The sequence below is a fragment of the Burkholderia sp. 28_3 genome, from assembly GCF_003253915.1.
GTDB lineage: Bacteria > Pseudomonadota > Gammaproteobacteria > Burkholderiales > Burkholderiaceae > Burkholderia > Burkholderia cenocepacia.
On the sequence record NZ_QKZF01000018.1, the window covers coordinates 57,672 to 115,342 of the forward strand.

Consider the following 57,671-nt stretch of genomic DNA (forward strand, 5'->3'; position numbering starts at 1 on the left):
GCCTGACGCTGTCGGGCACGGGCACCGAAACGCTGAACGGGACGAACACGTACACGGGCGGCACGACCCTGAGCGGCGGCGGCACGCTGCTCGCGGGCAACGGTTCGGCGCTCGGCACGGGCGCGCTGACTACGACCGGCGCAGGCGGTTCGCTCGGCACGAGCGTGGCCGGCACGACGCTGACCAACGCGATCGGTCTCGGCGCGGGGTCGACGCTGACGGTGGGCGGTGCGAACAATCTGGGCCTGGGCGGCGCGATCGTCGGCAGCGGCAATCTCGCGGTGAACGGTCCGTCGACGACGACGCTGACCGGCGCCAGCTCGTACACCGGCAACACGACGATCGGCAACGGCAGCACGCTGGCGGTCGGCGCGGGCGGCAGCCTGTCGGCGGGCAGCGCGGTCGATCTGTCGGGTACGGGCGCCACGCTGGACTTGAGCGCCGCGACGACGCCGCAGACCACGGGCGTAGTGTCGGGCGTGTCGGGTTCGACCGTGAACCTGGGCAGCAACACGCTGACGCTGGGCGGCGCCGGTAACGGCACGTACGGCGGCACCGTCGCCGGCACGGGCGGGTTGACGCTGTCGGGCAGCGGCACGCAGACGCTGACTGGCACCAACACGTACACCGGCGCGACGACGATCAACAGCGGCACGCTGGCGATCGGCGCGGGCGGCAGCCTGTCCGGCAGCAGCCCGCTGAACCTGGCCGGTGCGGGCGCAACCTTCGACGTCAGCGGCGCGACCACGCCGCAGACGACGACCGCGTTGTCGGGTGTCGCCGGTTCGACGGTGAACCTCGGCGGCAACACCCTGACGCTCGGCGGGTCGGGCAGCGGCACGTACGGCGGCACGATCGCCGGCACGGGCGGCAGTCTGACGCTGGGCGGCACGGGCACCGAGACGCTGACCGGTTCGAACACGTATTCGGGCGGCACGAACCTGACCGGTGGCGGCACGCTGGTCGCGGGGAATAACACGGCGCTCGGTACCGGCGTGCTGAATGCGAGCGGTGCGGGCGGCACGCTGGCTGCCGGCACGCCGGGCACGACGTTGAACAACACGGTGAACCTCGGTACGGGATCGACGCTGACGGTCGGCGGCGCGAACAACCTCGGCCTGGGCGGCGCGATCTCGGGTGGCGGCACGCTCGCGGTCAACGGTCCGGCGACGACGACGCTGTCGGGTGCCAACACCTACACCGGTGGCACGAGCGTCACCGGCGGCGGCACGCTGGTGGCCGGCACGCCGACCGCACTCGGCAGCGGCACGCTGAGCGTCGGCGGCAACGGTGGCACGCTCGGCACCAGCGTCGCGGGCACGACGCTCGGCAACGCGGTGAATCTTGGCGCGGGTTCGACGCTGACGGTGGGCGGCGCCAACAACCTCGGCCTGAGCGGCCCGATCTCCGGTGGCGGCAACCTGGCGGTGAGCGGCCCGTCGACGACGACCCTCAGCGGCGCGAACGCGTACACGGGCGGCACGACGATCGGCAACGGCAGCACGCTGGCGGTCGGCGGCAGCGGCGGCCTGTCGGCGGGCAGCGCACTGACGCTGGCCGGCAACGGCGCGACGCTCGATGTCAGCGCGGCCACGACACCGCAGACGGCGAGCGCGCTGTCGGGCGCCGCCGGTTCGACCGTGAATCTCGGCGGCAATACGCTGACCGTGGCCGGTCCGACGGGCGGTTCGTTCGGCGGCACGATCGCCGGCACCGGCGGCTTCGCGGTGCAGGGCGGCGGCACGCAGACGCTGACGGGCGCCAACACGTACACCGGCGGCACGACGATCGGCAGCGGCAGCATGCTCGCGCTTGCCGGCGCAGGCAGCCTTGCGCCGACGAGCCCGGTGATTCTCGCGGGCAGCGGCGCGACGCTGGACCTCACGGGGTCGGCCGCACCGCAGTCGATCGGCACGCTGTCGGGCACGACGGGTTCGAACGTGAACCTCGGCGCGACGCCGCTGACCGTCAATTCCGCCGGCACCAGCTCGTTCGCGGGCACGCTGTCGGGTACCGGTCCGCTGACGCTGGCCGGCACGGGTGCACAGGTGCTGAGCGGGACCAACACGCTGTCCGGGCCGACCACCGTGACGGGCGGCACGCTCGCGGTCACCGGTTCGCTGGCCAACTCGCCGGTGACCGTCGGCAACGGCGCGACCGTCACCGGGACGGGCACGATCGGCGGCCTGGTCGTGTCGGGCGGCGGCACCGCATCGGTCCTCCAGCTCGGGCAGCCGCTGAAGGTCGCGGGCAACGCGACCTTCCAGCCGGGCTCGACGCTGCAGGTCGGCGCCACGCCGCAACAGAGCGGCGGTCTCGACGTGACCGGCTCCGCCACGCTCAACGGTGGATCGGTACAGGTCGTCGCGGCCACCGGGCAATACCAGCCGGGCAAGCTCTACACCATCGTGAATGCCGGTGCGGGCGTGCAAGGGCAGTTCAGCGCGGTGAACTCGACGTATGCGTTCCTCGCGCCGACGCTCACGTATAACCCGGCGCAAGTGCTGATGTCGCTGACGCCGAACGGCACGCCGTTCTCGTCGGTCGCGACGACACCCGACGGGCAAGCGGTGGCGGGTGCGGTCGGCACGCTCGGCGCCGGCAACCCGCTGTTCGATACGGTGCTGACGTCGGATGCGCCGACCGCGAACCGCGCGTTCACGCAACTGGCTGGCGATCTGTATCCGAGTACGCGCAGCGTGCTGTTGTCGGATAGCCGCTACGTGCGCGATGCGGTGCTCGATCGTGCGCGGCTCGGTTCGCAGCCGGGCGGGGCGCTGTGCGGATGCGAGGCACCGGTGTCGGCGGACGATCATTCGGCGGCGCTCGACCGGCGCATGGCCGCGGAGAATGGCTGCACGCCGGCCAAGTCGTACAAGCCCGCGGTGTGGGGCCGGCTGTACGGTTCGCATAGCCGGTTCGACGGCGACGGCGTCGCGTCGATCGATCGCAACCTGTATGGCTTCGTCGTCGGCACGGATGCGGAAGTCAGCAGCCACTGGCGCGTCGGTATCGCGGGCGGTGCGTCGCGCAGCCAGCTCAATACCGACCAGAACGAGTCGGCGAAGGTCAACGGCGAGACGATCGCGCTGTACGCGAGCGGCCGGTACAACGCGTGGAACGTGCGCGGTGGCGTGTCGCAGTCGTGGTACCGCGTGCATAGCGAGCGCAATCCGTCGTTCGGCAGCTTCTCCGATCACGATACCGCCAGCTACGACGCGAACGCGACGCAGGTGTTCACCGAGATCGGCTACTCGACGGCGTTCCGTAACGTCGCGCTCGAACCGTTCGTCGGCCTCGCGTACGCCAGCCTGCACACCGACGGCTTCAAGGAGAACGGCGGCGCGGCGGCGTTGCAGGGCGATTCCGATACGACGGGCCTCGGCTTCTCGACACTCGGCGTGCGGGCCTCGACCGACGTCGCGGTCACGACGAAGGGCAAGGTCACGGCGTTCGGTACCGTCGGCTGGCGGCACGCGTTCGGCAATACGCAGCCGGCGTCGAGGCTGTCGTTCGCGAGCGGCGGCTCGCCGTTCAGCGTCACCGGCGTGCCGGTCGCGCGTGATGCGGCAGTGCTCGAGGTCGGTGTCGATGCGGCCATCACGAAGAACCTGTCGCTCGGGCTGTCCTACAGCGGCCAGATCGGCGGCAGCATCAGCGACCACGCGCTGTACGGCAATCTGTTGTGGAAGTTCTGAGGAGAGGGGCGGCGGCCGCTTGCGATGGAATCGTCGTGAGCGGCCGATCGTTTGACGATCGTTCGATGATCGTCAGATTGTTGATTCGTTTTGCAGAAGTTTCGTGATGCAGATCGATTTTCATGAAGTGCGTCACGCGGTGTCCGGTGTCCGGTGTCCCGTTGTATCGGCGTGTTTAGACCTGTTTCAACGCTTTGCCATATCGGGCAATCCGCGAACGATTCGCGCCCCCTTCGCGGCGGCAGGGTCCACGCGTCATCGCTCGAGCTGTTCCGCGGTTGTCCAACCGAAATGAGGTTACTCATGAAAACGAAAGCGAAAGCGAACGTGAAATTGACAGGCATCGCCTTGTCGGTCGCGGCCTTGTTCAGCCTGGCCGCCTCGGCGTCCCAGGCGGGGGTGCTGGCTTCCCCGCTGGGAAGTGTCAGCAAATCCGACGGCGTGATCGTCGCAGGCGGATCTCCCGCGCCCGGGGAACTCGTCGGCACCGTGGCGGGATGGGGGAACGGGGGGGTGACGGTCGGCAGCCCGAATGCAGGCGGTATCTCGATCGGGCTGGCAGGGACGGGGACAGGAAGCGCGACCATCGATATCGGTAGCGGATTGCTCGAGCCGGTCGCAGGCGTGGCCGGTACGGTGACGGGTGCGTTGGGTGGTATCGGCGGTAGTGGTGGCGGGACCGGTGGTCTTGGTGGCGTGGTTGGCACGGTGACGGGTGCGCTGGGCGGCCTTGGCGGAAGTGGTGGCGGGACGGGTGGCCTTGGTGGCGTCGTCGGAACGGTGGGCAACGCGGCAAGCGGAGCAGTCGGAACGGTGACGGGCGCCTTGGGCGGTGTCGGCGGTGGCGGCGGGACCGGTGGTCTCGGTGGTGTGGTCGGTACGGTAACCGGTGCACTGGGTGGCATCGGTGGCGGTAACCCGACGGGTGGCCTTGGTGGCGTGGTCGGCACGGTAGCGAACACGGCCACCGGTGCAGTCGGAACGCTGACTGGCGCACTGGGTGGTGTTGGCGGCGGGACCGGCGGTCTCGGCGGTGTTGTCGGGACGGTGGGCAACGCGGCAAGCGGTGCAGTGGGTACGGTGACGGGTGCCTTGGGTGGCGTCGGTGATCCGACCGGTGGGCTTGGTGGTGTGGTCGGTACGGTAACCGGTGCACTGGGTGGGATCGGTGGCGGTAATCCGACGGGCGGCCTTGGTGGCGTCGTTGGCACGGTAGCGAACACGGCCACAGGTGCGGTCGCGACGTTGACTGGCGCACTGGGTGGTGTCGGCGGCGGGACCGGCGGTCTCGGCGGTGTTGTCGGGACGGTGGGCAACGCCGCAAGCGGCGCAGTCGGTACGGTGACGGGCGCTCTGGGTGGCGTCGGCGATCCGACCGGCGGTCTCGGTGGCGTGGTTGGCACGGTAACCGGTGCACTGGGTGGCATCGGTGGTGGTAACCCGACGGGTGGACTTGGTGGCGTTGTCGGCACGGTAGCGAATACGGCGACGGGTGCAGTCGGAGCACTGACTGGCGCACTGGGCGGTGTCGGCGGCGGGGCCGGTGGTCTCGGCGGCGTTGTCGGGACAGTGGGTAACGCGGCAAGCGGTGCAGTGGGTACGGTGACGGGTGCCTTGGGTGGCGTCGGCGATCCGACCGGCGGTCTCGGTGGTGTGGTCGGTACGGTAACCGGTGCACTGGGTGGCATCGGTGGCGGCAACCCGACGGGTGGCCTTGGTGGCGTTGTCGGCACGGTCGCGAATACGGCGACGGGCGCAGTCGGAACACTGACCGGGGCACTGGGCGGTGTCGGCGGCGGGACCGGCGGTCTCGGTGGCGTCGTCGGGACGGTGGGCAACGTGGCAAGCGGTGCAGTGGGTACGGTGACGGGTGCCTTGGGTGGCGTCGGCGATCCGACCGGCGGACTTGGTGGCGTGGTTGGCACGGTAACCGGTGCACTGGGTGGCATCGGTGGTGGTAACCCGACGGGTGGACTTGGTGGCGTTGTCGGCACGGTAGCGAATACGGCGACGGCTGCAGTCGGAGCACTGACTGGCGCACTGGGCGGTGTCGGCGGCGGGGCCGGTGGTCTCGGCGGCGTTGTCGGGACAGTGGGTAACGCGGCAAGCGGTGCAGTGGGTACGGTGACGGGTGCCTTGGGTGGCGTCGGCGATCCGACCGGTGGACTTGGTGGTGTAGTCGGTACGGTAACCGGTGCACTGGGTGGCATCGGCGGCGGCAACCCGACGGGTGGCCTTGGTGGCGTTGTCGGCACGGTCGCGAATACGGCGACGGGTGCAGTCGGAGCACTGACTGGCGCACTGGGCGGTGTCGGCGGCGGGACCGGCGGTCTCGGTGGCGTCGTCGGGACGGTGGGCAACGTGGCAAGCGGTGCAGTGGGTACGGTGACGGGTGCCTTGGGTGGCGTCGGCGATCCGACCGGCGGACTTGGTGGCGTGGTTGGCACGGTAACCGGTGCACTGGGTGGCATCGGTGGTGGTAACCCGACGGGTGGCCTTGGTGGCGTTGTCGGCACGGTCGCGAATACGGCGACGGGCGCAGTCGGAACACTGACCGGGGCACTGGGCGGTGTCGGCGGCGGGACCGGCGGTCTCGGTGGCGTCGTCGGGACAGTGGGCAACGCGGCAAGCGGTGCAGTGGGTACGGTAACGGGTGCCTTGGGTGGCGTCGGCGATCCGACCGGCGGACTTGGTGGTGTAGTCGGTACGGTAACCGGTGCACTGGGTGGCATCGGTGGCGGGACTGGTGGCCTCGGCGGGGTTGTCGGGACAGTGGGCAACGCGGCAAGCGGTGCAGTCGGTACGGTGACCGGTGCACTGGGTGGCATCGGCGGCGGGACCGGCGGTCTCGGCGGTGTTATCGGGACAGTGGGCAACGCGGCAAGCGGCGCAGTCGGCACGGTGATGGGTGCCTTGGGTGGTGTCGGTGATCCGACCGGTGGTCTTGGTGGTGTGGTCGGTACGGTAACCGGCGCACTGGGCGGTGTTGGCGGCGGGACTGGTGGCCTCGGCGGTGTTATCGGGACAGTGGGCAACGCGGCAAGCGGTGCAGTCGGTACGGTGACCGGTGCACTGGGTGGCATCGGCGGCGGGACCGGCGGCCTCGGCGGCGTTGTCGGCACGGTGGCGAACACGGCAACCGGTGCAGTCGGAACGCTGACGGGCGCACTGGGTGGTGCTGGCGGCGCGACCGGCGGTCTCGGTGACATCGTTGGCACGGTGGGTAACACGGCAACGGGTGCAATTGGAACGGTGACGGGTGCCTTGGGCGGTGCCGGTGGTGCGACCGGGGGGCTCGGCGGCATCGTTGGCACGGTCGCCAACTCGGCAACTGGTGCAGCCGCGACGTTGGCCGGTGCAGCGGGTGGTCTCGGTGGTGTCGTGGGCGCGGTCGGCAACTCGGCAACCGGCGCAGTCGGGACGTTGGCCGGCGCAGTCGGCGGTGTCGGCGGGGGCGCGACTGGTGGCCTCGGCAGTCTCGGTGGCGTCGTGGGCACAGTCGCTAATTCGGCAACCGGCGCAGTCGGGACGTTGGCCGGTGCAGTGGGTGGTGCCGGCGGCGCGACTGGCGGCCTCGGTGGCATCGTTGGCACAGTGGGTAACACGGCAACCGGCGCAGTCGGGACGCTGGCCAGTGCAGTGGGTGGTGCCGGCGGCGCGACTGGCGGCCTCGGTGGCATCGTCGGCACGGTAGCCAACTCGGCAACTGACGCAGCCGGAACGTTGGCCGGTGCGGCGGGTGGTCTCGGTGGTGTCGTGGGCGCGGTCGGCAATACGGCAACCGGCGCAGTCGGAACGTTGGCAGGCGCAGCGGGCGGTGCTGGTGGCGTGGCCGGCGGTCTCGGTGGCATCGTGGGCACGGTAGCCAACTCGGCAACCGGCGCAGTCGGAACACTGGCAGGCGCAGCGGGTGGTGTCGGCGGCGCGACCGGCGGTCTTGGTGGCATCGTGGGCACGGTAGCCAACTCGGCAACCGGCGCAGTCGGAACGTTGGCCGGCGCAGTGGGCGGTGCAGGCGGCGCGACCGGCGGTCTCGGTGGCATCGTTGGCACGGTGGGCAACACGGCAACCGGCGCAGTCGGAACCCTGGCCGGTGCAGCAGGTGGTGTCGCCGGAGGCGCGACCGGCGGCCTCGGCAGTCTCGGTGGCGTCGTTGGTACGGTCGCTAACTCGGCAACGGGTGCAGTGGGGACGTTGGCCGGCGCAGCGGGTGGTATCGGCGGCGTGACCGGCGGCCTCGGTGGCATCGTGGGCACGGTAGCCAACACGGCAACCGGTGCAGTTGGAACGCTGGCCGGCGCAGCGGGTGGTGTCGGCGGCGTGACCGGTGGTCTCGGCGGCATCGTCGGCACGGTAGCCAACTCGGCAACGGGTGCGGTGGGAGCGCTGACCGGTGCAGCGGGTGGTGTCGGCGGCGCGACCGGCAGTCTCGGCGGCATCGTCGGCACGGTCGCCAACGCCGGTCCGGGCGTCATCAACGCCGTCACCGGTGTCGCGGGCAACGGCGGCGCGCTGATCACGCCGATCACGAGCATCGTCGGCAATCTCGGCGGCGCGTTGCCGGTCGGTGCAGCCACCGGTGCGATCGGCGCAGCGTCCGGCGCGGTAACCGGCCTCGCCGGCAGCGGCACCGCGGCGATCACGCCGATCGCATCGACCGTCACGTCGCTGATCGGATCCGCCGCGAGCGGCGCCGGCAACGTCGTCGGCTCGGGATCCGGTGCGCTCTCCGGAGCAACCGGTGCGGCGGGCTCGCTCGCGACGGTCGCCACTGGCCTGACGGGCTCGCTCGCGCACACCGTGACCGGCACCGCCGGCGCGGTCGCCGGGACCCTTCCGGCACTGAGCGTCGCGCTCAACGGCGGCACGGCAGCCGGTGCGGTCGGCGGGGTGACGAACGCCGCGGGGGCGCTCATCTCCGGCGGCGCGACGATCGCCAACGCGGCGGTGCAATCGGTCGGTTCGGCCGTCGGGTCGGTGGCCGGCGTCGTTCCCGCGCTGGCGGTCTCGCTGAACGGCAATTCCGCGCAAGGGGGCGGTAGCGCGTCGGGCGGTCTGTTGGCACCCGTGACGTCGCTCGTCACTTCGCTCACCGTTCCGGTGATCAAGAAGTAGGCGACGTCGACACCGCGACCGCCACATGCTCCGGGCGGCCGCGAATCTTCACGCGTCAGGCGCGGCACCCGTGACGCCCGCGGAACGACGAACCATGTCGAATCGCGCGGCGTTGCCTCGGTGACGCGCCATTTTGCATTTGGGGAGTCGCGGCATCGGATGCCGCCGTTCCGGACTTCCCGATCGCTTCCCGCCTGCATCGATTCGCCGTGCCTCGAAGGTGGCGATGTGTCGCTTTGCGTCGTGGTCGAACGAGAAAACCGAAACCGCGCGACCGACGCCATGCGAGCCATTCCGACGCATACGCCGCACCCGCAAACGTGAGCACACCGAAGCGTCAGTCCGGCGCCGTCCCGGTCGATTCGCGCACGACGAGTTCGGGTGTGCCGATCGTATGCACGGCCGTGCTCGGCTCGATCCCGTCGATCATGTCGAGCGTCAGCGCGATCGCCCGCGCGGCGATCTGCGACGTCGGGAACCTCACCGTCGTCAGCGCGGGGCGGAACTGGTGCGCGAGCTGGATATCGGTCATGCCGACCACCGACAGATCGGCCGGCACGCGCAGCCCGAGATCGGCGGCGGCCTGCATCGCGCCGATCGCCATCAGGTCGTTGGTCGCGAACAGCGCGGTGAGGCCGGGCTTCTCGCGCAACAGCGCGGCGGCGGCTTCGTAGCCGCCTTCGATCGAGTCGTGCGTCGACGCGGTCGTCAGCGCACCGGCCGGATGGCCGCGGGCCGCGAGTTCGTCGGCGAACCCGCGCAGCCGCACCGACTGCGGGCCGCCCGAGCCCTTGCCGACGAGCGCGCCGAACGCGCGATGGCGCAGCCCGGACAGATGCGCGGCCGCCAGCGCCCCTGCCGCCGCGAAATCGACAGTCACGCACGGCAGCGTGCGCGACGCATGCACGTGTTCCCACATGCACAGCACGATCGATGCGCCGTGACGCGCGATGTCGGCGAGTTCGGCCTCGGCGAGATCGGTGTTCATCACGATCGCACCGGCCGCGAGCGTGCCGGCGATCCGCTCGAGGTAGTTGCGCGTGATCGCCGGATCGTCGTCGGTATTGGATACGAGCAGGTAATGGCCGCGCTTGCGCGCCTCGCGTTCGGCGGCCAGCACGAACTCCGGATAGAACGGGTTCGTGATGTTCGACAGCATCAGCGCGAGCGTCGACGTGCGGCCCTCGGCGAGCGCCCGCGCGGTCAGGTTCGGCCGATAGCCGAGTTCGCGGATCGCGGCCATCACGCGTTCGACGGTGGCCGGCTTCACCTTCTGCGGATTGCGCAGCACGTTCGAGACGGTCGCCGCCGTGACGTTCGCGCGCTGCGCGACTTGCGCGAGCGTCACCATGCGCGGCCTCCGATCGGCCGGTTGGCGGGGTGCACCTGACGTGAAGCGGGGGAGTGTCTGCTCATATTCTGGGAGTGCGTCCCACAAGTTGCACAGGGACGGCCGATACGCTAATTTCTCGACACATCAGAGGAAGGAGACGACATGGTACGGCGAACCGGGCGAATCGCGCCACCAAAATTTAAGCGTTTAAATTTTCCGGTCCGATGCGTGTGACCGGCGAGAGGAGAGCGCGATGACCGCCATTTCAATGAAGGACGTCTCGAAGCGCTACGGCGACCATGCGCCGGTGCTGCGCGACGTGAACCTCGAGATCGCGTCGCACGAATTCTGCGTGTTTCTCGGTCCGTCGGGCTGCGGAAAATCCACGCTGTTGCGGATGATCGCCGGGCTCGAGGACGTGACCGAAGGCGAGCTGCGGATCGGCGGCGCACGGATGAACGACACGCCGCCCGCGGAGCGTGGCGTCGCGATGGTGTTCCAGAGCTATGCGCTGTTTCCGCACATGACCGTGTTCGACAACATCGGTTTCGGGCTGCGAATCGCCGGCACGCCGAAGGACGAAATCCGCCGCCGCGTGACCGAGGCCGCGCGCGTGCTGCAGCTCGAAGCGCTGCTCGATCGCAAGCCGAAGGCGTTGTCCGGCGGGCAGCGCCAGCGCGTCGCGATCGGCCGCGCGATCGTGCGCGAGCCGCGCGTGTTCCTGTTCGACGAGCCGCTGTCGAACCTCGACGCGACGCTGCGCGGCCAGACGCGCGTCGAAATCGCGCGGCTGCACGCGCGCTTCACGCAATCGAGTTCGGTCTACGTCACGCACGACCAGATCGAGGCGATGACGCTCGCCGACCGGATCGTGCTGCTGCATGCGGGCGACGACGTCGCGCGCTTCGGCAGCATCGCGCAGGCCGGTGCGCCGCTCGAGCTGTATCACCGGCCGGCCAACCGCTTCGTCGCGGGCTTCATCGGCTCGCCGCGGATGAATTTTCTGCCGGCCGTCGTCGACGCGGGCGATGCGCACGGCTGCCGGCTGACGCTGGAAGGCACCGGCGAGACGCTGACGCTGTGCGATCGCGCGTTGCCGCGCCACGTCGGCCGCGGCGCGCGCGTGACGCTCGGCGTTCGCCCCGAGCACCTGACGATCGGGGCGGCAAGCGACACCGACCTGCCGGCGCTCGTGCGCGACGTCGCGCTCGTCGAGCAGCTCGGCGAAGCCGCATACGTCCACCTCGACCAGCCCGGCGGCGTGCCGCTGCTCGCGAAACTGCCGGGGCAGGCGACGTTGCGGCGCGGCGAGCGGCATGCGTTCCACGTGCCGCCTTCGCGCTGCCACCTGTTCGACGAAGCCGGCATCGCGGTGCCGGCGCTTCACGCCGAAGCGGCGTTCGCCTAGCGGGCGCGGCGCAGACCGGCCGCGCGCGACGCGGCACCCATCACACCAATACCAGGAGACAACGATGAGACTTCGTGCGAGCCGACTGCTGCTTGCGCTGACGACCGCCGCGGCGTGCGCCGCAGGTATGGCCGACGCGGGCACGCTGAAAGTGAACGTCGCGGCGCGCGGCAACCAGCGCGCGACGTGGCAGGCCGTGTTCGACCAGTTCCACAAGGCGAATCCCGACGTGGACCTGAAGATCAGCTACGTCGGCGAGGAGGCGTACAAGGTGCAGATGTCCGGCTGGCTCGCGACCGATCCGCCCGACGTGCTGAGCTGGAACAACGGCGAGCGGCTCGCGTATTTCGCGAAGCGCGGGCTGATCGAGGACCTGGGCGCGGACTGGCAGAAGAACGGCTGGAACGACACGTATGCGTCCGTGAAGCAGTCGTCGACGTATGGCGGCAAGGTTTACAGCCTGCCGCTCGGCTACGACGCGTACGGCCTGTTCTACCGCAAGGACCTGTTCGAGAAGGCCGGCATCCGCGGCGAGCCGGCCGACTGGCCGCAGTTTCTCGATGCGTGCCGCAAGCTGAAGGCGGCCGGCATCGCGCCGATCGCGGTGGCCGCGCGCGATGCGTGGACGCTCGCCGCGTGGTTCGACTATCTCGACCTGCGGATCAACGGCTATGCGTTCCACCAGAAGCTGATGGCCGGCGACGTCGCGTACACCGATCCGCGCGTGCGTGCGGTGTATGCGGCCTGGAAGAAGCTGATCGACGACAAGTATTTCATCGACAACGCGCTGTCCTATGACGTCGATTCGCTGAGCCCGCTGATCGTGAACGGCCAGGCAGCGATGACGCTGATGGGCACCTGGTATTCGGCAGGACTGCTGAGCGCGGCGCGCAACCCGATCGGCTTCTTCCGCTTCCCGGTGATCGATGCATCGGTGCCGCTCGCCGAGGACGGCCCGGTCAACGTGCTGATCGTTCCCGCGAAAGCGCACAACAAGGCCGATGCGCGGCGCTTCCTCGCGTTCATGGGGCAGCCGGCGGTCAACGGCGAGTTCGCGAAGGGGATGGGGCAACTGCCGTCGAACAACAAGGCGTCCGAGCCGCAGGACCCGATCTCGAAGATCGGCTTCCGCACGCTCGCGACGACGCCCGGCGGCATCGCGCAGTTCTACGACCGCGACATGACGAAGGAAATGGCCGACGAGGGGATGAAGGCGATGCAGCAGTTCCTGTCCGACCCGACGCAGCTCGACGCGATCCTGCAGCGCCTCGAACAGACCCGCAAGCGCATCTACCGCAAGTAGCGCGCGGCCGGGCCGGCGTGGGTGCCGGCCCGGTGCGTCGTTGTCACTGTCACGTTCGTTTCATCGAAGGCCATCTCATGTCGACCAGCCTGTCCGAAAGCGCCGCGCGCCGCGATGCCGGCCCGCGGCGGCCTGCGCGCGCGTCGCTCGCGCGGCGGCGCAACCGCGCGGCCCTGTGGTTCGTGCTGCCGGGTTTCGCGCTCTTCACCGTGTTCGTGCTGTATCCGATCGTCAGCAGCATCTGGCTGAGCTTCCATCACTGGGACGGGATGACGCCGATGACGTTCGCCGGGCTCGACAACTATCGCGAGCTGCTGCAGTCGGACACGTTCACCGTCGCGCTGAAGAACAACGTGCTGTGGCTCGTGCTGTTTCTCGCCGCGCCGCCGCTCGGCCTCGCGCTCGCGCTGTACCTGAACCAGAACGTGTTCGGCATCCGGCTCGTGAAGTCGCTGTTCTTCGCGCCGTTCGTGCTGCCGGGTGTGGTGGTCGGCCTCGTGTTCTCGTGGTTCTACGACCCGACGTTCGGACTGCTGAAGCTGATCGTCGGGCACGGAATCCCGGTGCTCGGCGATCCGCGCTATGCGACCTACGGCGTGATCGCCGCCGCGCTGTGGCCGCAGATTCCGTTCTGCATGATCCTGTACCTGACCGGGCTGACCGGCATCAACGGCGAGATCGTCGAGGCGGCGCGAATGGAAGGCGCGCGCGGCTTCACGCTGCTGTGGCACGTGATCCTGCCGCAACTGCGGCCCGCGACGTTCATGGCCGTCGTGCTGACCGTGATCGGCGCGCTGCGCAGCTTCGACCTGATCTCGGTGATGACGGGCGGCGGCCCGTTCGACAGCTCGACCGTGCTCGCGTACTTCATGGTCGACCAGGCGATCAAGTACTACCGCGAAGGCTATTCGGCCGCGATCGCCGTCGTGCTGTTCGCGATCATGCTCGTCTATATCGTGTGGCAGCTGCGCAAGCTGGTGCGCGTCGAGTCGTAAGGACCACAGCAAGGACCACCAACATGTACCCGATGCCCGTGTCCCGCTGGGGACGTCCCGCCCGCCTGCTGTACCGGTTGTCGTTGCCGTGCGCGCTCGCGCTGTGGCTCGTGCCGCTGCTCGCGGTGCTCGTCACGTCGATCCGCTCGACCGACGAGATCGTGGCCGGCGATTACTGGCGCTGGCCGAAGCAGTTCGCGCTCGTCGACAACTACGGCGCCGCGCTCACGCAAACGCCGATGCTCCATTATTTCGCGAACAGCCTCCTGATCACGGTGCCGTCGGTCGCCGCGTCGATCCTGCTCGCGTCGCTCGCCGGGCATGCGCTCGCGAACTACCGGTTCCGCGGCAATCTCGTGCTGCTCGGCCTGTTCGTCGCCGGCAATTTCGTGCCGATCCAGATCCTGATGATTCCGGTGCGGCAGATCATGCTCGGCGTCGGCCTGTACAACACCGTGTGGGCGCTCGTGCTGTTCCACACCGCGTTCCAGACCGGCTTCTGCACGCTGTTCCTGCGCAACTTCATCCGCGAGCTGCCGTTCGAGCTGATCGAGGCCGCGCGCGTCGAAGGCGCGTCCGAGTGGGCGATCTACTGGCGCGTCGTGCTGCCGCTCGTGCGGCCCGCGCTCGCGGCGCTCGCGATCCTCGTGTTCACGTTCGTGTGGAACGACTACTTCTGGGCACTGTGCCTCACGCAAGGCGACGACGCGGCACCGATCACTGTCGGCGTCGCCGCGCTCAAAGGGCAGTGGACGACCGCCTGGAACATCGTGTCGGCCGGCTCCGTGCTCGCGGCGCTGCCGTCGGTCGCGATGTTCTTCGCGATGCAGAGGCACTTCGTCGCGGGGCTCACGTTCGGCGCGACGAAGGGCTGATCCGTCCCATCCTCTTTCTTCAGCAAGGAATCCACGATGCATCTCGGCGTTTGCTATTACCCCGAACACTGGCCGCGCGAGCAATGGGCGCGCGATGCGCGGCGGATGGCCGAACTCGGCCTGACGCGCGTGCGGATCGCCGAATTCGCGTGGAGCCGGATGGAGCCGGAGCCCGGCCGCTACGACTGGGCGTGGCTCGACGAAGCGATCGACACGCTCGCCGGCCAGCACCTGAAGATCGTGCTCGGCACGCCGACCGCCGCACCGCCGAAATGGCTCGTCGATCGCCATCCGGAGATCCTGCCGGTGGGCGCGGACGGCGCGGTGCGGCAGTTCGGTTCGCGTCGCCATTACGACATCGCGAGCCCGGCGTATCGCGAGCACTGCGTGCGCATCGTCGACGCGATGGCGCGGCGCTACGGCGCGCATCCGGCCGTGATCGCGTGGCAGACGGACAACGAAATCGGCTGTCACAACACGCTGCCGAGCTATACGCGTGCGGCGCTCCACGGCTTTCGTGCGTGGCTCGCCGCGCGTTACGGCGATATCGGCGCGCTGAACCGCGCGTGGGGCAACGTGTTCTGGAGCATGGAGTATCGCGGCTTCGACGAGATCGAGCTGCCGCGCCATACGCCGACCGACGCGAATCCCGCGCATCTGCTCGATTTCCGGCGCTACCAGTCGGACGAGGTCGCGCGGTTCCATGCGGTGCAGGTCGATGCGATCCGCCCGCACGCGCCCGGCCGCGACGTGCTGCACAACTTCATGGGGTTTTTCACCGAATTCGATCATTACGCATTCGCGCGAAGCGGGCTCGACGTCGCCGCGTGGGACAGTTATCCGGTGCCGCGTACCGAAGTGCTGCCGCTCGACGAAGCGGACAAGCAACGCTGGGCCCGCACCGGGCATCCGGACGTCTCCGCGTTCTCGCACGACCTGTATCGCGGCGTCGGCAACGGCCGGATGTGGGTGATGGAGCAGCAGGCGGGGCCGGTCAACTGGGGGCCGTACAACCCGGTGCCGCACGCCGGCGCGGTGCGGCTTTGGACGTGGGAAGCGTTCGCGCATGGCGCGGAGCTCGTGTCGTATTTTCGCTGGCGGCAGTATCCGCATGCGCAGGAGCAACTGCACTCGGGGCTCAACGCGCCGGACGACCGGCTGGCGCCGGGCGGCCACGAAGTGGCGCGCGTCGCACGCGAAATCGCCGCGCTGGATCCCGCGCTCGTCGCCGGCGAGTGTGATGCGGCCCGTGTCGCGCTGCTGTTCGACTACGAGGCCGACTGGATGATCCGGATCCAGCCGCACGGCGCCGATTTCGACTATCAGCAGCATGCGTTCGACTGGTATCGCGCGCTGCGCGAACTGGGCCTCGACGTCGACATCGTCGCGGCCGGCGCCGACGTGTCGCGTTACGCGCTCGTCGTCGCGCCGACGCTGCCGGTCGTCACGGATCGCATCGTCGAGCAGGCCGCGAGCGGACACGCACACTGGCTGTTCGGGCCGCGCACGGGTTCACGCACCGCTGAATTCGCGATCGCGCCGGGTCTCGCACCGGGCAAGCTGCGCGATGTGCTACCGGTGCGGATCGGCCAGGTCGAGTCGCTACGGCCGTCGCTCGCGCCGCGTGTGTCGTTCGACGGCATCGACGGCCATGCGCTGAAATGGCGCGATCACGTCGATATGGAGGCGGCGCACGGCGCAGACGTGCTGGCCGCCTGCGACGACGGCGTGCCCGCACTCGTGCGGCGCGGTCGCGTGACGATGGCGACGGCCTGTTTCGACCGCACGCTGTTGCGCGCGATCGTCGCCCGCTGTGCGAGCGATGCCGGCCTGTTGGTGCGCGCGATGCCGGACGGTGTGCGGTTGCGCCGACGCGGGCGCGTGACGTTCGCGTTCAACTACGGCGACACGCCGTGCATGCTGCCCGCGCCGGGCGGTGCCACGTTCGTCCTCGGCAATCGCGACCTCGGCGCGGTCGACGTCGCCGCCTGGGTCGAGCCGGACTGACGCGATGCAGTCGTTGCGGCCGCTGCTGTTGCATTTCGCGCGCCTGGCGGGAATCGCGCACTTCGTGCCGCTGTCCGCGGCGGCGCTGATGCTCGGCGTCGCGATGTCGTTTACGGCGCCGTACCTGTCGCTGTTCGGCGTCGAGGCGGCGGGCATGTCGCCGTTTCTGGCCGGCATCTTCATGACGTCGATCGCGGCGAGCGGCGTCGTCGCGAGCACGTGGGCCGGGCGCTGGTCGGATCGACGCGAGCGGCACCGGCCGCTGCTCGTGGTGTCGCTCGGGGCGGCCGCGCTCGGCTTCGCGCTGCTGTGCGTGCTGCGCGCGCATGGGCCGGTGATCGCCGCCGGCACGATCCTGCTCGGCGCGGGCGCCGTGTCGCTGTCGCAGATCTTCTCGTTCGCGCGTGCGGTGCTGCCCGTCGCCGACGATGCGCAGCGCGAACTCGCGTCGGCCGCGCTGCGCACGATGCTGTCGATCGCGTGGGTGTTCGGCCCCGCGCTCGGTGCGCTGATTCTCGCGCAGACGGGTTTTACCGGACTCTTTCTGGCGGCTGCCGCGGGCTTCGTCGCGTGCGCGGCGATCGTCGCGCGGATTCCGGAGCCGGCGCGGCGGCCCGCGGCGGCTCACGTGCAAGCCCCGGACCGGGTTGCACCGCCGCCTGACGCTGCGCGTGCAGCGGTCGTCGTCGCAACGCGTGCAAGCGTGCTGCGCACACTCGTCGCGCTGACGCTGATCGGGCTCGCGGCGAACGCGACGATGATCGTGCTGCCGCTCTACATCGTGCACGCGCTCGGCGGCACGCCGGCGAACGTGTCGGCCGCGCTCGGGCTCGCCGCGCTGCTCGAGATTCCGATGATGCTGTGGCTCGGCATCCGTTCGACGCGCCTCGACAAGGCGCGCTGGCTGACCGCGTGCGCGCTCGTGCATGCGGCGTATTTCGTCGGCCTCGCGACGGTGACGCGCGTGAACCTGATCCTGCCGCTGCAACTGCTGAGCGCATGCGTGGTCGCGATCACGTCGTGTCTCGGGATGACGCGCGTGTGCGACCTGATGCCCACGCGCCCTGGCACCGCGACCGCGATGTTCTTCAGCACCGCGCGGGTCGGCTCGATCGCATCCGGTGTGCTGTCGGGCGCGTGCGTCGATCTGTTCGGCTATCGCGCGACGTTCGCCGGATGCGGCGGGCTCGCGCTCGTGGCGTGCGTGCTGCTCGCCGTGGATGCGTACGGCGAGCGGGGCGGCGCACGCCGCACGAGCGGGGCGCGCCGCGGCTTCGATTCACCGCACTGACGCGGCATGCGCCGGTGCGGTGAAGCCGCGGCGCGGTGACGCGTCAGCGCTGCCGGAACGCGCCGAGCGACGGCAGCGCGCGACCGTGGAAATCGAACAGCGTGTTGTTGTCCCACTGGTCGCCCGCGCCGAGCTTCCAGCCGACTCCGGGCGTCGGGATCCATTCCGGTTCCCACCAGAACACGCCCTTGCCGCGATTGCCGGGCACGCCTTTCACGATATCGACGACCGCCGCGAGAAATTGCGCCTGGCCGGCCGGCGACGGCGGGAAGGTCGTCGAGCCGGTGTTCGTCATCGCGTTCGGCTCCGAATCGCCGTCGCTCGTGGTCCACGGATAGGCGGTCTCCACGACGATCAGCTCCTTGTCGTAGCGCACCGCGAGATCGTTCGCGTTGTTGCGCAGATCGTCGAGCGCGCCTTGCCATTGCGGGTAGTACGACAGCCCGATCACGTCGAACGCGACGCCGCGCTGCTTCGCGCTGTCGAACCACCAGCGGCTCTTGCCGTTGTCGCCGCCGCTGTCGATATGCAGCATCACCTTGATGCGCGGATCGACCGCCTTCACCGCGTCGTGACCGGTTTTCAGCAACTGCGCGAGGTTGTCCCACTGATCGTAGCGGCCGAGCGGCCACAGCATGCCGCCCGTGATCTCGTTGCCGATCTGCACCCACTCGGGCCGCACGCCGGCGCGCTGCAACTGGCGCAGCACGTCGGTCGTATAGGCCGACAGCAGCGCGCACGTCTCGGCGAGATTCTTGCCGGCCCACGCATGCGGCGGGTATTGCTTGCCGGGGTCGGCCCACCAGTCGCTGTAGTGGCAATCGATCAGGATGCGCATCCCGAGCGCGGCCGCGCGCTGCGCGAGTGCCACGACGTGCGCGGCATTGTTGTAGCCCGCCGCAGCGCTCTGGTTCGCGGGGAAGAAATCCGGATTGCCGGGATCGTTCCACACCTTGATCCGGATCGAATCGACGCCGTGCGCGCGGAGAATCTTCAGGCAGTCGCGCGGCGCGCCGCCGCCGTCGAAGAAGGCCGCGCCATGCGCTTCGAGTTCGGGCAGCGTCGAGATGTCGGCCCCCATCGCGAAGCCGCCGGCCGTCGCACTGCGCGGCGCGGGTCGTGCGAAGGCAGGGAGCGGGCCAGCCAGGTCGAGGCACGCAAGCGCCGCGCTCGAGATGCTCCAGCGCAGCATCGATCGTCTGTTCATCGTCATCCTCCATGTCATGGACCCCGTCGTGCGTGGGGTCGGCTTCGGTGTTTTTAAGCGCTTAAATTTCGGCCTGCGAGACGAGGCCGAATGGAGCGTAGCGCATCTGTCGCCGCCGATGCAAAGAACCCGCGCGTTGCCTACTATCTGGCGAGCGCCGTCACGCGTTGCTCGTCGTCGCAGTGCGGCTCGACGGACGGCACGATTGGCGCGGACGGCGCTCGCGTGGCCGTCGGCGGACTCCGGCGCTGTGTCGCGGTCGGCCGCTCGCGGCGTACGCGCTCGCAGCATGCGCGCCGCGCTAGGACCGGTCGCGATTGCGAGCGCGCGTCGCTCCGGTGATGACCGCGATGCCGAACAGGATGACGGCCACGATCTCGATGATGTGCTGAGAGACGTGCAGCGTCATCAAACCCCAGGCGACGCCGCCGATGAAGATGATCCATCCGACCAGGTAGATGAGCAGGGTCATCGTTCTTCTCCTTGCAGTGTTGGCCCGTGACGCCGATTGCCGGTCGTGCAAAATTTACCGCTCGCGCGGCGAGGCGCGATGAAAGGCGCGATCCGCGCATGCGGGAGCATGTTGCGAGCCTGGCTTGGCCGCGCCGGCGGCATTTCCCGGCTACGCAGCTCGCCGAGTGTTTCACTCCACCGCATCCTGCGCATGCAGCCCCAGCCGCGCCATCAGCCGCCCGGCATCGAACGGCGCTTGCGTTTTCGTATCGTTGTCGAAGTAGCAGTACACGTCGCGCGTCTGCGCACGCGGCGGTTGCAGCGCCGGTGCGGCGAGACGCGCATCGGCCGGTTGCGCGCCCCGGCTCCACGCGTCGATTCTTTGCGCCCATCGTTCGAGCGCCGCATCGGCGTATTCGCCCGAATACTTCGTTTCGGTGCCGTGCAGCCGCAGGTAGACGAACCGCGCGCTCAGATCCTCGAGCTGCGGCCACGCCTCGGTCGAATCCGACACGACGAGCGCGACCTTGTGGCGGCGCAGCAGCTTCACGAATGCCGGGTCCACGAAGCTGTCGTGCCGCACTTCCACCGCATGACGCAACGGCCGCTTGCGGTCGATCTGCAGATACGGCTCGCGAACCCGCGCATCGTGCCGGCGGGCGAGCGCGAGCGCCGCCTTCGTATCGTGCGGCAGCAGGCTCAGGAAGCGCTCCATGTGCGCCGGGTCGAATCGCAACGACGGCGGAAATTGCCACAGCAGCGGCCCGAGCTTGTCCTTCAGCGCGAACAGCCCCTGAGCGAAAAAATTCGCGCACGCGACCGTGGCCGTTTCGTCACGAAAACGCAGCATGTGCGTCAGGTAACGTGAACCTTTCACGCTGAACACGAACCCCGGCGGCGTGTCGGCGTACCAGCGCCGCCAGCTGTCGGGCGCTTGCAGGCTGTAGTGCGTGCCGTTGATTTCGATCGTCTGCATCCGGCCCGATGCGTATCGCAGCTCGCTGGCCTGCTTCAGGTCGGCGGGGTAGAAGGTTCCCCGCCAGCCCGGGTAGCGCCAGCCTGAAATGCCGATGTGAATCCTGCCCGAAGTGCGTGTCACGTCGATGCCCGGCCGCGCCGGGTTCCTGATGCGGTTCCGGCGACGAGCAATCTGCGTGCCGCGATCGTCGCCGATTTGTTTTCTTAAAGACCGTGCCACGTTCGGCCGGTATGATCGCTGCGCTCGCGAGCGACGCAATCGGCCGGTGCGTACCGATTCATGCGTCACCGGCTGCGCCAGCACGGCAATCAAGACCATGACGACACTACCGGACGGACGCGGCGATGCGCGGTCCGCCGATCCGGCCGAACGGGCCAACCCAGCACGAGACGGAGTATCGACACGATGTGGACGGAGACAGGGACGGGGCGGTGCGCGCGGGCGATCGCGGCCGGCGGGGCAATGTGCGTGGCCGCCGCGGGCGGGGCGTACGCGCAGGCAACGGCGCCGGGCGCCGCGGCAGTCGCGCTGCCGCCGATCGACGTGCGAGGGCCGGCCGACGCTTCGTCCGTCGGGCTCGTCGCGCGGCGCACCGTCACCGGCACCAAGACCGACACGCCGATCGACGAAATTCCGCAAACGATCAACATCGTGACCGCGCAACAGATCGAGATGACCGGCGCGGCCGACCTGAACCAGGCGTTGCGCTACGTGCCGGGTTTCGCGACGTTCGGCGCCGACAGCCGCACCGACTGGTATGCGGCGCTGCGCGGCTTCACGCCGACGCTGTATGTCGACGGCCTGCCGGCGCCGAATACCGCCGTGATCGCGAACTGGCGCGTCGACCCGTACACGATCGACTCGATCGCGGTGCTGCGCGGGCCGACGTCGGTGCTGTATGGCGCGGGCGAGCCCGGCGCGATCGTCGACGCGCACACGAAGCTCGCCGACGGCGAGCGTGTGCGTGAAGCCGGCGTGCAGATCGGCAACGATGCGCGCAAGCAAGCGATGCTCGACGTCGGCGACCGGCTCGATCCGGATGGCAGGTACGCCTACCGCTTCGTCGGCGTCGCGCGCGACGGCAACGCGGTGACCGGCCCGAACGGCGACCGGCGCGTCGCGCTCGCGCCGTCGTTCCGGTGGCGGCCGAACGCGGATACGTCGTTGACATTTTCCGCGACGTTCCTGCAGGACAGCGGCGACATCTCGTCGAACTTCCTGCCCGCGTCGGGTACGGTGCTGCCGAACCCGAACGGCCGTCTGTCGCAGGACCTCTACATGGGCGACCCGTCGTTCAACGACTACCGCAAGAAGCAATGGTCGCTCGGCTACGCGCTGGAACACCGCGTGAATGCGATCTGGACGCTGCGTCAGGACGTGCGCTGGTCGCACCTGTCGCTCGACGACGCGACGGTGTTCGGCAACGGCCTCGCGCCCCGCAGTACGACGAACATGATGCGTTTCGCGGGGCTGTTCCAGCTCAACTACAGCCGGCTCGACATCGACAACCACGCGCAGGCGCGCTTCGGCACCGGGCCGCTCGAACATACGCTGCTGTTCGGCGCGCAATTCGACCGGCAGACGACGACCAACAGCGTATGGCTTGCGCTCGCGCCGTCGCTCGACCTGTACCACCCCGTCTATCGGCCCGTGACGGCCGCGATCTTCTCCGGCCCGACGTCGCTCGGCCACGTCGACCAGTACACGGCGATGAACGCGTTCGGCGTGTATGCGCAGGATCAGATCCGCTGGCGGCGCTGGACGCTGACGCTCGGCGGCCGCGAGGATGTCGTGAATGCGCGGTTCGACGACCGGTCGGCGGGCACGCACGTGCAGCAGGACGTCAGTGCGTTTTCGGGGCGCGTCGGGCTCACCTATCGCGGCGACGCCGGGTGGTCGCCTTACGTCAGCTATTCGACGTCGTTCGATCCGGTCATCGGCGTGCGGATGTTCGGCGGCGGCTTGCCGAAACCGACGCGCGGCGCGCAGACGGAGGCCGGGCTGCGCTGGCAGCCGCCCGGCCGGAACCTGATGCTGAACGCGGCCGTGTATCAGATCGACCAGACCAACGTCGTGACGCCGACGCCGGTGAATCTCGATCCGACCGCCACGACGTCGGTGCAGACCGGCAAGGTGCGCTCGCGCGGCATCGAGCTGAGTGCGGTCGGCAAGGTGACGCGCGAGCTGTCGATCGTCGCGTCGTATCTCTATCAGGACGTCAAGAACGTGCAGGCGAACGACGCGTCGCTGAACCACTGGCCGGTGTCCGTGCCGCTGCCGCGGCAGATGGCGTCGATGTGGGCCGACTGGACCTGGCACACGGGCGCGCTGGCGGGCGTCGGCATCGGCGGCGGCGTGCGCTACCAGAGCGCGTCGGCCGGCGCGCCGGACAATTCGCTGACGGTGCCGAGCGCGACGCTTTACGATCTCGCGATCCATTACGACCTGCCGCGCTGGCGTTTCGCGGTGAACGTCGCGAACCTGTTCGACCGGCGTTATGTCAGCGGCTGCCAGTCGTACGCGGTGTGCGTGTTCGGCAACGAGCGGACCGTGCTGGCCAGCGCGAAATACACCTGGTGAGCATGCGACTTACGCGCGACGTTGCGGCTCGCCGGTCGCGGTGCGCGCACCCGCATGGCCCTGGCGTCGCCATTCGGTCGGCGTGATGCCGAAACGTTCGCGAAAGGCGGTCGCGAAATTGGCCGGCGTCGAAAAGCCGATTTCCTTCGCGATGCTGGCGATGCTGAGCGAGGTCGAATCCAGCAGATCCTGCGCGATCCGCAGCCGCTCGAAGCGCAGATACTCGAACACCGTCTGGCCGAGATTGTCGCGAAACGCGCGCGACAAGCGCTTTTCGTGCGTGCCGACCGCGCGCGCCAGTTCTTCCACCGTCGGCGGATCGTTCAGCGTGCGCGACAGGTGGCGGATCGCCGCGCGCACGATGATGTCGTCGTCGTTGCCGGCCGCGAACGGGTTTTCCGCCGCGTCCGCCTCGGCCGGCCGTTCGCGTTTCGTCCGTGAGAGCTGCACGCGAATCCGTGCGATCACCTCCGCCGGCTCGAACGGTTTCACCACGTAGTCGACGCCGCCGATCTCGAGCCCCTCGAGCCGTTCGTGCAACGCGCCGGCCACGGTCAGGAAGATGACCGGGATCGCGCACGTCAGCGGATCGGCGGCGAGCAGCCGGCACGCGGTGAAGCCATCCATGCGCGGCATGCGCACGTCCATCAGGATCAGGTCGGGTAGCAGCGCCTGCGCGCGCTGGCACGCTTGCGCGCCGTCGGATGCGATGCTGATCCGGCATCCCGTGCCGCGCAGGATGTCGATCAGCAACCGGAGCTGGTCGGGTTGATCGTCGACGATCAGGATATGAGCGTCGCTCAATGCGGAGATCGGTGAAGGCATCATGCACCTGTTGTGAAAAGGCGGTTGGCTGCGTTTCCGCGGGGTGGCCTGCCCGGTGCGGTGGAAACGTCGGAAGCCGCTCTGTGGCGATGCATCCATCGCATCGCACGCCCGCATCGATTCCGGACAGCGCGAAACGGCGCGGCGGGCAACCGCCCGGCGCATCGGACGGCGTGGGTTGTTTTGATCACTGAGCCGGTAAAGATGCGCGGGATTGCCGTGTTTGCGCGAGGAATGACCGCGACTGCCGGAATCGATGCGAGCGGAATTGTAGGAGCATATTTCGAATCCGGCCAGACATGACGACTCCATTCGTGCCATTCCGCGTGCGTGATTATCGAAAATGGCGGTTTGCGACAGGAACGTGAAGCGTCGATATGCGTCGATGCTCGTGGTTTACGCGTATATCCGGTGGAAAAACGCACGGCCGGCCGCGTTTCCCGATTGGCTTTTTCAGACGAAATATTATTTGAATCCGCTTTGGCAAAGTATTTATCCGCTCGATAAAAGATTTTGAATGACGGCGCCGGTGCGAAATCGTTTGCGGAATGCGTGTATTTTGCGTAAGCCTTTGAATAATATAAATTTTACAATCTATAAAGAATGCCGGCTTTAATAATTCAAGTCCGTGTCTCATAATTCGTCCGAACTTTGAACGACGGGTGGCGCAGGGCAGCGGAAGCACCGCAAGCGGTGACGGACGTTGCTTGGTCCGGGCCTCGCGCATCGATTGATGACGGTCCAGGCCGGGGTTCGCTGCACCGAAGTGAAACTCCGGTTGCCGGAGATGAAATAAAAGAAGCGTGGTGGGTCGCGGTCAGCGCGGCGAAAAATCGGGGAAGTACATGACGACGGGTTGAATCTCCGGATTCAGTCGGGGAAAAGCTCGTCCATGACAATCAATACGTATTCCTAAGTCAGTTGTTGAATTAACGAAACGGGACATCGAGCCGACGGCATGCCCCGGGCTTTCGAACGCCCGGTCGAAACGGCTGCTCGATGTGTGCCGTCTCGGCATGGCTTGCCGTGAAGCGCAATCCGCTTCCGAACCGAAGTCGCAATCGAAGTCGAAGCTGTCAATAAAAGTAAGTAGTCCGTATTCAAACCAGACGCTACACAACGGAGCAGAAGACCATGAAGAGGAAGCAGATTTCGGCGCTCGCCGCCGCGATGTTCACGGGTGCGGGTGTGCTGATCGCCGGCGCCGCCCACGCGGACAATTTCGTCGACCGCGGTAACCCCGACAACGCGCTGAACGGCCAGTGTATCGACGGCACCAACCCGCTATGCGTGGCAACGAAGAACGGCAGCTACGTCGCTGTCAGTACCGCGAACGTGACGCAGGGCACCAATGCGAAGGCCGGCACCAGCGGTATTGCGATCGGCGACCAGTCGAATGCGAGCAGCAAGGGCGGCAGCGGCAGCGGCGGCGCGATTGCGATCGGGGTCGGCTCGCAGGCGCTGGCGAACTCGGCCACCGCGATCGGCACGGTGGCGGTCGCCCAGGGCAATACCTCGCTGGCGATCGGCCGCCAGTCGGCGGCGGTCGGTGATTTCTCGATGGCGCTCGGCAACGTCGCCGATGCGCACGGCACGAGCTCGATCGCGCTCGGCCACTCGGCGCTCGCCAGCGGCGACCGCTCGGTCGCGATCGGCGGCGCGAACCCGACGTCGAGCGATGGCGTATCGGCCGGCGCGTCGTACGACGCGGCCACGCAAACGCGTGCCGGCGGCACGCAGTCGGTGGCGATCGGCGCCGGCGCGCAGACGAGCGACAACAACCAGGTGGCGATCGGCTCGGGCAGCGTCGGCGCGAACAACGGCGGCACGCCGGTATTCGGCGGCACGGCCGCGCCGGTGGGCGGCGCGGTATCGTTCGGCGCGATCGGCAGCGAACGTCAGCTCAAGAACGTCGCGGCGGGCGCGGCCGATACGGACGCCGTCAACGTCCAGCAGCTGAAGAACGTGAACAGCACGCTGAGCACGAGCATCGGCAACGTCGATGCACGCGTGACGTCGGTCGGCAACGCGCTGTCGACCTCGATCTCGAACGTCGATCAGCGTGTGACCAGCGTCGGCAACAGCCTCAGCACGAGCATCGTCACGGCCACGCAGAACGTCGTCAAATACACCGACGACTCGCACGCGGCGATCGCGCTCGACGGCGCTACCGGCACGACGATCGGCGGCGTGGCCGCCGGCGTCGCCGATACCGACGCGGTCAACGTCGGCCAGTTGAAGGGCAGCCTCACGCCGCTGCAGACGTCCATTTCGACGGCGGCTTCGAACATCACGAACCTGCAGAACAGCGTGACGGGCATCAACGGCTCGCTGAGCACGGCGGCATCGAACATCGCCGGCCTGCAGGCGGCCGATACGCGCAACGTCAAGTACGACGGCGCGAGCGGCTTCGACTCGGTGACGTTCGCCGGCCCCAACGGCACGACGCTGCACAACGTCGCGGACGGCAAGGACCCGCACGACGCCGTCAACGTCGGCCAGTTGAACGGCGGCCTCGCGTCGCTCAGCACGAGCGTGACGAACAACCTCAGCACGACGCTCGGCAACCTGAGCACGTCGATCACCAGCCAGATCGGCAACGCGACGAAGAACGCGGTGCAGTACGACGACGATGCGCACGGCGGCGTCACGCTCGGCGGCAAGGGCGCAACGGCGCCGGTCGGCCTGCACAACGTGGCGGACGGCGTGGCGGCGGGCGATGCCGTGAACGTCGGCCAGCTCGGCAAGGCGACCGACACGCTCAACCAGTCGATCACGACCGTCGGCAACCAGGTGACGACGAATACCGGCAACATCGCGGCGCTCCAGCAGGATGCGCTGCAGTGGAACCCGGGCCTCGGCGCCTACGATGCGAGCCACGGCGGCCACGGCCCGCAGCTGATCAGCAACGTCGCGGCCGGCAAGAGCGGCACGGATGCGGTCAACGTCGACCAGCTGAACGCGGCGATTCACGACGGCACGAGCCAGCTCGATGCGCTCGCCGTGAAATACGACGATGCGAGCAAGCAGCAGATATCGCTCGGTGCAGGCAACGGCGGCAATCCGGTGCGTGTGACCAACGTCGCGGCAGGCAACGTCGCGGCCGGCAGTACCGACGCGGTGAACGGCGCGCAACTGCGGCGCGTGACCGACGGCGCCGCGGCCGCGCTCGGCGGCGGCGCGACGGCGAACCCGGACGGCTCGATCGGCGCACCGAACTACAAGATCGGCGGCAGTGCGTTCAACAACGTCGGCGACGCGCTGACGAACCTCGACGGCCGGGTCGGCAGCAACACGACGACGCTCGCGAATCACGAAACGCGCATCGACAATGCCGAAACGAATATCGCGGGCAACACGGCGGCGATCGCCGGGCTGCAACAGGATGCGCTGCAATTCGACCCGACGCTCGGCGCGTTCAACGCCGCGCGCGGCGGTGCGCCGACGAAGCTGACCAACGTGGCCGACGGCAACGTCGCCGCGGGCAGCACGGATGCGGTGAATGGCGGCCAGTTGTCGGGCGTGAAGACCGCGCTCGAGCAGCAGATCACGAACGTGTCGAACCAGGCCGGCGAAGCCGTGAAGAACGTCGTCAAGTACGACGTCGACGCGAGCGGCAACCGGCTGAATTCGGTGTCGCTGGTCGGCGGCGACGCCACGTCGGCGGTCGTGCTGAAGAACGTCGCGGCGGGCACCAGCGATACCGACGCGGTGAACGTGAAGCAGTTGAAGGACGTGCAGTCGAACCTGAACCAGCTCGGCGCGCTCGCGGTGCAGTACGACGACAGTTCGAAGAGCACGATCACGCTCGGCGGCGCGGGCGGCACGCGCATCACCAACGTGCAGGCCGGCACGCTCGGCGCCACCAGCACCGACGCGGTGAACGGCTCGCAGCTCTACGCGACCAACCAGCAGGTGTCGAAGAACACCACCGACATCTCGAACCTGCAAGGGAGCGTGACGAACATCGCGAACGGCAAGGCCGGTCTCGTGCAGCAGCAGGACCCGAACGGCGCGATCACGGTCGGCAAGGATTCGGGCGGCGCGAGCGTGAACTTCTCGGGCACGGCGGGCGACCGTGTGCTGACCGGCGTCGCGGCGGGCGTGAGCGACAACGACGCGGTCAACATGGGCCAGTTCAACAACGCGCTGAAGAACGTGGCGGCCAACGACAAGATCCGCGCGGCCGCGACCGATGCGAACACCACGTGGATCGCGCGTGCCGATGCGGGTTCGATCGGCTCGACGGCGACGGCGACCGGCAAGAACGCGGTGGCGGTCGGCCAGGGCTCCGTCGCCGATCGCGACAACTCGTTCTCGGTCGGCGCGAAGGGCAGCGAGCGCCAGGTCACGAACGTCGCGGCCGGCACGGCGCCGACCGACGCGGTGAACGTGCAGCAGTTGAACGACAACCTCGCGACGGCGTCGACGCAGGCGAAGGGCTACACCGACCAGCGCATCGGGCAGGTGTACAACTCGTTCAACGACCTGAAGAAGGACATGTACGGCGGCGTCGCGTCGGCGATGGCGGTGGCCGGCTTGCCGCAGCCGACCGGCGCGGGGCGCTCGATGGTGTCGGCGGCGACGTCGAACTATCACGGCCAGCAGGGCTTCGCGGCCGGCTACTCGTACGTGACGGAGAGCAACCGCTGGGTCGTCAAGGCATCGGTGACGGGCAACACGCGGTCGGACTTCGGCGCGGTGGTCGGTGCGGGTTACCAGTTCTGATGGGGCTCGCGCAGCGTTGAGCGATGCGCGGGTGCCGGGCAACGCATGTCATGCCCGGCGCCCGCGGTCGAGCGGTGGCCCGGGGTTCGTTTGCGAATCCCGGGCCGTCTTCGTTTGGCGTATTCGTTCGACTGGTCATCCCGCATCGACGGCGCCTGTCGCGAATGCGAGTGGCGCTGTCCGCCGCGATCGCCTTCATCGCTCGACGGCCGGCCCCGCAAGGGTTTCGCCCGCGTCCGGCGCAACGTTCAATGCGAGTTGTTGAACGCGAGCCCGCGCTCGTATTCTGAAGTCCTCGGGCGGCACGGCATGGGGCCTCCGCCCACCACCGCATCGGAGAGCGCGACCATGACCGAAACGACAGCCACGATGAAGCTGAACCACCTGAGCTTTCCCTCCGCCGACACGCTGGCCACCGCCCGATTCTTCGAGCGATACCTCGGCTTCACGATAGCGGGAAGCTGGGAAAAATCCTGGATCCTCAAACGCCCGGGCTTCGACGTCGTGATCGATCACGTCGGCGACGGCGTGCCCGCATGGCCCGCCAATTTCCACGTCGGCTTCGAACTGCCGAGTCTCGATGCCGTGCACGCGTTGTTCGCGCGCTTCAAGGAGGAAGGCGTCGCGATGGAGACGGACGTCTTCAACAACGGGCGCGGCTCGCGCTTCTTTTGCCGCGCGCCGGGCGGCGTGATGTTCGAACTGAATACGCGTGCGGATGCCGCGCCGGAATATCAGGGCACCTTCGACGATTGATGCGACGCAGTGCGTGCCACGCTCAATCGCAACGGCTGGCGCGGGCGAGCGTCTCGATGACCGCGCGGGTACGCGACGGCTTGGTGATCTCCGTCCATTGCAGATGCGCGTATTTCGGGTCGTCGCGCAAGCCGGCGAACTTCACGCGGTTTCTCGCGAACGTCGTGTACGACCACAGGAGCACCGAGTCCCGCGAGCAGAACGCCATCCGCAGCGATTCCCGGTTGCCGTGAGAGAGCCGGGTGCGCATGAGCCCGCGGCCGATCGTGCGCCGCAGCACACGGGAAAACACCGTCCATCGCCCGAAGTTGAGCCATACGACGTGCGTGGCCCTCGACCACAGCACGTCACGCACCGCGCTGTAGTTTCCGTCGGCGACCCAGCGGTCGCCGGCCGTCGCCGCCCGCACCGCATGGTCGAACTGCGCGGGCGGCACGGCGGTCCAGCCCGGGCCCCAGTAGAGCCGGTCGAGTTCGATGTACGGGCAGGCCGCGGCGGCGGCCAGTGCGCTGGCAAAGGTGGATTTCCCGGCTCCGCTTGTTCCGACGACGATGACGCGCATGGGTGTGACCACCGGCAAAAAGGTGAGGGCGCGTATTGTGCCCGAAGCGCGCGGGTGGGCCGGTATCCGTAGCGGGAAAAAGCGGACCGCTGGCGAACCCGCGCATCGATCAATCGAGCGGCGGCACCGCACCATCCCGCAACATCTTGACGAGCCTTGCGCGCCGCTTCTCGAGATCGGCGATCTGGCGGTCGATCGCTTCGAGGCGTTCGCGCTGGACGTCGGTGATCTGGTCGCACGAGCGGGCGCCGTCGATCAGCAACATGCAGTCCGGAAAGCCGCGAATGTCGTCGAGGGTGAAACCGGTCGCGATCATGCGCTGAATCTGCTTGACCTGCGTCACAGCCTTGTCGGGAAACAGGCGATAGCCGTTGTCCGCGCGCACCGATGCGAGCAGGCCGTGCTCGTCGTAGTGCCGGATCGAGCGCACGCTCGCGCCGGTGAGCTGCGCGAGTTTGCCGATGGTCAGCAGTGGCTGGGTAGGCGGATTTTTCATGAAGGGCAGGTTAGCACGATCCGCTTGACTCTTACATCAGTGTGAGGGTTGAGACTGGGCGTCCGTTCATGCCTGGAGGAAAACACCATGGATACCCGAGTGCTGATGCGCTGGCTGATTGCCGTGATCTGGTGGGCGATGCCGTTCGCGTGGGCGTACGACGCGGCCGCCGCGCCGCTGAGCTATACCGTGACGTCGACGGACGGCGTGAAGCTGGCCGTTCAGGAAAGCGGCGACCCGGACGGCGTTCCGGTCATCCTGATTCACGGCCTGCTCGGCAGCCGCCTGAACTGGGACGCGCAGGTCCAGAGCGCCGAACTGCGCGGCTTCCGGATCATCACGTACGACCTGCGCGGCCACGGGCTGTCGGACAAGCCGTCCGGCGCGCAGCCGTATCGCGACGGAACCCGCTGGGGCGACGATCTCGCCGCGGTCATCGACGGCACGCATGCGCGCAAACCGGTCGTGGTCGGCTGGTCGCTCGGCGGCGTGGTGATCTCGAACTACCTCGCCCAATACGGCGACCGCGCGATCGCGGGCGCGGTGTACGTCGACGGCGTGGTCGAGCTTGCGCCGGGCCAGATCGTCGATCATCCGGACGTGTACCGCGACATGAATGCGGCGGATCTGAAAACGCATCTCGACGGCGAGCGGACTTTCGTCGGTCTGTGCTTCAACCGCCGGCCGGATGCCGCGACGTTCGAGCGCTTGCTCGCCAACGCTGCGATGGCGTCGTGGGACATGCAAAAGGCCATCCCGACGATGTCGGTATTCGCCGCCGCGGGGCTCGGCCACGCGCGCGTGCCGCTGCTGTTCATCTACGGCGGGCGCGACGCGCTGGTCGACACGCAGGCGACGCTGGCCCGCGCGGCCGCGCTGAACTCACGCATCGTCAGCAAGGTGTACGCGGCATCCGGTCACGCGCCGTTCATCGAGGAAGCCGGGCGGTTCAATCGCGATCTGGCCGCGTTCGTCCGGTCGGCGTCTGCGCAATGAAGTGGCTACGTCACGCCGGCGTGACCGGGATGCCTGTGGGGTCGCGCGCCTCACGATCGTGAAAGCGCTGGAACGCATCGATCAGCCGCGCGCGCTGCGCGGCCAGCGACGGATCGCGCCGATCGCGCGGCCGTGCGACGTCGACGTGGAGTTCATCGTCGACGCGGCCGGGGTTCGGCGCGAGCACCAGCACGCGATCGCCGAGATACAGCGCCTCGTCGAGATCGTGCGTGACGACGATCGCGGCCATCCGGTGCCGATGGACGACCTCGAGCAGCAGCGTCTGCAAGCGCATCCGCGTGATCGCGTCGACCGCGCTGAACGGCTCGTCGAGCAGCAGCAGATCCGGCTCGCCGAACAACCCGCGCGCGATCGCGGCACGCTGCGCCATCCCGCCCGACAACGTGGCCGGCAGCTGCCGCGCGACGCCGGCCAGGCCGACCTCGTCGAGCAACCGCGCGACGCTCGGATCGCGTCCGCCCCGCGCGCCGGACGCGAAACCGACGTTGTCCGCGATCGACAGCCACGGCAGCAGCCGCGGCTCCTGAAAGATCACGCCGACACGCGCGGACGGCCCGGCCAGCGCGCTGCCATCGAGCGTCACGCTGCCGCGGAAGTCCGGGTCCAGGCCCGCGACGATCCGCAGCAGCGTGCTCTTGCCGCACCCGCTCGGGCCGACCACGCAGACGATTTCGCCTCGCGCGACCTGCAACGCGATGTCGGCCAGGATCGTGCGATCGCCATACAGCTTGCGGGCGATCCGCAGGTCGAGCAGCGGCGTGGCGAGGCCGGCGGCCGGCCGGACGGAAGGGGAGGCGCTCATTTGCCGCCCTCGCGCGCCGCGCCGTCGAACGCATCGCGCCAGCCGAGCCAGCGCGACTCGATGCGGCGCATCGCGCCGTCGGTCAGCTTGCCGAGCAACGCGAGCAGCAGGATCGCGCCGAACACGAGATCGGGGCGTCCGGTTTCGCGGCCGTCGCTCAGCAGGAAGCCGAGGCCGCGCGTGGCCGCGATCAGCTCCGCGGCGACCATGAACATCCACGCGAGGCTGAGGCCGGTCCGCAGGCCGGTGACGATCTGCGGCAGCGCGGCGGGCAGCAGGATCCGGCGGAACAGCGCGAGCGGGCCGAGCCGGTACACCGCGCCGAGCTCGACGAGCTTGCGGTCGACGTCGCGAATGCCGGCGACCACCGCGAGATGAACGGGAAAGAACGCGCCGATTGCGATCAGCGTGATCTTCGGCGCTTCGTCGATGCCGAGCCACAGCAGCAGCACCGGCACCCACGCAAGCGACGGAATCGCGCGCAGCGCCTGGAACGTCGGTTCGAACAGCGCATCGACTCGGCGGCTCAGGCCCATCGCCGCGCCGACGACGAGCGCGAGGCCGGCGCCCGCCGCAAAGCCGGCCGCGACGCGCAGCGTGCTCGCGCCGACGTGACGCGCAACCCGCGTGACGCCCATTCGCGCGAGCGTATCGAGAATCTCGCTCGGCGCCGGCACGAGATGTTCGGGCAGCCAGCCGCGCCGCACCACGAACTCCAGCAGCACGAGCGCCGCGAACGGCAGCGCGAGGCCCGCGACCCGCCACGCGCGCAGCGGGTCACGTCGGGCCGCACGCGGCGGCGAAGCGGGTTGGCGGGACGCGAGCGCGTCGCCGCGCGCGGTGGTGTCCGTCATCGGCGTCACGCTCAGTGCGACGCCGCGACGATCGGGCGCGCGAACGACGGATCGAGCAGCGTATCGACGATCTTCGCCGGATCGACGCCCGGCTTGGTCAATTGCTCGGCCGTCAGCACCGGCGCGGCGGCCTTCAGCGCCGCGCGCTGCGTGTCGCCCGGCACCGGGTCGCTGAAGTCGTTGCGCTGAAGCTGCAGCTTCGCGACCGGTAGCGATACCTTCGATTCGTCGGCGACGATCTGCGCGGTTTCGGCCGGATGCGCGACGATCCACTGGCGCGCACGGTCGTAGACCTTCAGCACGCGCGCGACCGCCTGCGGATACTGGCTGGCGAACGCATCGCGCACGTTCAGGAAGCCGTACGTATTGAATGCGACGTTGCGGTACAGCAGGCGCGCGCCGTCGTCGAGCTGCGCGGCGGCCATGTGCGGATCGAGCCCGGCCCACGCATCGACCTGGCCGTTCGCGAGCGCGGTGCGGCCGTCCGGATGCTGCAAGTTGACGATCTCGACGTCGTCGCGGGTCAGGCCGACCGTGTGCAGCGCGCGCAGCGTGAACAGGAACGGATCGGTGCCGCGCGTCGCGGCGATCTTCTTGCCTTTGAGGTCGGCGAGCGAACGGATCGGCGAATCCTTGCGCACCACCAGCGCCGTCCATTCGGGGCGCGAGAACACGTAGACCGTGTGGATCGGGTTGCCGTTCGCGCGCGCGAGCACCGACGCCAGCCCCGCGGCCGAGCCGAAATCGACCGCGCCGCTGTTCAGGTATTCGAGCGCGCGATTGCTGCCGAGGCTCAGCACCCAGCGAATCGCCGTATGGTCGGCCTTGAATTCGTCGTCGAGCCAGCCGAAGTGGCGGATCACGAGACTCTCGGGCGAGTAGTACGCGTAGTCGACGCGGATTTCAGCGGGCGTCGCCGCCTGCGCGTGTATCGACGCGAGGCCGGCAAGCGCGGCAACGACGACGGCCGCGGATTGCCACACGCGGGACCAGAACGACTTCATCGGGAATTCTCCGGAAGAGCGGCAACGCGCCGCGAACAGGCAGGGTAGTGGGCTACTGTAACGAAGCGCAGGCGTTCCGTTAACGAAGAAATCCGCGATTGCACATGCACGCTGCTGCTAAGCGCCTCTGCCGCGCAACTTTATGACGCACGCCGATTAATTTATCGGTTTATATCGCTTGGGATTGCCGGATCGAGGGAACAGAATTTCCGTTGCCGGAACCCGATGACGACGGGGCCGCATTCGCCCGGCGCCGCGATGGTCGCGAACGCACCTGTCCGGTTTCCGGCTCCACGACGACCTTGCCGTGCATTCGGCACAAAACTAAGGAATCCGATGAGTTCGATCGATCTGAGCCCGCTCGCGCCGGCGTCTTCTCCCATCCGCTCGGCCAGCGACGTCGCGCGCCTGATCAATACGGTGGACAGTTCGGTGAGCCACGCACGGATGATCGTGCTGCTGGCGCTCGGCGGCGTGTTTCTCGATGCGTACGACTTGACGACGCTGTCGTACGGCATCGACGACGTGGCGCGCGAATTCGGCCTGACGCCCGCGCTGACCGGGCTGGTCGGGTCGGCGATCATGATCGGCACGATCTTCGGCAGCCTGGTCGGCGGCTGGCTGACGGACCGGATCGGCCGCTATCAGGTGTTCATGGCCGACATGCTGTTCTTCGTGGTCGCGGCGATCGCGGCCGGGCTCGCGCCGAACGTCTGGGTGCTGATCGCCGCGCGCTTCGTGATGGGGCTCGGCGTCGGCATCGACCTGCCCGTCGCGATGGCGTTCCTCGCCGAATTCTCGAAGTTCAACGGCCGCGGCAACAAGGCGTCGCGGCTCGCGGCGTGGTGCCCGATGTGGTACGTCGCGTCGTCGGTGTGCTTCCTGCTGATCTTCGGGCTGTATTTCCTGCTGCCGGCCGAGCACGCGGGCTGGCTGTGGCGCGCGTCGCTGATCTTCGGCGCGGTGCCGGCGCTCGTCATCATCCTGTTCCGCAACCGCTTCATGAACGAGTCGCCGCTGTGGGCCGCGAACCAGGGCGATCTGGCCAATGCCGCGCGGATCCTGCGCGAATCGTACGGCATTCACGCGCACGAAGCGGACGATGCGCGACGCGAGCCGAGCCCGCCGCCGGTGCGGATTCGCGTACTGTTCCAGCGTCCGTATCTGGGGCGCACGATCGTCGCCAGCGTGATGAACCTGTGCATCCCGTTCGAATACACGGCGATCGCGTTCTTCCTGCCGTCGATCCTGTCGCAATTCCTCGGCGCGGGCGTGTTCGAGACGATCGCGGCGTCGCTCGCGTTGAACGTGCTGTTCGCGTTCACCGGGGGCTTGCTCGGCATGCGACTCGCGTATCGCTATCCGTCGCGTCATGTCGCGATCGCGGGGTTTGCGCTGCAAACGGTCGCGCTCGTCGCGCTGGCGCTGGCGGGGCATCCGCACGGCGCATTGGCGGTCGGCGTCGTGCTGCTGATGCTCGGCACCTGGCTGTTCGCCGAAGGTTTCGGGCCGGGCGCGCAGATGATGATCTATCCGACGCTGTCGTATCCGGCCGCGATCCGCGGCACCGGCGTCGGCTTCGGGCGGTCGCTGTGCGGCATCGGCCAGGCACTCGCGCTGTTCGTGCTGCCGATCCTGCAGGCGCGTCTCGGCACCGACATGTTTTGGGTCGTCGCGATCAGCGCGGTCACGCCGATCGTGTTCCTGCTGATCATTCGTTATGAGCCGACGGCGAACGACGTCGACGACGAAAGCGTGGCGTAACCATCGACCCTGGGGGCGCTCGTTGTCCCCCGGCAAATACAAACGGCTTCGTCAGACTGCACGAAACCGTTTGTACTGAAAGCCGGCCGCCGCGTGAATGCGGACAGACCGGCTTCGACGTCGCCCAACGCTACGCGCTCACCGCTTCCCGCTCGGCCGCGCGCTTGACCTGTTCGATATCGCGAAACTGCGCGGCCGGATGCTCGTCCGGCAGCCGCGCCGATCCGCCGAAGAGTTTTTCGCGCAGCGTGCCCGGCGCATACGCGGTCGGATACACGCCGCGCCGCTGCAACTCGGGCACGAGATGGCGCACGACGTCCTCGAAGGTTTCATGCGCGACCGCATACGCGAGATTGAAACCGTCCACGTCGGTCGCGGCCACCCATTCCTGCAGGATGTCCGCGACGGTCGACGCCGACCCGACGAACACCGGGCCCATCCCGCCGATGCCGCCCCAGGCCGCCAGCGCCTCGATCGTCCACGCGGTGTCGCCGCCCGACAGGTGCTCGACCGCCGATACGATCGCGTTCGTTTCGACGCGCCTGACGGGATCGGTCGGCGCGTACTGGCCGAAGTCGATGCCGGTCCAGCCGGACATGAACACCAGCGAGCCGTCGTACGACACGTAGCGCCGATACTCGTCGAACTTCGCTTGCGCCTTCTCGTCGGTCTCGTCGACGATCACCGTGACGAGGTTGTAGATCAGAACCTTCGCCGGGTCGCGCCCGGCGGCCGCGGCCTGCGCACGCACGTCGGCCACATAGCGCGCGAGCTGGTCGCGGGTCGGCGCGGCGACGAACACGCATTCGGCGTGCTGCGCGGCGAACGCCTTGCCCGGGCCCGACGCGCCAGCCTGGAAGAGTACCGGCGTGCGCTGCGGCGACGGCTCGCACAGGTGATAGCCGGGCACGTCGAAGAAGCGGCCCTTGTGGCCGATTTCGTGCACTTTCTCCGGATGCGTGAACACGCGGCCATCGCGATCGCGCACCACCGCGCCGTCTTCCCAGCTACCCTCGAACAGCTTGTACAGCACCTCGACGTACTCGGCCGCGACCGCATAGCGGTCGTCGTGCATGCGCAGCCCGTGATCGCCGACGTTCTTCGCGCCGCTCTCCAGGTACGACGTGACGATGTTCCATGCGAGCCGGCCCTTCGTGTGATGGTCGGCGGTCGACAGCCGGCGGGCGAACGTGTACGGGTGCTCGAACGTCGTCGACGCAGTGATGCCGATGCCGAGATGCTCGGTCGCCATCGCGATCGGCGCGGCCAGTTGCAGCGGATCGTTGACGGGAATCTGCGCGGCCTGGTGCAGCGCGTGATAGTTGCTGCCCTTGTACACGTCGTAGTAGCCGATCACGTCCGCGATGAAGATCGCGTCGAAGATCCCGCGTTCGAGCACGCGCGCGAGGTCGGTCCAGTAGTCGAGATCCTTGTACTGCCACGAGCGGTCGCGCGGATGCGCCCACAGGCCGGGCGACTGGTGGCCCACGCAGTTCATCTCGAATGCGTTGAAGCGGATCGTCTTGCTCATTGCGCGGCCCCCGTTTCCGCACCGGCGCCCGCGTTGGCGTCCGCACCGTTGCCGACGCGCCACACGAACGGCGGCGTGCGGCCGTTGATGATCCAGTCACCGACGATGCGCGCCTTGTACACGAGCGGGTTGTGCGACGACACCGTGCGCGCGTTGCGCCAGTGGCGATCGAGCGCGGTCGTGCTGCGGGTTGCCGATGCGCCGAGCGCATCGAACAGGCGCGTCGCCGCGCGCAGCACGAGTTCGGACACGACGAGCTGGCTCTGCGCGGATTCGATTTCGGCCGCGACGTTCGCGGCCTGCTCGGCCGCTTCGTCGCCGCCGAAGCGCGCTTCGTACGCCTGCTGAAGCGGTTGCGCTGCGCGCAGCGCGAGCGCGTCGGCCGCGTAGGCCCATGACGCGATCTCGCCGATCACCTGCTGCAACTGCGCGTCGTCACCCGCGCGCGGCGCATTGCCGTGGCTGTACACCCGTGTGCGGTTGCGCACGAGTTCGCCCGCGTCGCGCACGATCGCATGGCCGATGCCGGCCAGCGTCGCGACGTGGAACAGCTGATAGAACGCGGTCTGGTACTTGAAGCGGCGCGCGAAATCGATCACGTTGTCCGCATCGACCGCCGCGTCCTCGAAACGCGTCGTACCGCTGCCGGTGGTCGTCTGGCCGAAACCGTCCCAGTCGTCCTCGCGGATCACGCCCGGCTGCGCGGTCGCGACGGCGACGATCACGTCGCTGCCGTCGTGCGCGCGCTGCGCGAACACGTCTATCCAGTCGGCGAACAGGCTGCCGGTGCTGTAGAACTTGCGGCCGTTCAGCACGAGCCGGCCGTTTTGCTCCGACACCTTCGTGACGGTCTGGCCGAGCGGCACGTCGCCGGCTTCCGACCATGCATTGCCGACCAGCTGGCCGCTCGCGAAGCGGTCGAACCAGGTCGTGCGTTGCGGGCCGTCCGGTGCGTTCAGCCAGTCCTCGACGAACGCGAAATGTCCGCGCAACGCCTGCGGCAAATTGGAATCGGCGGCGGCCAGCTCGGTCAGCAGCCGGAACAACTGCGGCAGCGACGCGCCGGCGCCGCCCGCGCTCGCCGGCAGCCGTATCGCGCCGAAGCCCGCCGATTTCAGCCAGCCGATCGCCTCGTGCGGCAGTTCGCGGCGGCGTTCGCGTTCGGCGGTGCCGGCGGCGATACGCTCGAAGATCGGCCGGAACCGGCTCGCGAGCGCATCGTAATCGGTACCAGTGGAAAGGTCGGGGGCTGCGTGCGACGAAGTCATGCGGGTTTCCTCGAAGGGCGTGCGCCGGGAGCCCAGTATAGGAAGCGCGAAGCGGGCGTTCCAATAACGGATTCTCGGATCGTTATCGTCGCTGCGTATTACCGCGACTGCGACCGCAACCACGCGGGGACGCATCGACGTTCATGCATCCGTTGCGACGTCAAAACGCCGTTCCACCTGCGTCAGGCGCGACGTCGTTTGTTCTCCCAAGGAATATCGTTCCGAGAATCGCTCGGTTTTCCGGCCCGCGCGGCGCTGCTAGATTGAATGCTTTCGCCATTCGACAGGAGAGCCCGATGTCAGACACGAGCGCGACGATTCAGGAGCGGCCGGCCGATGCACACCCGCAGGTGGCCCGCGTGATCGCCGACGATGCGCAAGCGATCGCGGCCGCGCATGCGCTGGCGCAACGCCTCGCGCAAGGCGCCGCCGAGCGCGATCGCGACCGCCGCCTGCCGCGCGAGGAAATCGAATGGTTCTCGCAGTCGGGGCTGTGGGCGATCACGGTGCCGAAGGCATACGGCGGCGCAGGCGTCTCGCACGTGACGCTCACCGAGGTGATCAAGATCGTCGCCGCGGCCGATGCGTCGCTCGGGCAGCTTCCGCAGAATCATTTCGGGTTGATCGACGTGATCACGCTCGTCGGCACCGACGCGCAGAAGCGGCACTTCTTCGCCGAAGTGCTGAGCGGCAAGCGGTTCGGCAACGGGTTCTCGGAGAAGGGCACGAAGCACGTGCTCGACCTGAAGACGCGCGTGCGCCGCGACGGCGACGACTACGTCGTCGACGGCACGAAGTTCTACTCGACCGGCGCGCTGTTCGCGCATTACGTGCCGGTGCTCGGGCTCGACGACGCGCAGCAGGCCTGGCTCGCGTACGTGCCGCAACCGACGCCCGGGCTGACCGTGATCGACGACTGGTCGGGCTTCGGCCAGCGCACGACCGCGAGCGGCACGGTGGTACTCGACGCGGTGCGCATCCCGGCGTCGCACGTGCTGCCCGCGCAGCGCGTGTCAGACGTGCCGACGCTCAACGGCCCGCTGTCGCAGATCATCCAGGCGGCAATCGACGCCGGCATCGCAAAGGCGGCGATCGACGATACGCTCGCGTTCGTGCGAACCCGCACGCGGCCGTGGGTCGACAGCGGCGTCGAGCGGGCCACGGACGATCCGCTGACGATTCGTGAAATCGGCCGGCTGCACATCCAGCTGCATGCGGCCGACGCGTTGCTCGAACGCGCGGCGCGCACGCTCGACGAGATCGCGGCCAAGGGCGACGTGACCGAGGACGACGTCGCGCGGGCGTCGGTGGCGGTCGGTGAAGCGAAGGTGCTGACGACCGAAGTCGCGCTGCTCGCGGGCGAAAAGCTGTTCGAGCTGGCCGGCACGCAAGCGACGCTCGCCGAGCACAACCTCGACCGCCATTGGCGCAATGCGCGCACGCATACGCTGCACGACCCGGTGCGCTGGAAATATCACCTCGTCGGCAACTACTACCTGAACGGCGCGCGCCCGGCGCGCCATGCGTGGAATTGAACGTCAGCGCCCGGACGCCAGCAGCGCGCGGGTCAACCCCCGCGCGATGCCGTCGAGCGCGAAACCCAGCGCGCCGATGACGACGATCACCGCGGTCAGCTCCGCATACGCGAGCCGGTCGCGCGTATCGAGGATCAGGTAGCCGAGGCCCGCGTTGACGCCGAGCATCTCGGCCGGCACCAGCACGATCCACAGGATGCCGATCGCGAGCCGGATGCCGTTGAGCAGCGGCCCCGCGATCGCGGGCAGCACGATATGGACCAGCAGCTCGCTGCGGGTGGCCGCGAGGCTCGCGCCGAGCTGCAGCCAGCGCCGGTCGATCTGCTTGACGCCGGCGGCCGTGCTCATCAGCACCGGCCACAACGCGGCGAACCCGAGCAGGAAGTAGATCGCGCGGTCGCCGATGCCGAACGACATGACCGCAAGCGGCATCCACGACAACGGCGACACCATGCGCAGGAACTGGAACGTCGGCGACAGCATCCGCTCGACCCATTGCACGCGGCCGAGCAACAAGCCGAGCGGGACGCCGGCCAGCAGCGCCGCGCCGAGCCCGACGCCGATGCGTCGCAGGCTGACGAGCGCGTGTTCGAGCAGATGATCGTCCGCGCAGAGCGAGCGCAGGCTGGCGAACGCGCTGTCCGGCGCGAACTGCCGGCCGAGCGAGCCAGGCTCGGTCAACGCATGAATCGCGGCCCACCAGACCGCGACCGTCGCCACGAGCCCGGCCACGCCGAGCCAGCCCGCGGCCGCAGGTGCCCGGGAACGGGCGCCGCCGGTCCGGCGCGTGCCGGGTGCGGACGAGCGGCGGGTAGCAAGCGCATCAGACAACGACGATCTCCTCGCGGCGGAACCCGCCCGATTGACCGAACGCGGTCAGCCCGCCGACCGCGTCGATGCTCTTGCGCACGAACCGGTCGTCGACCAGGTCGCGGGCCGCGAACGCCGGATCGAGCGACGCGAGGAATGCGCTGTCGCCGTCGACCACCGTCCGCTTCAGCCGCTGCACCAGCGCCTCGGTATAGCTCGGGAACGGATACGGCTGGAAGTCGATCCGCTTCGCGTGCCAGTCGGCGTGGCGGATCGCGCCGCTCGCGCGATAGGTGTCGACCAGCGACGCCGACGGCACCAGCACGCGGTCCAGCGACGCGAGCGTGTGCGGCGAATAGCGGTGCGTGCCGTCCTTCGACAGCAGTTGCGCGGTTTCCTGCGGATGCGAGCGCGCCCACAGCTGCGCCTTCACGATCGCGTTGACGACCTTTTGCGACCACGCGGGGCGCTGCGTCAGATCCTGCTCGTGCATGAACACGACGCAGCACGCATGGTTCTTCCACACATCGCCGGTGAAACGCAGGATCTTGCCGATCTTCATCAATTCCGCGGTCGCGTTGAACGGCTCCGCGACGATATACCCGGCGATCTGGCGCGCGGCGAGCGCGGGCAGCATGTCCGACGGCGCCATGACGACGAGGTTGACCTCGTTCGCCGCGGGCGTGCCGCGCCGCTTGAGCACGGGGACGAGCCCCTGCCCGCGCAGCATGTCCTGCAGCACGACGTTGTGAATCGAGTACCAGAACGGAATCGCGACGGTCTTGCCGCCGAGATCGCGCAGCGAATCGATGTCGGGCGCGACCGTCAGCCCGGAGCCGTTCACGTGATTCCATGCGACCACCTTCGCCGGCGCGCGGCTGCCGTAGCGTGCCCACAGCGTCATCGGCGAGAGCAGGTGCACGACGTTGACCTGGCCGGACAGGAACGCCTCGACGAGCTGCGCCCAGCTGCGCAGCAGCTTCGGCTGCTCGACCGTCAGCCCTTCGGACGCGAAATAGCCGTTGTTGTGGGCGACCAGCAGCGGGGCCGCGTCGGTGATCGGCAGATAGCCGATGCGAACCGGCGCATCCGGTTCGGCCGCGGCGTGCGCGTTGGCCATCGACAGCAACGGGGCGGCACCCGTCGCGGTGAACAGGGCCGCGAGCTTCAGCCATTCGCGGCGCGACATCGGAATCTGGCACATGGATAGGGAGGTCAGTTCAAGGGATGGGGTTCGGACGCGTGCAGGCGCTTCATGCCGGCCTGCAACGCCTTCAGGATGTCGATGCGCATCGTGCCGAGTTCGCTGACGAACGCGTCGCGCGGATGCGGGTAATCGACCTGCCACGCGTCGATGAAGCGGCCTTGCGTGCCGAGCAGCACGATGCGATCGGCCACCAGCAGCGCCTCGTCGATGTCGTGGGTCACGAGCACCGTCGCGCAGCGCGTCGTCGACACGATGTTCACCAGCAGCCGCTGCATCGCCGCGCGCGTGACTTCGTCGAGCGCCGAGAACGGTTCGTCGAGCAGCAGCGCGTGCGGCCGACGCGCCAGTGCGCGCGCCAGCGCCGCACGCTGCGCCATCCCGCCGGAAAGCTGGGCCGGGCGCAGCGACGCGGCGGCGTCGAGCCCGACCGCGCGCAGCGCCGAGCGGACGCGTTCGCGTTGCTGATCGCGCGTGAGGCGCTCCTGATGCGCGAAGGCAAGCCCGAACGCGACGTTCCGTTCGGTCGACAGCCACGGCAGCAGGCACGGGTCCTGGAACGCGATCGCGATCCTCGGGTGCGGGCCCTGCAGCAGCGCGCCGTCGACGGATACGGTGCCGGATTGCGGCCGCTCGAGCCCGGCCAGTGCGCGCAGCAGGCTCGACTTGCCGGTCCCGCTCGGGCCGATCAACGCGACGATTTCGCCGCGTCCGACCGACAGCGACACGTCGGCAAGCACGGTCGTGCGCGGCTCGTCGCCGTAGCCGAGCGTCAGGTGACGGGCGTCCAGCAGCGGGGGCGTCATGCGGCGATGCTCCGCGCCTGCGCGGCGAGTTGCGCCTTCAACTGCACCACGCTCGGCGTGACGATCGGAATGAACGCCGCTTCGCGCCAGCGTCGCTCGAAGCCGAGCCCCGCATCGCGCAGATAGCCGCGGCCGCCGCTCGCCTCGAGTTCGAGGTTCACGGCGGTGGCCACTAGCGTCGTGAGCGCGATGCGCAGCTCGAACAGGCGGTTCGGATGCAGGCGCAGGCTGCCGTCGGCGATGCCGGCCGACAACTGCGCGCACGCGGCGGCCAGTTCGGCCGCGCACGATTCGACTTCGGGGCCGAGAATGCCGCGCGTCGTCTCCGCCGCGCGCCGCGCTTCGGCCAGCGAGCGCCGCGCGAGCCCGATCGACAGCCCGCACTGCAAGCCGAGGAATGCCGGTCGTACCGCGGGCAGGAAGGTTTGCGCGTCCGGGTGGATCAGCCAGGCGGCGTCGCTCGGCACGGCGTCGAGATGCAGCGCGGCGGTGTTGCTGCCGCGCAGCGCGATCAGGTCGAGATCCGTGCTGCGGGCCAGGCCGCGCGCGTCATCCGGAATCGCGACGATCGCGGACGGGCGGCCATCGTCGAACGCGACGGCTGCCGCCACCACGAACCGTTCGGCGCGCAGGTTCGTCACCCACGCCATCCTGCCCGTCAGCCGCCAGTCGTCGGCGCTGTCCGCGTGCCGCGTCGCGTCGATCTGAAGCGACTCGATGCCGCACAGATACTTCATCGCGTTCGACAGCCCGCTGGCGCCGGCGCAACGGCCGTCGAGCAGCGCCGGCAGCCAGCGCGCGCGCAGTGCGGCGTTCGGGCTTTGCAACAGGTATTCGATGAAGCTGCGCTGGCCCCACAGCACGAATGCCGCGGTCAGCGAATGCTCGGCCACCGCGGCGATGCCGGCAATGGCGTCCGCGGTGGTGCCGCCGGCGCCGCCGAGGCCCGCCGGCACGCCGATCCGGAACAGTCCGGCCGCCGCGAGGCGCGGCACGACTTCCGCTTTCAGCGCGGCGCGCGTGTCGAGCGACGTGGCGTTCGCGTCGAGCCAGTCGACCAGCGACGCGTCGAGTTCGAGCGCCGTCAGGCGGCCTGTGTCCGGGGTTCCCATCGGTATGCCGCCAGTTCGGGGTTGAGTTCGTTGCGCGACAGGTTGTTCGCGAAGTTGCACAGCGTCGCGAGGCTCACGCCCAGCACCACTTCGAGCGCGTTCGCCTCGGTGAAGCCCGCGGCCAGGAACGCGTCGAGCGCGTCGTCGGGCACGCCGCCGCGCGTCGCGATCACGGCGCGCGTGAATGCGGCGACGGCGTCGAGCCGCGGATCGGCGACCGGTTCGCCGTCGCGCAATGCATCGACGGCGGCGTGGTCGACGTGGGCCTTTTTCAGCGCCGCCGCGGTGTGTCCGGCCACGCAGAACGCACAGCCGTGGACGGCGGCCGCGGTGATCTGCACGGCTTCGCGCTCGGCGAACGTGAGGCCCGCGCGGCTGTTGATCTCCGCGACGGTCAGATAGGTTTCGAGCGCGACCGGCGCGTTCGCGAGCGAGCGCACGAGGTTCGGCAGGAAACCGTTCGCGCGCTGCGACTTTTCCAGGAATGGCTGGCTGGGCGCGGGGGCGGTTTCGATGGTGGGCAAGGGCAGGCGGCTCACAGGATTCTCCGGAGGGGCAGTGAGATCATTGTCGAGGCGGCGCCCCCGCCGGACAATGCGCGAACATCCGCGATTCCTGTGCGTTCGTCCCGCGCCGCGCGTTCCGCCGTCGCGCCGTCTCCGGCTAGTGCAGGCGCGCCGCCGATGGCGACGCAGGGCCGCCGCGCCGCCATGCGCCGGGCTGCATGCCCATCGTGCGCTTGAACGCATGCGCGAACGCCGATTCCGACTGATAGCCGACCAGTTCACCCGCACGCGAAATCGGCAGGCCTTGCTGCAACAGGTCCGCCGCGAGTCGCATCCGCACCATCGTGACGAACTGCATCGGCGGATGGCCGGACGCTTCGCTGAAGTGCTTGCAGAACGCGGTGCGCGACATGTTCGCGAATGCGGCCATCGAGTCGGTGGTCCACGCGTCGGCGGGCGCATCGATGATCGCGGCGACGAGCGTGGCGAAACCGGTCCGCTGCATCAGCGACGCGAGGCCGCTCGCCACGGTATCGTGCCCCGCGGCATCCCGCACCGCATAGAACAGCAGCAGTTCGACCAGCTTGTCGATCAGCGGGGAGGGGGCGTCGACGCCATGGCGGCCTTCAGCGCGAATCAGGTCGAACAGCCCGTGGATACCGCGATAGGCGTCGTCGCCGCGCCGCACGATCAGGTACTCGGGAAAGAGCGACACGATCGCGCGCGACACGGTGGAGCGGAATTCGATGAAGCCGCAGGCGAGCCCGACGCTGCCGTCGACCGACGGGTCGAGCGGTTGCATCGACCCGCGTCGCTCGAGCGGGCGGCCGCCCGCGACCGCGCAGGCCTGCGGGTTGACCGGGCTCGGCGACAAGCCGTGCGGCACGTCGCGCAGCAGAAAGACGGCTTCACCGGCGGTGACCGGGATGCTGTCGCGCCCGTCGGCGAAATGCAGCCACGCCGATCCGTGCAGGATCACGTGGAAGCTCGCTTTCGCACGGCCGGCGGTGGACGCCTGCCAGTCGCCGCAATACTGGCCGACATGAAAAAGCTGGCTTCTCGGCTCCAGGCTGGACAGCAGCCAATGGACGACCTTGTCTGTTTGCGCGGACATTCCGATGCTGGAGGATGGGTGACGCGCCCATGCTACGGGCTGCGCCGCGCCGCTCAAACCAACGAATCGTAGAAAGCATTTTCCTGTTTCAGCGATCGTCTCGCTGCCCCGGCTGCGCGCGTGACGGCGTAAATCCGCAGGGGGAAAGCCGACGCGAGCAAGCGGGGCGGCGTGGCGAAGCGTCGACATTCGCGCCGGTTCCCGCCAAGCGACGCTGCCGCCCGCCCCGCGCTACGCGTGAACGCCGACCCGATACCGCGTGGTCTGTCGATAGACGGTGCCCGGACGAACGATCACGTCGTCGCGCAGGCCGTCCATGTTGACCTGGTCCGGAAAGCCGCCGGCCTCGACGCACAGCGCCGCGTGGCGTGCGCACCGCGTGCCGCCGCTCACACGCACGCCGTCGAGATAGTTGCCCGTATAGAGCTGCAGGCCGCGCTGATCGGTCGACACGATCAACTCGCGGCCGCTTTCCGGATCGTAGACGCGTGCGACGGGCCGGACTTCGCGCGCGCCGTTGCCGACGACGAAGCAATGATCGAAGCCGCGCGCCCGCGCGAGTTGCGCATGCGGCCAGTCGAGGCGCGCGCCGAGCGGCGCGCTGTGCCGGAAATCGAACGCCGTGCCCGTCACGTCGGCCGTGCCGGTCGGGATCAGCGCGTCGTCCACTTCGAGGAACGCGTCGGCGTCGATGTGCAGCAGATGGCCGCGCACGTCGCTGCCCGCGCGTCCGTTCAGGTTGAAGTAGCTGTGATTCGTCAGGTTCAGCGGGGTCGGCGCATCGGTCCACCCCGCATAGTCGATCGTCAGCGTGCCGTCGTCGTCGAGCGTGTAGCGCACCTGGACGCTCACGTTGCCGGGGAATCCCGCATCGCCTTCCGGCGAATCGAGCCGCAGCGTCAGGCCGCCGCCGTCGTCGATCACGTCCCACCGCGCGCGATGAAACCCGTTCGCGCCGCCATGCAGCAGGTTGCCGTTCTCGTTGCGGTCGAGCAGGTAGTCGACGCCGTCGAGCGTGAAGCGGGCGCCGGCGATCCGGTTTGCCCATCGGCCGATCGTCGCGCCGAGGTAGACGCCGGATTCGAGGTACTCGGCCGGCGTGTCGTGCGCGAGCACGATATCGGCGAAGCGTCCCGTGCGATCGGGCGCGAGCCACGACACGACGGTCGCGCCGAGGTCGCTGACGACGACACGCATCCCGTGCGCGTTGCGCAGCGTATAGCGCCGCACCGGCTCGCCGTCGGGCAACGTGCCCCACGGCTCGGCGTGCACGCGTGCGACGCCGCGTGTCAGGTAGGAGGAATCGGTATCGATATGCATGAGTGGAGGTCGGATGGGCGGCGGGCGTCAGGGCGTGGCGGCCGCGCGTTCCTGATATTCGCGCGGCGTGCAGCCGAGTTCGCGCCTGAACACCGCATACATGTACTGAAGCGACGTGAACCCGCAACGGATCGCGACTTCGGCGCTGCTGGCCTGCCGGCCGGCAAGCAGCGCCTGCGCGGCTTCGAGCTTGTGGCGCAGGATCTCCTGGTGCACGGTGCGCTGCAGTTCGCGCCGGAAGTGCTCCTCGAGCAGCGAGCGCGACACGCCGACATAGTCGGCGACCTGTTCGGTCTTGATCCCCTGGCACGCGTACTGGCGGATGAAATGCCGCGCACGCATCACGTGCGGGCTCGCCAGCGGCTGGTGGCGCGTCGATTCGAGCACGTTGATGCCGACCGGCGGCACGAGAATGCGCTGCCCGGGAAAGCGCGCGCCGCGCAGCATCCGATGCAGCAGGTGCGCGGCGGTGCGGCCCATTTCCTCGGTGCCCTGGATCACCGACGACAGCGGAATGCGCGTCAGCGTGCGCGTGAGCGGATCGTTGTCGATGCCGATGATCGCGACCTGTTCCGGCACCGCGAGGCCGGCGATCAGGCACGCCTGCAGCAGGTGCCGCGCGCGCGCATCGGTCACCGCGATCACGCCGACGGGCTTCGGCAGCGCATGCAGCCAGCCGATCAGTTGCTCGATCGCGTGATTCCAGCCCGACGCGCTGGTCGACAGCCCGCGGTAGATCGGCGCGTCGAGCCCGTCCGCGCGCGCGAGCCGGTCGAACGCCAGCTCGCGCTGCTGCGCCCAGCGGTTCTCCTGCGCGACCGGCAGGCTGTACATCGCGAAATGCGCGAGCCCCGCGCCGATCAGGTGCGTGTACGCGAGCGACACGAGCTTCGGGTTGTCCGTCGCAATATATGGGACGCCGTCCGGGTACTGCGTCGGGTCCTCGTACGACGATCCGATCGCGACGATCGGCAGCGGCGAGCCGGCGAGCGCGTCGGCCACGGCCGGGTCGTCGAAGTCGGCGATGATGCCGTCGCCGTCGAAGCGCTCGATCCCGGTGAGCCGGCAGCGGAAGTCGTCTTCGAGGAACAGGTCCCACACGACGCGCGTCGTGTGCAGGTACTGGCCGATGCCGCTGATGATCTCGCGGTCGTAGACCTTGTTCGCGTTGAACAGCAGCGCGATGCGGTGCGGTGTCTGGGCGGAAGGGGCGCGTGTCATCTCGGTGTCGGGCGAGCGCGTCGGGGGCGCCGTGCCGTTGTCTCCGGGGCGCGCTCGCGGAGGCGGCGCGCGGTGGTCTGGTGACGGCGATTGTAGGACGGAATGCGTACCGTACGAGCGCCGCTGGCAAGAAACATCAAGCGGGCTGCGCAATTTCGCAATTGCCGGCCGGCAGGCGCGCGGGCACGATCCAGCCAACCGAATCGGCCGCGTGCGTCGCCGCGACGCGCGTTGCGCTGCAACAAGAACCCGCACGGAGACGCCATGTCGTATTTCGAACACATTCCCGCGATTCGCTACGAAGGCCCGCAGTCGGACAACCCGCTCGCGTATCACCATTACGACCCCGACAAGCGCGTGCTGGGCAAGACGCTCGCCGAGCATCTGCGGATCGCGGTCTGCTACTGGCACACGTTCGTGTGGCCCGGTCACGACATCTTCGGGCAGGCCGCGTTCCGGCGGCCGTGGCAGCAGCCGGGCGATGCGCTCGAGCGGGCGCGGATGAAGGCGGATGCGGCGTTCGAATTCTTCACGAAGCTCGGTACGCCGTTCTATACGTTCCACGACACCGACGTCGCGCCGGAAGGCGACAGCCTGCGCGAATACGCGGCCAACTTCGCGCGGATGGTCGACTATCTCGGCGAGCGCCAGCAGGCAAGCGGCGTGCGGCTGCTGTGGGGCACCGCGAACCTGTTCTCGCATCCGCGCTTCGCGGCCGGCGCCGCGACGAACCCGAACCCCGACGTGTTCGCGTGGGCCGCGACCCAGGTGTGCCATGCGCTCGACGCGACCCATCGCCTCGGCGGTGAAAACTACGTGCTGTGGGGCGGGCGGGAAGGATACGAGACGCTGCTCAATACCGACCTGAAGCGCGAGCGCGACCAGTTCGCCCGCTTCCTGTCGATGGTCGTCGAGCACAAGCACCGGATCGGCTTCAAGGGCGCGCTGCTGATCGAGCCGAAGCCGCAGGAGCCGACCAAGCACCAGTACGACTACGACGTCGCGACCGTGCACGGCTTTCTCGTGCAGTACGGACTGCAGAACGAGATTCGCGTGAACATCGAGGCGAACCACGCGACGCTCGCCGGTCACTCGTTCCATCACGAGATCGCGAACGCGTTCGCGCTCGGCGTGTTCGGCAGCGTCGACGCGAACCGCGGCGACCCGCAGAACGGCTGGGACACCGACCAGTTCCCGAACAGCGTCGAGGAACTGACGCTCGCGTTCTACGAGATCCTGCGTCACGGCGGTTTCACGACCGGCGGGATGAACTTCGACGCGAAGGTGCGCCGCCAGAGCATCGATCCGGAAGACCTGTTCTACGGCCACGTCGGCGCGATCGACGTGCTCGCGCTCGCGCTCGAACGCGCGGCGGTGCTGGTCGAGAACGACCGGCTCGACGCGCTGCGCCGGCAGCGTTATGCGCAATGGGACGACGCGTTCGGCCGCAAGATCCTGGCGGGCGGCTATACGCTGGAGTCGCTCGCGGCCGACGCGCTCGCGCGCGGCGTGGACCCGCAACATGCGAGCGGCGCGCAGGAGCGGCTCGAGAACATCGTGAACCAGGCGATCTACGGGTTGCGCTGACGCGATGCCGCGCAGGTGGCCGGCAACGGTCGCGCTGCCGGGCTTTGCAGTGACTCGATGCGGGCGGCGCATGTCGGCTGCCGCCCGGCGTTCGTGAGGTGGTTCCATAACAAGGAGTTTGGAGACATGAAATCCGTAACGCGTCGTACCGTATTGAGTTCGCTGGCCGGCGCCGCCGCGCTCGCGATCCTCGCGCTGGGCACGCCGCTCGCCCATGCGAGCAAGGACAAGCCCGAGATCGGTTTTTGCATCGACGACCTGCGCGTCGAGCGCTGGTCGCGCGATCGCGACTATTTCGTCGCGGCCGCGACGAAGCTCGGCGCGAAGGTGTCGGTGCAGTCCGCCGATGCGAGCGAGGCGCGGCAGATTTCGCAGATCGAGAACCTGATCTCGCGCGGCGTCGACGTGATCGTGATCGTGCCGTTCAACTCGAAGACGCTCGGCAACGTCGTCGCCGAGGCGCGGAAGGCTGGCATCAAGGTCGTGTCGTACGACCGCCTGATTCTCGATGCGGACGTCGACGCGTACATCTCGTTCGACAACGAGAAGGTCGGCGAGCTGCAGGCGCAGGGCGTCTTCGATGCGAAGCCGAAGGGCAACTATTTCCTGCTGGGCGGCGCGCCGACCGACAACAACGCGAAGATGCTGCGCGAAGGACAACTGAAGGTGCTGAAGCCGGCGATCGACCGAGGCGACATCAAGGTCGTCGGCCAGCAGTGGGTGCCCGAATGGAGCGCATCGACCGCGCTGCGGATCGTCGAGGATGCGCTGACCGCGAACAACAACAAGATCGATGCGATCGTCGCGTCGAACGACGGCACGGCCGGCGGCGCGATCCAGGCGCTCGCCGCGCAGCATCTGGCCGGCAAGGTGCCGGTATCCGGGCAGGACGCGGATCTGGCCGCGGTCAAGCGCGTGATCGCCGGCACGCAGACGATGACCGTCTACAAGCCGTTGAAGCTGATCGCGAGCGAAGCCGCGAAGCTCGCGGTCGATCTCGCGAAGGGCGCGAAGCCCGCGTTCAACGCGCAATACGACAACGGCAGGAAGAAGGTCGATACGGTGCTGCTGCAGCCGACGCTGCTGACCAAGCGCAACGTCGACGTCGTCGTGAAGGACGGCTTCTATACCCAGGCCCAGCTGGCGAGCCAGTAACGGCGCGACGCGCGGGCGGCGCTTCACTAGCGCGCCCGCGCGCATCCTGCGAGGCATGAACGAATGACGGAACCCTTGCTGACGATGCGCGGCATCGTCAAGGCATTCGACGGCGTGAAGGCACTCGACGGCATCGACCTCACCGTGCGGCCCGGCGAATGCGTCGGGCTGTGCGGCGAGAACGGCGCGGGCAAGTCGACGCTGATGAAGGTGCTGTCGGGCGTCTATCCGCACGGCACGTGGGACGGCGAAATCCGCTGGGAAGGCGCGCCGCTCGTGGCCGCCGGCGTGCGCGACACCGAGCGGGCGGGCATCGCGATCATCCATCAGGAGCTGATGCTCGTACCCGAGCTGTCGGTCGCCGAGAACATCTTCCTCGGCAACGAGATCACGCTGCCGGGCGGGCGCATGCACTTCGCGGCGATGGTCCGGCGCGCCGAGGCGTTGCTGCACGAACTGCGGATCGACACGATCAACGTCGCGCAGCCGGTGATGAACTACGGCGGCGGCCACCAGCAGCTGATCGAGATCGCGAAGGCGCTGAACAAGCACGCGAAGCTGCTGATCCTCGACGAACCGTCGTCGTCGCTGAGTGCGTCGGAGACGCGCATCCTGCTCGACATCGTGCGCGACCTGAAGCGCCGTGGGGTGGCGTGCGTCTACATCTCGCACAAGCTCGACGAGGTGGCGGCCGTGTGCGACACGGTCACCGTGATCCGCGACGGACGCCACGTCGCGACCGAGCCGATGGCCGCGCTGACCACCGACCGGATCATCGCGATGATGGTGGGCCGCGAGATCCGCGACCTGTATCCGCGCGAGCCGCACGAGATCGGCGACGTCGTGCTCGACGTGCGCCACGTGACGTGCTGCGACGTGACGAACGCGCGCCGCAAGCGGGTCGACGACGTGTCGTTCAGCGTGCGGCGCGGCGAGATCGTCGGCGTCGCCGGGCTGGTCGGCGCGGGGCGCACCGAGCTGATGCAGGCGATCTTCGGCGCGTATCCGGGCGCGTGCACGGCCACCGTGACGATGAACGGCAAGCCGCTGTCGATCCGCTCGCCGGCCGACGCGATCCGCGCCGGCATCGCGATGGTGCCGGAGGACCGCAAGCGCCACGGCATCGTGCCGCAGCTCGGCGTCGGCCACAACATCACGCTCGCGGTGCTGCGGCGCTTCGCGGCGCGCGGGCGGATCGACGCGGCCGCCGAGCTCGATACGATCCGCACCGAGATGCAGCGGCTGTCGGTGCGCGCAGCGCACCCGTTCCTGTCGATCGCGAGCCTGTCGGGCGGCAATCAGCAGAAGGCGGTGCTCGCGAAGATGCTGCTGACCGAGCCGCAGGTGCTGATCCTCGACGAACCGACGCGCGGCGTCGACGTGGGCGCGAAGGCGGAGATCTACCGGCTGATCTTCGCGCTGGCCAGGCGGGGCGTCGCGCTGATCGTCGTGTCGTCGGAATTGCCGGAGGTGCTCGGCCTGGCCGATCGCGTGCTCGTGATCGGCGAGGGCGAGCTGCGCGGCGATTTCGTCAACCAGGGCCTCACGCAGGAACAGATCCTCGGCGCCGCGCTGAAGCCCGCGCGCCTGCCCGCCGAACCCACTGCAGCGAGCGCGATATGAATTCCGAACTTTCTTCCTCGACCCCGGCGACGCCGGATGCAGGCGCCGGCCGCGCGCCGCGGCTGCCATTGCGCCATGTCTTCACGCGCTACAAGGTGCTTGCGCTGCTGTTCGCGGTCGTCGCGATCTGGGCGTTCTTCTCGGTGCTGACGGACGGCGCGTTCGTCACGCCGCGCAACGTATCGAACCTGCTGCGGCAGATGTCGATCACCGGCATGCTCGCGTGCGGCATGGTGTTCGTCATCATCGCGGGCGAGATCGACCTGTCGGTCGGCTCGCTGCTCGGGCTGCTCGGCGGCGTCGCCGCGATCCTCGACGTCAACCGTCACTGGCCGGTCGCGGCGACGGTCCCGGCCGTGCTCGCGCTCGGCGTGCTGATCGGGCTCTTCAACGGCTGGTGGTCGACCTATCGGCGCGTGCCGTCGTTCATCGTCGGGCTGGGCGGGATGCTCGCGTTTCGCGGCATCCTGCTCGGCGTGACCGGCGGCTCGACGATCGCGCCGGTATCCGACGGCTTCGTGTTCATCGGGCAGGGCTATCTGCCGCGCGTGGCGGGGGACGGCCTCGCGGTCCTGCTGTTCGCGCTCGTGACGCTGCTGGTGGTGCGGCAGCGCGGCACGCGGCATCGCTACCGGCTCGCGGTCGCGCCGCTGTGGCAGGACGTCGCGAAGATCGTCGGCGCCGGCGCGGTACTGTTCGCGTTCGTCGCGACGCTCGACCGTTACGGCGGCATTCCGGTGCCGGTGCTGTTGCTGCTCGCGTTGCTCGGCGTGTTCTCGTGGATCGCGACGCAGACGGTATTCGGCCGGCGCATCTATGCGGTGGGATCGAACCTGGAGGCGACGCGGCTGTCGGGCGTGGACACCGATCGCGTGAAGCTCGCGATCTTCGCGCTGATGGGATTGATGTGCGCGTTTGCCGGCCTCGTGAACACGGCGCGGCTGGCGGCCGGGTCGCCGTCCGCCGGCACGATGGGCGAACTCGATGCGATCGCCGCGTGCTTCATCGGCGGCACGTCGATGCGCGGCGGATCGGGCACCGTCTACGGCGCGCTGATCGGCGCGCTCGTGATGGCGAGCCTCGACAACGGGATGTCGATGCTGGACGTCGACGCGTACTGGCAGATGATCGTCAAGGGCGCGGTGCTGGTGCTGGCGGTGTGGATCGACGTGGTGTCGCGCTCGAACCGGCGGTGACGGGCCGCTGGTCGGTCGCGAGTCGACAACGAGGAAGGCCATGGAACGAAACACGATGCGCGTGCAGGATGTTTCCGTGCGGGCGGCCGGGCCGCGCGCGATGCCGGATGCCGGCCCGGTGCTGGGCCTCGGTGATCCGCGCGACCGGCAGGTGATCGCGGATGCACTGCGCGCGCTGCTGCACGAGCGGTCCGAAGCGCTGTCGTTCGCGATGCGGATGGCCGACGCGTGCGGCCGATCCCGGCCCGATGCGGCCGATTTCGCGCTGACCGACATCATTCGGCTGGCGCGCATCGTCGAGCGCATCGAGCGGGACGGCGCGGCGGAGCCCGCTGCGTTTTCCGCAGGGGCGCGCTGACGGCGACGCAAGTCGCCGCGCTCGCGCGGTAGCGCGAACGGGCGCTAGAACGAGTAGGCGAGCGACGCGAACAGGCTGCGCGGCGCGCCCGGCGTGACCCACAGGCTGTTGTACGAACTGACGTAGGTCGTGCGGTTGAACAGGTTGTTCAGCACGACCGACGCGCGCAGGTGCTTGTTGACCTGAAGATAGCCGTTCAGCTGCACGGTCGCGTAGGCCGGCAGCTCGAAGCCGTCCTGTGTGTTGGCCGTGTTGCCCGCGCGGCGCCCGACGTAGATCACGCCGGCACCGGCGCCGGCCTTGTCCGCGAACGGCAGCGTGGTTTCGTACATCAGCAGCGCGCTGCCGCTCAGCCGCGGAACGTCGACGAGGCGCGCCCCGGGCGTGAGCACGGCATCGCGCGTGACCTCGGCGTCGACGTACGCGAGGTTGGCGAGCCCGCGCAAGCCGTGACCGAGATCGCCGCTCCATTCGAATTCGACGCCGCGGCTGCGCACTTCGCCGGCCGCGCGCGAGAAGCCCGCATTCGCCGGATCGGCGGTGAGGACGTTGCGCTTGGTCACGTAGAACGCCGAGACGGTCGTGAGCCAGCGCGCGCCCGCCCATTTCGCGCCCGCTTCGTAGCCGTGGCCCTTTTCGGGATCGAACGCGCGGCCGCCGACGTCGGCGCCGTTGTTCGGCCGGAACGAATACGCGGTGTTCGCATACAGCGACCACGCGGGACTCATTTCATACACGACGCCGATACGCGGGCTCAGCGCGGTCTGGAGCTGGCTCGTCGTCACGCCCTTCAGGCGGTTGTCGATCGACTGGTGGAAGCGATCCCAGCGCAGCCCGGCCAGGATTTTCCAGTGAGGCCCGAACGCGAGCGTGTCCTGCGCGTAGACGCCTTGGCCGTCGTCGCGTTCGAGCAGGTTGGTCGCGGTGCGCGGCGTCGGCGCGGGCTGGCCGTAGACCGGATCGAAGATGTCGATCGCATACGGCGCGGTGGCGGTCGGCGTGGAACGCGTGACGAACTGATCGTAGTTGAAGCGATACGCATCGACGCCCATCACGAGCGTGTGGCCGATGCCGCCGGTGCGGAACGAGCCGGCCGTCTCGAGGCGGCCTTGCAGGTCGTTCGAGTGAAACGCGACTTGCCGGTAGCGGCGCCACAGCGTGCGGCCGTCCGGCTGCAATGCGAACGCCTCGGACGAGCGCCCCGACAGGTCGGTGTTACGTTGCGCGACGCCGGCATTGATCGACCAGCGTGAATCGATGCGATGCTCGAGCGTGAACTGGTGGCCCGTGTTGCGCACGTCGTAGTCGCCGTCGCGCGGCTCGCCGAGAAAGCGCGACGCGGGGATCACGCCCAGTTGCCCGTTGACCGCGAGCACGCCGCGATCGAGCGGCGCGCGCTGACGCGCACTCTCGAACTCGTAGTGGAGCGTCGTGTCCGCGCCGATGTCCCACGTGAACGACGGCGAGAACAGGTAGCGTTTGCTCGACACCGTGTCGCGAAAGCTGCCGTTGTTCTCGTTCATCGCGACGAAGCGGTACGCCAGCGATTGCGTGACGGGGCCGGTCGTATCGAGGGTCTGCCGCAATGCGCCGTAGCTGCCGGCCGACACGCCGACGGTGGTCGCGCGGGCAAACTGCGGCTGCTTGGTCGTATAGCTGATGATCCCGCCCGGATCGCCGCGGCCATACAGCGCGGACGCCGGCCCCTTGAGCACTTCCATCCGTTCGAGGTTGACGGTGTCGCGCGGCACGCTCATGCCGCGATTCCACGAAAAGCCGTTGACGAGGTAGTCGGTGCCGGACGTGTTGCCGTCGCCGGCGAAGCCGCGCACCGCGTAGTTGTCCCACAGGCCGCCGAAGTTGTTCTGGCGCGAGACGCCCGCGACCCAGTCGTAGAGATCGTCGCCGCGCGTGGCGGCCACGGTCTGGATCAGCTTCGTGTCGACGCTGCTGACCGCGAACGGAATCTCCATCACGTCCGCCTCGCTGCGCGTCGCGCTCGCCGATTCGCGCGTGCGAAACGGCGCCGTCGCGCGTTGGGCGGAGATCTCGATGGTGGGCAGCGCCGTCTCCTGCGCGTCGGCGCTGCCCATGCCGGTCGTGCCGACGACGATGGCCATCGGTGCGGCCGCCCAGTTCCTCCTGCTCATACTCCTCCTTTTAGTGTGTTTCGCGTTCGGGCACGGCGGGCGGCCTCGCGCCGACATCTGTGTTCCAAACAGTACATTTGCGCGGCAATTTAATGCAAATGAGAGGCATTTGCAATCGTAATTTTGAGATTGGGAGGGCGAAGCGAAATGGCGGGCCGCACGGCCACGGGCGGGAGGGTGAGCGAAGCCGCGTCCGGTTTCGAGACGGCCGACTTCTTCCCGCCGTCCGGCTGGCGCGTGGCGCCCATGCAGGACGCGATGGGGCTGCGCGACCTGGAGACCGAGCGGGCCTGCGCCGTGGCCCGGCATGGCCGGCCGGCGTGCTCGATATTCTCCGCAACGGTCGCGTGCCGTTGGGGGCGCGGCCCCTCTATTTCTGCGTCTACGTCGAGATGAGGGTGGTGACGTTTGGGTCGCCCACCCCGTTTACGCGTACCGGCACCCTGGCGCCCTGGCTACCGGTCAACGCGACGCACCGAACAACTCGGTCACGAGGCCGCGCAGCCACCGGTTGCCCGCCTCGTGGTGATATCGCGCATGCCAATGCTGCCGTACCGCGAATCCGTCGACCGGGATCGGGCAGGCATGAACCGCCAGGTCGTTCGCGTGGGCCAGCGTCTCGCCGATATGGCGGGGAAGCGTCGTGATCAGATCGGTCGTCTGGACGATCGCCCCCAGACCCAGGAAGCCCGGCAATTCCAGCACCACGTCCCGCTCGATGCGCGCCTGCCGCAGCGCCTGTTCGAGCAGCTGCGCGCCGGTTCCCGCCGTGATGGCGACATGTCCTTCGGAACGGTACTGCTTTGCGCCGAGCCGGCCGCGAATTCTCGGGTGATGCCGATTGGCCAGACAAATCCAGTCCTGGTCATACAGCTTCTGCTGGTAAATGCCGCCGCCGAGCCACGGCACATAGCCGATCGCGAGGTCGGCCTCGCCCGATTCGAGCGCGCGTTCCGTATTGCCGTCGATCCGCGCGGCTTCCAGCCGGACGCCAGGCGCCTGCGCCCTGACATGGGCCAGTAGCCGCGGCAGCAGCGTGATGTGGCTCGCGTCGGTCATGCAGATGCGAAAGCGTCGCTGGGCCGTCGACGGATCGAACGCGATCTCCCACGCGGTGAAGCGC

The 57,671-nt window shown here is 68.6% G+C and carries 41 protein-coding genes (2 of these 41 cut by a window edge); 19 read left to right on the top strand and 22 right to left on the bottom strand.

Annotated features, from left to right (window positions below):
* Both DFS13_RS28930 and DFS13_RS28935 read left to right on the top strand, forming a co-directional pair.
* Positions 1-3,698: the final stretch of an autotransporter-associated beta strand repeat-containing protein gene (locus DFS13_RS28930; RefSeq protein WP_111442415.1), read on the top strand. Its footprint begins 9,019 nt before the window's first position; 3,698 of the gene's 12,717 nt are visible here — the last part of the coding sequence; its start codon lies off the left edge, out of view; the stop codon is at positions 3,696-3,698.
* Positions 3,699-4,001: 303 nt separating this feature from the next.
* Positions 4,002-8,813 (top strand): hypothetical protein, encoded by a 4,812-nt coding sequence (locus DFS13_RS28935; RefSeq protein ID WP_111442416.1) that lies wholly within the window; start codon positions 4,002-4,004, stop codon positions 8,811-8,813.
* A gap of 337 nt (positions 8,814-9,150) precedes the next feature.
* Here the strand turns inward: DFS13_RS28935 and DFS13_RS28940 are convergent, their stop codons facing one another.
* Entirely contained in the window at positions 9,151-10,164 is a 1,014-nt protein-coding gene (locus DFS13_RS28940; RefSeq protein ID WP_080322701.1) for a LacI family DNA-binding transcriptional regulator, read from the bottom strand.
* A 235-nt stretch (positions 10,165-10,399) separates the two neighbouring features.
* On the opposite strand from DFS13_RS28940, the gene DFS13_RS28945 reads away from it, so the two are divergent.
* The 6 genes from DFS13_RS28945 (at position 10,400) to DFS13_RS28970 (ending at position 18,025) form a co-directional block, all read left to right on the top strand.
* Positions 10,400-11,554 carry an ABC transporter ATP-binding protein gene (locus tag DFS13_RS28945; RefSeq protein ID WP_111442417.1) on the top strand — a complete coding sequence of 385 codons (1,155 nt, stop codon included), beginning with the start codon at positions 10,400-10,402 and terminating at the stop codon, positions 11,552-11,554.
* 64 nt (positions 11,555-11,618) lie between these two features.
* Positions 11,619-12,857, top strand: coding sequence for an ABC transporter substrate-binding protein (locus DFS13_RS28950; protein WP_111442418.1), 1,239 nt, complete (start codon positions 11,619-11,621; stop codon positions 12,855-12,857).
* 77 nt (positions 12,858-12,934) lie between these two features.
* Positions 12,935-13,852 (top strand): carbohydrate ABC transporter permease, encoded by a 918-nt coding sequence (locus tag DFS13_RS28955; protein WP_012493718.1) that lies wholly within the window; start codon positions 12,935-12,937, stop codon positions 13,850-13,852.
* 23 nt (positions 13,853-13,875) lie between these two features.
* On the top strand, positions 13,876-14,727 hold the full coding sequence (locus DFS13_RS28960) for a carbohydrate ABC transporter permease (RefSeq protein WP_006482010.1): 852 nt from the start codon (positions 13,876-13,878) through the stop codon (positions 14,725-14,727).
* 36 nt (positions 14,728-14,763) lie between these two features.
* The gene (locus tag DFS13_RS28965) at positions 14,764-16,734 is read left to right on the top strand and encodes a beta-galactosidase (protein WP_111442419.1); all 1,971 of its coding nucleotides are present in this window, start codon (positions 14,764-14,766) and stop codon (positions 16,732-16,734) included.
* A 4-nt stretch (positions 16,735-16,738) separates the two neighbouring features.
* Positions 16,739-18,025, top strand: coding sequence for a sugar efflux transporter (locus DFS13_RS28970; protein ID WP_111442420.1), 1,287 nt, complete (start codon positions 16,739-16,741; stop codon positions 18,023-18,025).
* A 43-nt stretch (positions 18,026-18,068) separates the two neighbouring features.
* On the opposite strand, the gene DFS13_RS28975 is transcribed toward DFS13_RS28970, so the two are convergent.
* From DFS13_RS28975 to DFS13_RS28985, 3 genes are all read right to left on the bottom strand, one after another.
* Entirely contained in the window at positions 18,069-19,232 is a 1,164-nt protein-coding gene (locus tag DFS13_RS28975) for an arabinogalactan endo-1,4-beta-galactosidase (protein ID WP_111442447.1), read from the bottom strand.
* 301 nt (positions 19,233-19,533) lie between these two features.
* On the bottom strand, positions 19,534-19,704 hold the full coding sequence (locus tag DFS13_RS40415) for a hypothetical protein (protein WP_006397039.1): 171 nt from the start codon (positions 19,702-19,704) through the stop codon (positions 19,534-19,536).
* Positions 19,705-19,875: 171 nt separating this feature from the next.
* The gene (locus DFS13_RS28985) at positions 19,876-20,784 is read right to left on the bottom strand and encodes a DUF72 domain-containing protein (protein ID WP_080322697.1); all 909 of its coding nucleotides are present in this window, start codon (positions 20,782-20,784) and stop codon (positions 19,876-19,878) included.
* A gap of 285 nt (positions 20,785-21,069) precedes the next feature.
* Here DFS13_RS28985 and DFS13_RS28990 point away from each other — a divergent pair, with 285 nt between their 5' ends.
* Entirely contained in the window at positions 21,070-23,244 is a 2,175-nt protein-coding gene (locus DFS13_RS28990; RefSeq protein WP_111442421.1) for a TonB-dependent siderophore receptor, read from the top strand.
* 9 nt (positions 23,245-23,253) lie between these two features.
* Here DFS13_RS28990 and DFS13_RS28995 read toward each other — a convergent pair whose 3' ends face one another.
* On the bottom strand, positions 23,254-24,069 hold the full coding sequence (locus tag DFS13_RS28995) for a response regulator (protein WP_006483332.1): 816 nt from the start codon (positions 24,067-24,069) through the stop codon (positions 23,254-23,256).
* Positions 24,070-25,203: 1,134 nt separating this feature from the next.
* On the opposite strand from DFS13_RS28995, the gene DFS13_RS29005 reads away from it, so the two are divergent.
* Positions 25,204-28,797: a YadA family autotransporter adhesin gene (locus tag DFS13_RS29005; RefSeq protein ID WP_111442422.1), complete on the top strand. Its 3,594-nt coding sequence runs from the start codon at positions 25,204-25,206 to the stop codon at positions 28,795-28,797.
* Between the two features lie 348 nt (positions 28,798-29,145).
* On the top strand, positions 29,146-29,553 hold the full coding sequence (locus tag DFS13_RS29010) for a VOC family protein (protein ID WP_006483322.1): 408 nt from the start codon (positions 29,146-29,148) through the stop codon (positions 29,551-29,553).
* A gap of 22 nt (positions 29,554-29,575) precedes the next feature.
* On the opposite strand, the gene DFS13_RS29015 is transcribed toward DFS13_RS29010, so the two are convergent.
* A complete protein-coding gene (locus DFS13_RS29015) occupies positions 29,576-30,115 on the bottom strand; it encodes a hypothetical protein (protein ID WP_006498118.1) in 540 nt (179 codons plus the stop codon).
* A gap of 109 nt (positions 30,116-30,224) precedes the next feature.
* Positions 30,225-30,611 carry a MerR family transcriptional regulator gene (locus DFS13_RS29020; RefSeq protein ID WP_006483333.1) on the bottom strand — a complete coding sequence of 129 codons (387 nt, stop codon included), beginning with the start codon at positions 30,609-30,611 and terminating at the stop codon, positions 30,225-30,227.
* An 87-nt stretch (positions 30,612-30,698) separates the two neighbouring features.
* Between DFS13_RS29020 and DFS13_RS29025 the strand changes: the two genes are divergently transcribed.
* Complete coding sequence (locus tag DFS13_RS29025; RefSeq protein ID WP_006483331.1) at positions 30,699-31,607, top strand: alpha/beta fold hydrolase; 909 nt, start codon at positions 30,699-30,701, stop codon at positions 31,605-31,607.
* A gap of 10 nt (positions 31,608-31,617) precedes the next feature.
* On the opposite strand, the gene DFS13_RS29030 is transcribed toward DFS13_RS29025, so the two are convergent.
* From DFS13_RS29030 to DFS13_RS29040, 3 genes are read right to left on the bottom strand one after another with little or no spacing between them, the layout of a single operon-like run.
* Positions 31,618-32,430 carry an ABC transporter ATP-binding protein gene (locus tag DFS13_RS29030; RefSeq protein ID WP_062885998.1) on the bottom strand — a complete coding sequence of 271 codons (813 nt, stop codon included), beginning with the start codon at positions 32,428-32,430 and terminating at the stop codon, positions 31,618-31,620.
* Positions 32,427-33,284 carry an ABC transporter permease gene (locus DFS13_RS29035; RefSeq protein ID WP_034204015.1) on the bottom strand — a complete coding sequence of 286 codons (858 nt, stop codon included), beginning with the start codon at positions 33,282-33,284 and terminating at the stop codon, positions 32,427-32,429. The genes DFS13_RS29030 and DFS13_RS29035 overlap by 4 nt, the downstream gene beginning before the upstream one ends.
* 11 nt (positions 33,285-33,295) lie before the next feature.
* The gene (locus tag DFS13_RS29040) at positions 33,296-34,288 is read right to left on the bottom strand and encodes an aliphatic sulfonate ABC transporter substrate-binding protein (protein ID WP_006483326.1); all 993 of its coding nucleotides are present in this window, start codon (positions 34,286-34,288) and stop codon (positions 33,296-33,298) included.
* Positions 34,289-34,624: 336 nt separating this feature from the next.
* On the opposite strand from DFS13_RS29040, the gene DFS13_RS29045 reads away from it, so the two are divergent.
* Positions 34,625-36,052: an MFS transporter gene (locus tag DFS13_RS29045; RefSeq protein ID WP_109342305.1), complete on the top strand. Its 1,428-nt coding sequence runs from the start codon at positions 34,625-34,627 to the stop codon at positions 36,050-36,052.
* A 130-nt stretch (positions 36,053-36,182) separates the two neighbouring features.
* On the opposite strand, the gene DFS13_RS29050 is transcribed toward DFS13_RS29045, so the two are convergent.
* The gene (locus tag DFS13_RS29050; protein ID WP_111442423.1) at positions 36,183-37,583 is read right to left on the bottom strand and encodes an LLM class flavin-dependent oxidoreductase; all 1,401 of its coding nucleotides are present in this window, start codon (positions 37,581-37,583) and stop codon (positions 36,183-36,185) included.
* Complete coding sequence (locus DFS13_RS29055) at positions 37,580-38,851, bottom strand: acyl-CoA dehydrogenase family protein (protein WP_034203482.1); 1,272 nt, start codon at positions 38,849-38,851, stop codon at positions 37,580-37,582. Before DFS13_RS29055 ends, DFS13_RS29050 begins: the two co-directional genes overlap by 4 nt.
* Positions 38,852-39,147: 296 nt before the next feature.
* On the opposite strand from DFS13_RS29055, the gene DFS13_RS29060 reads away from it, so the two are divergent.
* Positions 39,148-40,386 carry an SfnB family sulfur acquisition oxidoreductase gene (locus DFS13_RS29060; RefSeq protein WP_006483330.1) on the top strand — a complete coding sequence of 413 codons (1,239 nt, stop codon included), beginning with the start codon at positions 39,148-39,150 and terminating at the stop codon, positions 40,384-40,386.
* A gap of 3 nt (positions 40,387-40,389) precedes the next feature.
* On the opposite strand, the gene DFS13_RS29065 is transcribed toward DFS13_RS29060, so the two are convergent.
* The 8 genes from DFS13_RS29065 to DFS13_RS29100 all read right to left on the bottom strand — a co-directional run bounded on the left by DFS13_RS29065 (position 40,390) and on the right by DFS13_RS29100 (position 48,479).
* The gene (locus DFS13_RS29065) at positions 40,390-41,217 is read right to left on the bottom strand and encodes an ABC transporter permease (protein WP_111442424.1); all 828 of its coding nucleotides are present in this window, start codon (positions 41,215-41,217) and stop codon (positions 40,390-40,392) included.
* The gene (locus tag DFS13_RS29070; protein WP_111442425.1) at positions 41,210-42,400 is read right to left on the bottom strand and encodes an ABC transporter substrate-binding protein; all 1,191 of its coding nucleotides are present in this window, start codon (positions 42,398-42,400) and stop codon (positions 41,210-41,212) included. The genes DFS13_RS29065 and DFS13_RS29070 overlap by 8 nt, the downstream gene beginning before the upstream one ends.
* An 11-nt stretch (positions 42,401-42,411) precedes the next feature.
* Positions 42,412-43,206: an ABC transporter ATP-binding protein gene (locus tag DFS13_RS29075; RefSeq protein WP_006498128.1), complete on the bottom strand. Its 795-nt coding sequence runs from the start codon at positions 43,204-43,206 to the stop codon at positions 42,412-42,414.
* A complete protein-coding gene (locus DFS13_RS29080) occupies positions 43,203-44,318 on the bottom strand; it encodes an acyl-CoA dehydrogenase family protein (protein ID WP_111442426.1) in 1,116 nt (371 codons plus the stop codon). The genes DFS13_RS29075 and DFS13_RS29080 overlap by 4 nt, the downstream gene beginning before the upstream one ends.
* Positions 44,291-44,857 carry a carboxymuconolactone decarboxylase family protein gene (locus DFS13_RS29085; RefSeq protein WP_006492422.1) on the bottom strand — a complete coding sequence of 189 codons (567 nt, stop codon included), beginning with the start codon at positions 44,855-44,857 and terminating at the stop codon, positions 44,291-44,293. The genes DFS13_RS29080 and DFS13_RS29085 overlap by 28 nt, the downstream gene beginning before the upstream one ends.
* Positions 44,858-44,981: 124 nt before the next feature.
* Positions 44,982-45,938, bottom strand: a complete 957-nt coding sequence (locus tag DFS13_RS29090; protein ID WP_060263475.1) for an AraC family transcriptional regulator — start codon at positions 45,936-45,938, stop codon at positions 44,982-44,984.
* 231 nt (positions 45,939-46,169) lie between these two features.
* Positions 46,170-47,258, bottom strand: coding sequence for an aldose epimerase family protein (locus DFS13_RS29095; protein WP_006483285.1), 1,089 nt, complete (start codon positions 47,256-47,258; stop codon positions 46,170-46,172).
* A gap of 27 nt (positions 47,259-47,285) precedes the next feature.
* Positions 47,286-48,479 carry a DNA-binding transcriptional regulator gene (locus DFS13_RS29100; RefSeq protein ID WP_006483281.1) on the bottom strand — a complete coding sequence of 398 codons (1,194 nt, stop codon included), beginning with the start codon at positions 48,477-48,479 and terminating at the stop codon, positions 47,286-47,288.
* A gap of 264 nt (positions 48,480-48,743) precedes the next feature.
* Here DFS13_RS29100 and xylA point away from each other — a divergent pair, with 264 nt between their 5' ends.
* The 5 genes from xylA to DFS13_RS29125 all read left to right on the top strand — a co-directional run bounded on the left by xylA (position 48,744) and on the right by DFS13_RS29125 (position 54,398).
* The gene (gene xylA, locus DFS13_RS29105; protein ID WP_006483287.1) at positions 48,744-50,066 is read left to right on the top strand and encodes a xylose isomerase; all 1,323 of its coding nucleotides are present in this window, start codon (positions 48,744-48,746) and stop codon (positions 50,064-50,066) included.
* Positions 50,067-50,192: 126 nt separating this feature from the next.
* Positions 50,193-51,221: a D-xylose ABC transporter substrate-binding protein gene (gene xylF, locus DFS13_RS29110; protein WP_006483304.1), complete on the top strand. Its 1,029-nt coding sequence runs from the start codon at positions 50,193-50,195 to the stop codon at positions 51,219-51,221.
* 63 nt (positions 51,222-51,284) lie between these two features.
* Positions 51,285-52,844 (top strand): D-xylose ABC transporter ATP-binding protein, encoded by a 1,560-nt coding sequence (gene xylG / locus DFS13_RS29115; RefSeq protein ID WP_111442427.1) that lies wholly within the window; start codon positions 51,285-51,287, stop codon positions 52,842-52,844.
* A complete protein-coding gene (locus DFS13_RS29120; protein WP_034203492.1) occupies positions 52,841-54,040 on the top strand; it encodes a sugar ABC transporter permease in 1,200 nt (399 codons plus the stop codon). Before xylG ends, DFS13_RS29120 begins: the two co-directional genes overlap by 4 nt.
* 40 nt (positions 54,041-54,080) lie before the next feature.
* Complete coding sequence (locus DFS13_RS29125) at positions 54,081-54,398, top strand: hypothetical protein (protein ID WP_006483278.1); 318 nt, start codon at positions 54,081-54,083, stop codon at positions 54,396-54,398.
* 44 nt (positions 54,399-54,442) lie between these two features.
* Here the strand turns inward: DFS13_RS29125 and DFS13_RS29130 are convergent, their stop codons facing one another.
* Both DFS13_RS29130 and DFS13_RS29140 read right to left on the bottom strand, forming a co-directional pair.
* A complete protein-coding gene (locus DFS13_RS29130; RefSeq protein WP_111442428.1) occupies positions 54,443-56,548 on the bottom strand; it encodes a TonB-dependent siderophore receptor in 2,106 nt (701 codons plus the stop codon).
* Positions 56,549-57,010: 462 nt separating this feature from the next.
* Positions 57,011-57,671 carry the 3' portion of a LysR family transcriptional regulator gene (locus DFS13_RS29140; protein WP_006483288.1) on the bottom strand. It continues 260 nt past the right edge of the window, so only the last 661 of its 921 coding nucleotides appear in the window; its start codon lies off the right edge, out of view; it ends in the stop codon at positions 57,011-57,013.

Bases quoted from the DNA above. Each gene is read 5' to 3' on its own strand.
- DFS13_RS28935 (WP_111442416.1), top strand. From the start codon at position 4,002: ATGAAAACGAAAGCGAAAGCGAACGTGAAATTGACAGGCATCGCCTTG.
- DFS13_RS28940 (WP_080322701.1), bottom strand. From the start codon at position 10,164: ATGGTGACGCTCGCGCAAGTCGCGCAGCGCGCGAACGTCACGGCGGCG.
- DFS13_RS28945 (WP_111442417.1), top strand. From the start codon at position 10,400: ATGACCGCCATTTCAATGAAGGACGTCTCGAAGCGCTACGGCGACCAT.
- DFS13_RS28950 (WP_111442418.1), top strand. From the start codon at position 11,619: ATGAGACTTCGTGCGAGCCGACTGCTGCTTGCGCTGACGACCGCCGCG.
- DFS13_RS28955 (WP_012493718.1), top strand. From the start codon at position 12,935: ATGTCGACCAGCCTGTCCGAAAGCGCCGCGCGCCGCGATGCCGGCCCG.
- DFS13_RS28960 (WP_006482010.1), top strand. From the start codon at position 13,876: ATGTACCCGATGCCCGTGTCCCGCTGGGGACGTCCCGCCCGCCTGCTG.
- DFS13_RS28965 (WP_111442419.1), top strand. From the start codon at position 14,764: ATGCATCTCGGCGTTTGCTATTACCCCGAACACTGGCCGCGCGAGCAA.
- DFS13_RS28970 (WP_111442420.1), top strand. From the start codon at position 16,739: ATGCAGTCGTTGCGGCCGCTGCTGTTGCATTTCGCGCGCCTGGCGGGA.
- DFS13_RS28975 (WP_111442447.1), bottom strand. From the start codon at position 19,232: ATGAACAGACGATCGATGCTGCGCTGGAGCATCTCGAGCGCGGCGCTT.
- DFS13_RS40415 (WP_006397039.1), bottom strand. From the start codon at position 19,704: ATGACCCTGCTCATCTACCTGGTCGGATGGATCATCTTCATCGGCGGC.
- DFS13_RS28990 (WP_111442421.1), top strand. From the start codon at position 21,070: ATGTGGACGGAGACAGGGACGGGGCGGTGCGCGCGGGCGATCGCGGCC.
- DFS13_RS28995 (WP_006483332.1), bottom strand. From the start codon at position 24,069: ATGCCTTCACCGATCTCCGCATTGAGCGACGCTCATATCCTGATCGTC.
- DFS13_RS29005 (WP_111442422.1), top strand. From the start codon at position 25,204: ATGAAGAGGAAGCAGATTTCGGCGCTCGCCGCCGCGATGTTCACGGGT.
- DFS13_RS29010 (WP_006483322.1), top strand. From the start codon at position 29,146: ATGACCGAAACGACAGCCACGATGAAGCTGAACCACCTGAGCTTTCCC.
- DFS13_RS29015 (WP_006498118.1), bottom strand. From the start codon at position 30,115: ATGCGCGTCATCGTCGTCGGAACAAGCGGAGCCGGGAAATCCACCTTT.
- DFS13_RS29020 (WP_006483333.1), bottom strand. From the start codon at position 30,611: ATGAAAAATCCGCCTACCCAGCCACTGCTGACCATCGGCAAACTCGCG.
- DFS13_RS29025 (WP_006483331.1), top strand. From the start codon at position 30,699: ATGGATACCCGAGTGCTGATGCGCTGGCTGATTGCCGTGATCTGGTGG.
- DFS13_RS29030 (WP_062885998.1), bottom strand. From the start codon at position 32,430: ATGAGCGCCTCCCCTTCCGTCCGGCCGGCCGCCGGCCTCGCCACGCCG.
- DFS13_RS29035 (WP_034204015.1), bottom strand. From the start codon at position 33,284: ATGACGGACACCACCGCGCGCGGCGACGCGCTCGCGTCCCGCCAACCC.
- DFS13_RS29040 (WP_006483326.1), bottom strand. From the start codon at position 34,288: ATGAAGTCGTTCTGGTCCCGCGTGTGGCAATCCGCGGCCGTCGTCGTT.
- DFS13_RS29045 (WP_109342305.1), top strand. From the start codon at position 34,625: ATGAGTTCGATCGATCTGAGCCCGCTCGCGCCGGCGTCTTCTCCCATC.
- DFS13_RS29050 (WP_111442423.1), bottom strand. From the start codon at position 37,583: ATGAGCAAGACGATCCGCTTCAACGCATTCGAGATGAACTGCGTGGGC.
- DFS13_RS29055 (WP_034203482.1), bottom strand. From the start codon at position 38,851: ATGACTTCGTCGCACGCAGCCCCCGACCTTTCCACTGGTACCGATTAC.
- DFS13_RS29060 (WP_006483330.1), top strand. From the start codon at position 39,148: ATGTCAGACACGAGCGCGACGATTCAGGAGCGGCCGGCCGATGCACAC.
- DFS13_RS29070 (WP_111442425.1), bottom strand. From the start codon at position 42,400: ATGTGCCAGATTCCGATGTCGCGCCGCGAATGGCTGAAGCTCGCGGCC.
- DFS13_RS29075 (WP_006498128.1), bottom strand. From the start codon at position 43,206: ATGACGCCCCCGCTGCTGGACGCCCGTCACCTGACGCTCGGCTACGGC.
- DFS13_RS29080 (WP_111442426.1), bottom strand. From the start codon at position 44,318: ATGGGAACCCCGGACACAGGCCGCCTGACGGCGCTCGAACTCGACGCG.
- DFS13_RS29090 (WP_060263475.1), bottom strand. From the start codon at position 45,938: ATGTCCGCGCAAACAGACAAGGTCGTCCATTGGCTGCTGTCCAGCCTG.
- DFS13_RS29095 (WP_006483285.1), bottom strand. From the start codon at position 47,258: ATGCATATCGATACCGATTCCTCCTACCTGACACGCGGCGTCGCACGC.
- DFS13_RS29100 (WP_006483281.1), bottom strand. From the start codon at position 48,479: ATGACACGCGCCCCTTCCGCCCAGACACCGCACCGCATCGCGCTGCTG.
- xylA (WP_006483287.1), top strand. From the start codon at position 48,744: ATGTCGTATTTCGAACACATTCCCGCGATTCGCTACGAAGGCCCGCAG.
- xylF (WP_006483304.1), top strand. From the start codon at position 50,193: ATGAAATCCGTAACGCGTCGTACCGTATTGAGTTCGCTGGCCGGCGCC.
- xylG (WP_111442427.1), top strand. From the start codon at position 51,285: ATGACGGAACCCTTGCTGACGATGCGCGGCATCGTCAAGGCATTCGAC.
- DFS13_RS29120 (WP_034203492.1), top strand. From the start codon at position 52,841: ATGAATTCCGAACTTTCTTCCTCGACCCCGGCGACGCCGGATGCAGGC.
- DFS13_RS29125 (WP_006483278.1), top strand. From the start codon at position 54,081: ATGGAACGAAACACGATGCGCGTGCAGGATGTTTCCGTGCGGGCGGCC.
- DFS13_RS29130 (WP_111442428.1), bottom strand. From the start codon at position 56,548: ATGAGCAGGAGGAACTGGGCGGCCGCACCGATGGCCATCGTCGTCGGC.